Genomic DNA, 42,127 nt, shown 5'->3' with positions numbered 1-42,127 from the left:
TGATCGAAGCCGCAAACCTCGTCCTCAAGCGTGATCAGCCCTGGACGCCCGTGATCAACTGACATGGTTGCTCCCCGCGCGCCTGCGCGCGCAGGGAGGTGACGCGGGGCTGACGCTCGGACCCTCCCCAGTTTGAGGGGGAAGTGTCACGCGTGGCGGCGGGTCTCCCAACCCTCCTAATGACGCTGCCCCATCCCCGCGTTTCCAACGTCTTGCCCATCGCCGGCCCCCATCGACCTGCCGCCCGTCAAAACCCTGCTAGGATGGTCGCCGTTGAAACCGCCGGAGGGCGAAGGGATGAGGCGTCGCCGAATTGCACTGTTTCGCCTGTTGCACCGGTTTCCCCCTGCGCCGTTCAATTTCAGCGCGGCCATTTCAGACTATTCAGACTATTCAGACCCTGTTTTTCGCGTCTGAATCGGACCCGCCTTGACCCCAGCCTCGGACATCGCCGCCAAAACCCCCGCCTGGGTCTGCGCGCCCGGCGTGCTGAAGGTCCCCTTCCTCGAGGTTTTCCTGGCGGACTACGCCCTGCACCGCCTGCCGGGTGATCAGGTTCAGGCTGTGCTGGGCTGGGGGATGAAGCCGACGGCCGCCGCCGGGCGACGCTGGGCCGCAGCCAACGACCGCCCCTATGTGGCGCTGGAGGACGGCTTCCTGCGCTCCGTCGGCATCGGCGAGGCGGGGGCGGCCAGTCTCAGCCTGATCGTCGATGACCTGGGCGTCTATTATGACGCCACCCGGCCCAGCCGGCTCGAACACCTGATCCAGACCGCCGACGCCTGGTGCGACGCCACAACGGCCGCCCGCGCCCGCGCCCTGATCGACCGGATCGTCGCCTCGGGCGTGTCCAAGACCAATATGGGCGGGCCGCTGGACCCCGGCCTGCTGCGGCCCGGCCGCCGCGTCCTGATCGTGGACCAGACCTTCGGCGACGCCTCCATCGGTTACGGCTTGGCGACCCAGGACAGTTTCGACGCCATGGTGGCCGCCGCCCGGCGCGACGAACCCGACGCCCAACTGATCGTCAAACGCCACCCGGCGGTCGCGGCGGGCAGGAAGCGCGGCTGCGTTACGGACCTGTCCGGCGTCACCCTGGTGGACGCCGACGTGCGGCCCGCCGACCTGCTGGCGGCGGTGGACGCCGTCTATTGCGTCACGTCCGCGCTCGGATTCGAGGCCCTGTTGCGCGGCCTGCCGGTGCGCTGTTTCGGCGCGCCCTTCTATTCCGGCTGGGGGCTGACGACCGACGCCGTGGACACCGGCCGCCGCGGCGTGGCGCGCACGGTGGAACAGGTCGCCGCCGCCGCCCTGATCGCCTACAGCCGCTATGTCGATCCCGTCACCGGCGAACGGTGCGAGGCCGAACAGGCGCTGGAGCGGTTGATTTCCCTGCGGGACCGCGCCGATCGTCTGGCGGGGCCCTGGTCCGCCGTCGGCTTCGCCCCGGCCAAACGCCCGCCGGTGCGTCGCCTGCTGAACTCGCCCAAGGCGCGGATGCGCTATTTCATGTCGCCGTCGCGCGCCGCCGCCCACGCGGCCGCCACGCAGGGCCGGCTGATCTGGTGGGCGGGCAAGGAGAGCGAGGCCGTGCGCCGGGCCGCTGCGATGTTCGACGGCCCGACCGTCCGCATGGAGGACGGCTTCATCCGCTCGCGCGGCCTGGGGTCGGACTTCGTCGGCGCCCTGTCGGTCGCCCTGGACGACCAGGGCGTCTATTACGACCCGTCGCGTCCGTCGCGGCTGGAGACCCTGATCGAGACGACCGAGGCGACGCCGGAGCAACTGGCCCGCGCCGCCGCCCTGCGGTCCCGCATCGTCGAGGCGGGCCTGTCGAAATACAATCTGAAGGGCCAGGCTCCGGCCGACTGGCCTCTGGACCGCGACATCCTGCTGGTCGTCGGCCAGGTCGAGAACGACAAGTCGATCCTGCTGGGCTGCGAACCCGATCTGGCCACCAACTCGGCCCTGGTCGAGGCGGCGCGGGCCGATCATCCCGACGCCTTTCTGGTCTATCGCAACCATCCCGACGTTTTGGCCGGCAACCGGCCGGGGCGGCTGGAGGCCTCGGCCCTGGCCTCGGTGGACGCCAGCGCGGACGGGCTGGACATCATCGACTGCCTGAACGCCTGCCGTCGGGTGGCGACCCTGACCTCCCTGACCGGGTTCGAGGCCCTGATGCGGGGCAAGGCGGTGTCGGTCTATGGCCGGCCCTTCTATGCGGGATGGGGCCTGACCGACGACCGGCTGGGGTTTGCGCGCCGTAGCCGCCGCGCGACCGTCGATCATCTGATCCTGGCCGCCCTGATCCACTATCCCCTCTATGTCACCCCGACCGGCTGGCCCTGCGAGGCCGAGGATCTGGTCCAGGCCCTGATCGCCGCCCGCGACCAGCCGCCGCCCAGGGCGCCGCGCGGCCAGGTCCAGCGCTGGGCCGCCGGGATCATCGCCTCTCTCGACCGCAGGCCGCCGCCGTCCTATTGAAGGCGTTCGCAAAGGAAACTGTCTACCCGTGCAACACGCCGTTATCGCCGCCACCGGCCTCTTCACCCCCGAACAATCGGTCTCCAACGCCGAACTGGTCGACAGCTACAACGCCTGGGCTGACGGCTGGAACGCCCGTCACGCCGCCCAGATCGAAGCCGGCGAGTTGGAGGCCAAGGCGCACTCCTCGCCCGAGTTCATCGAGAAGGCGTCGGGCATCAAGAGCCGCTTCGTCCTGGACAAGGCCGGGGTGATCGACCCCGAACGGATGGCGCCCAACCTACCGGAACGTTCGAATGACGAACTGTCGATCCTGGCCGAGATGGCGGTCAAGGCCGCCCGCCAGGCGATCGAGGCCTGGGGCAAGCCGGTCAGCGAGATCGGCGCCGTCCTGTGCGCCGCTTCCAATATGCAACGCCCCTATCCGGCCATGGCCATAGAGGTGCAGCAGGCCCTGGGGATCGAGGGCTTCGCCTTCGACATGAATGTGGCCTGTTCCTCGGCCACCTTCGGCGTCAAGACGGCGGCGGACTTCATCGCCGGCGGCTCGGTCAAGGCGGTGCTGATGGTCAACCCCGAGGTCTGTTCGGCCCACCTGAACTTCACCGACCGCGACAGCCACTTCATCTTCGGCGACGTCGCCACGGCGGTGATCGTGGAATCGGCCGAGACGGCTGGTCCGGGCGGCTGGGACGTGCTGGGCACGCGGCTGAAGACGGTCTTCTCCAACAATATCCGCAATAATTTCGGCTTCCTGAACCGCAACGCCCGCGACACCGACCATCTGGATTCGCCCGTCGCCGACGACAGCGTGCAGAACGACAAGCTGTTCATCCAGCAGGGCCGCAAGGTCTTCCGCGATGTGGTGCCGATGGTGTCGGACATGATCATCGACCACGCCGGCGAACTGGGCCTTGATCCGCACGAATTGAAGCGGTTGTGGCTGCACCAGGCCAACATCAACATGAACACCATGATCGGCAAGAAGGTGCTGGGCCGCGAGCCCTCGTCGGACGAGAACGTCATCATCCTGGACGACTACGCCAACACCTCCTCGGCCGGGTCGATCATCGCCTTCCACCTGCACAACGACGGCTTCGCCCCCGGCGAGACCGGCCTGATCTGCAGCTTCGGCGCCGGCTATTCGGCGGGGACGGTGTTCGTGCGCAAGCGCGCCTGACGATCAGGGCCGGGGCAGGAACAGGACGACGTCCAGACTCCACCGCCCCGGCCCACTGACGATCAGCCCGAACAGAATGACCATCAGCAGGGTCTCGGGCAGGTCGAAATAGCTCGACAGGCGATAGCCAAGACTGGCGCCCTCCACCGACTTGGCGGCGACCGTCGCCAACGCAACCATGCAGATCACGATCAGCACCAGGGCCGACAGGCTGGTGAACAGGCCCAGGATCAGCAGGCCTCCGAAGACGAACTCGCACACCGACACGAACCGGGCGGTCTGACGTGGCGCGACGACGCCCGCCTCCACCATCGTCTGCTGCATCTTCTCCGCCTGGGAGGGGGCGAACAGCTTGTAGAAGCCCGACAGGAAGAACATTCCCCCGACCACGATCCGCGCGACCAGCAGCGCAACATCCATCAGCGCAGGCGCGCCAAGGCCCAGGGCGCGATACAGATCGATCATAGGACAAAGGCTCCGCAGGCAGGGTTCATCAATGCCTCGGCGCGCGGTCGGTTGCCGACGCGAGCCCCGCCGACAGAAGCCGGAGAAATGGATCCAACGGGAGAGAACCAAAAAGTTCGACCGCCGTTACGTCAGGTTAATCCTGATCTGAGAAGATAATTGCTCAGGCTACGCTTGAATCCTGTACTGGATTTTGCGAGGCCTTTGATTGTCGAGAACAGGGGAGTTCCCAGATGGCTCAGACGACACCGAAGACGGTGCTGGAAAGCCTGGCTCAGGATATCGCCGCCGTGCTCAAGAGCATGGGCGGTTCGGCCCATCAGAATCTGGTCGTGGACTGCGTCGCGGCCCTGAAACGTCAGCGCGGCGAGGCGGTCAACACGCCGGACCTGCGTCAGAAGATCATCGAGACCTTCGAGCAGTATCGCGACTGGTTCGTGCGTCCGTTCGGCGAAGGCTCGCAGCGCTGGGCTCTCGCCGGCGACTTCGCCTAAACCACAAAGCAGAAGGCGCGCCCCTTGCGGAGCGCGCCTTTGTTCTTTCGCCTGATCGTGGGGATCAGAAGCGGCGGATGTAGCTGACCGAATAGGCGTCGGCTTCGCCCGCGTCGTCGCGATAGTCGCGACGGGTCCAGTCGGCCCGCACGCCGTTCACGCCATCCAGATAGTAGTTGGCGCCGGCGCCATAGTTCCAGCTGTCGCCGCCCACGTCGGTGTTGGCGCCCGGGAACTCCTGCTTCAGCTCGGTGTGGCCGTAGCCGCCGTGCGCGAACAGCTCCAGCTTGTCGGAAACCGGGTATTTGCCGACTACATAGCCGGCGGCGTCCCACTCGTGCTTGATCGAGCCGTCGACGCCCGCGACGGTGAAGTCGTCGTCCTTGACGCCGACCGAGGCTTCGGTCTCGACCGCCAGGTAACGGTTCAGGTTTACGCCCAGACGACCGGTGACGGCGCCCGTGGTTGCATTGTCGCCTTCAAGATGAGTGTAACCCAGCGATCCGTAACCACGCGGTTCGGGATTGGTTTGAGCAAAGGCCGGAGCGGCGATTGCGGAAACGGCGACAGCGGCGAGAAGAATGTTACGCATTGTTTCTTATTAACTCCTAGATGTGATGACCGGTTGGATCATCAGCCCCATCCAGCGAATGCTTAAATAGGTGACGCCTTCGTCTGTTCCATAGGCTGTCGTCACATGACGCCGTCTGTGCGCGGCGAGACACACACTGTGTTCCGCCAATTACGACAGAAATGCGACGCGCAACGCAAAGGGGCGGCGCCTCGCGGCGCCGCCCCTCGCTCAGAACCCGATTGACGGATCAGCGGTCCTTTTCGCGCTCCACGTTCAGCGCCGCCTGGGCTGCCGCCAAGCGGGCGATGGGCACGCGGTAGGGCGAGCAGGAGACGTAGTCCAGGCCGGCCTTCTCGCAGAAGGCGATCGACGACGGATCGCCGCCGTGCTCGCCGCAGATGCCCAGCTTGACGTCGGGCCGCACCGCGCGGCCGCGCTCGGCCGCGATCTCGATCAGGCCGCCGACGCCGTCCTGGTCCAGACGCACGAACGGGTCGGTCTCGAAGATGCCCTTGTCCAGGTAGGCCTGCAGGAACCGGCCCGAATCGTCACGGCTGATGCCGAAGGTCGTCTGGGTCAGGTCATTGGTGCCGAAGCTGAAGAACTGGGCGTATTCGGCCAGGTCCCCGGCGCGGATGGCGGCGCGGGGCAGTTCGATCATGGTGCCGACCAGATATTCGACGCTGTCGCCGGCGTCGGCGAACACAGCCTTGGCCGTGCGGTCGGTCAGTTCGCGCAGGTACTTCATTTCCAGGCCGAGGGCGACCAGCGGGTGCATGATCTCCGGGATCGGCGCCTGGCCCGAGGTCTTCTTCACCTCCAGCGCGGCCTCCAGCACGGCCCGCACCTGCATCTCGTAGATCTCGGGATAGGCCACGCCCAGGCGGCAGCCGCGGTGGCCCAGCATGGGGTTGGTCTCGTGCAACTCCTTGGCCCGGCGCTTCAGCTTGTCGGCGTCGATGCCCGACGAGGCGGCCAGGGCGTCGATGTCCTCGTCCGTGTGCGGGATGAACTCGTGCAGCGGCGGGTCCAGCAGGCGCACCGTCACCGGCAGGCCCGTCATGATCTCGAACAGTTCGACGAAGTCCGACTTCTGGAACGGCGCGATCTTGGCCAGGGCCGTGCGGCGGCCGGCCTCGTCGTCGGCCAGGATCATTTCGCGCACGGCGGCGATCCGGGTGTCGTCGAAGAACATGTGCTCGGTCCGGCACAGGCCGATGCCCTCGGCGCCGAAACCGCGCGCGGTCTTGGCGTCCAGCGGGGTCTCGGCGTTGGCGCGGACCTTCAGGCGGCGCACCTTGTCGGCCCAGGCCATCAGGGTCTGGAAGTCGCCGGTCAGTTCCGGCTCGATCATGGCCACGGCGCCGTCCAGCACCTCGCCCTTCGACCCGTCGATGGTGATGACCTCGCCGGCCTTGAAGGTGCGGCCGCGCGCGGTGAAGACGCCCTTGGCCTCGTCGATATGGATCTCCCCGGCGCCGGAGACGCAGGCCCGGCCCATGCCGCGCGCCACCACGGCGGCGTGGCTGGTCATGCCGCCGCGCGCCGTGACGATGCCGCGGGCGGCGTGCATGCCGTGGATGTCCTCAGGCGAGGTCTCCTCGCGCACCAGGATGACGGCTTCGCCCAGACCGGCCAGGCGCTCGGCCTCGTCGGCGTCGAACACGATCTTGCCGGTCGCCGCGCCCGGCGACGCCGGCAGGCCGGCGGCGATCACGGTGCGGACGGCCTCCGGGTCCAGGGTCGGGTGCAGCAACTGATCGAGCGCAGAGGGCTCGACCCGGCTGATGGCCTCCTCCTGGGTGATCACCCCCTCGGCGGCCAGATCCACGGCGACCTTCAGCGCCGACTTGGCGGTGCGCTTGCCGTTGCGGGTCTGCAGCATCCAGAGCCGGCCCTGTTCGACCGTGAACTCGATATCCTGCATGTCGCGGTAGTGGCTCTCCAGCTTGTTCACCACCTCGACGAACTGGCCGAACACCTCGGGCATGGCCTCTTCCATCGAGGGGGCGGTCTCGCCCATCTCCTCGCGGCCGATCTTGGTCAGGGACTGGGGCGTGCGGATGCCGGCGACCACGTCTTCGCCCTGGGCGTTGATCAGGAACTCGCCGTACAGGCGGGCCTCGCCGGTCGAGGGGTTGCGGGTGAAGGCCACGCCGGTGGCCGAGGTCTCGCCCATATTGCCGAACACCATCGACTGGACACTGACGGCCGTGCCCCAGCTTTCGGGGATGTCGTGCATGCGGCGATAGAATTTGGCCCGCTCGTTCATCCAGCTGGCGAAGACGGCGCCGACCGCGCCCCACATCTGGTCGCGCGGGTCCTGCGGGAAGGGATGGCCCAGTTCGCGTTCGACCACGGCCTTGTAGTCCTCGACGACCCGCTCCCAGTCCTCGGCCTTCAGGTCGGTGTCGACGCTGACACCCAGCCGGTCCTTGTGGGCGTCCAGAACCTCTTCGAAATCATCGTGGCTGAGGCCCAGCACCACGTTCGAATACATGGTGATGAAGCGGCGGTAGGAGTCGAAGGCGAAGCGCCGGTCGCCCGACAGCTTGGCCAGACCCTCGACCGTCTGATCATTCAGGCCCAGGTTCAGCACCGTGTCCATCATGCCGGGCATCGACGCCCGCGCGCCCGAGCGAACCGAGACCAGCAGCGGATTGTTCACGTCGCCGAAGGTCTTGCCGACGATCGCCTCGACCTTGTCCAGGGCGGTCTTCACCTGGGCTTCCAGATCGGCGGGATAGGTCTCGCCGTTGGCGTAATAGTGGGTGCAGACCTCTGTGGTGATGGTGAAGCCCGGCGGGACGGGCAGACCCAGCGAAGACATTTCCGCCAGATTGGCGCCCTTTCCGCCGAGAAGGTTCTTCATCGACGCATCGCCGTCGGCGGAGCCTCCGCCGAAGCCGTACACCCACTGAGTCATCTTGCAGTCCCTGAGCTTTGTATAAGGTCCGGCGGGTTCGCCCCGCTCGCACGCGGCATGACTAGCGTGGCGAAACCGGCTTGACCATGGCGCATGTAACAAAGCGTGAGCGCGAAACCGGTTTCCTTGGGGGCCGGATGCGCCTGTGGGCGGAAAACAGCGGTCGCCGGGGCGCCGACAGGGCGGCCCAGCGTTCCGGATTCAGACTCGGCGTCGAAAAAACACCGTCTAAAGAGTCTAATTAGTCTGAAATCCCCCTGCCCCGCCCCCGGGCCGGAGGCGAAACCAGGATCGCATGGTTTTGGAGGGGGCGGGATCAGGCGGGCAAGATTGTTGCAAGCCATTGGAATCCCTGGAACCGGACAGGCGGAATTGAGAGGGCAAGGCCTTCGCGGCCTTCACCCCGCCCGAGTCGTCGTCTCCTCCCCGCATAGCGGAGAGGAGACGGGAGATCAGCCGGCGATCTGGCCGAAGTCGGCGACCTGGCCCATGACGTCGCGGACCTGGCCCAGCAATTTCAGGCGGTTGTCGCGTTCGGCGGGCACGTCGGAGTTGACCAGCACGTCCTCGAAGAACCGGTCCACCGGGGCGCGCAGGCCGGCCAGGGCGGTCATGGCGGCGGCGAAGTCCTCGGTCTCCAGCGCGGTCTCGACAGAGGTGCGGGCGGCGGCGACGGCGAAGGCCAGGACGGTCTCGGGCTCGGGCTGGTTCGGCAGGCCGGTCTGGACCATGCCGGTCGGGACGGGCCCCTTCTTCTCCTCGGCGCGCAGGATGTTGGAGGCGCGCTTGTAGCCGGCCAGCAGATTGGCCCCGTCGTCGGTAGCGAGGAAGGCGGCCAGGGCCTCGACCCGGCGGACGATGCGGACGAGGTCGTCGTCGCCCAGGGCGAAGACCGCGGCGACGAGGTCGTGGCGCTGGCCCTGGTCGCGGAGGAGGACGGTCAGGCGATCGGCGAAGAAGGCGAGCACTCCGTCTTGCAAAGACCCGGCCGCCGCGAGTTCGACTATCCGGATCGCAGCCAACTCGGCCAAGCCGTCCTTGTTGTAAGCACCGCCATAGCCACTGCCACCAGGCATGACCCAAAGTCCCGTCGAGGCCGCCAAGTCGATGTCTGCGACAGCATTGACTTGATGTGCTTCGCCCGCCTCGAACGAAAGAACAGCGGCGCGTTGATTAAAGCCGATCACGAAGCCGTCGAGCGCCTTCAGAACGAGTTCGGAGAACGGCACACGCACCCCATTCTCCAGCACCAGCCGGATCACCCCCAGCGCGGCACGCCGCAGCGCGAACGGATCCTTAGACCCCGTGGGCTTTTCGTCGATGGCGAAGAAGCCGACCAGGGTGTCCAGCTTGTCGGCCAGGGCGACGGCGACCGTGACGGGCGCGGTCGGGACCGTGTCGGCGGGGCCTTGCGGCTTGTAGTGGTCGCGGACGGCGTCGGCGACGGCGTCGGAATTGCCGGCCAGGCGGGCGTAATAGCCGCCCATCACGCCCTGCAGTTCCGGGAATTCGCTGACCATGCCCGACAGCAGATCAGCCTTGGACAGTTTTGCGGCGGTCACGGCTTCGTCAGGGTTCGCGCCGACCAGGGGGGCGATCTCGCGGGCAAGCGCGGCGATGCGCTCGACCCGCTCGGCCAGGGAGCCCAGTTTGGCGTGGAAGGTGACGCCGGACAGTTTGGCGTTCCAGGCGTCGAAGCCGACCTTCTGGTCCTCGTCCCAGAAGAAGCGGGCGTCGTTCAGGCGGGCGGACAGGACGCGGCTGTTGCCGGCGGCCAGGGCCTTGCCGCCGTCGGTCGCCTCGACATTGGCGACGACCAGGAAGTTGGGAGCCAGGCCGTCTTTCGAGGGATCACGGACGGCGAAATACTTCTGGTGCACCTTCATCGACAGGCGCACGACCTCGGGCGGCAGGGCCAGGAACTGCGGGTCCATGTCGCCCAGGATCGGGGTCGGCCATTCGGCCAGGCCCGCCACCTCGTCCAGCAGACCGTCGTCATCGACCAGGACCAGGCCCTTGGCGGCGCAGGCGGCCTTGGCCTGATCCAGGATGCGCAGCTTGCGGTCGGCCACGTCCAGCAGCACGAAATTCTGTTCCAGCTGGGTGCGGTAGTCGATGAAGTCGCTGACCTTCAGCAACTGGCCCGAGCCCATGAAGCGGTGGCCCTCGGTGATGGCGTCGGAGGGGATCCCGTCAATCTCGAACGGGACCACCTTGCCGTCGAACAGGCACAGGATGCGCTTGATCGGACGGACCCAGCGCAGGGTTCCAGAGCCCCAGCGCATCGACTTGGGCCAGGGGAAGCTGCGGATGACCTGGTCCACCGTCTCGGCGACCAGATCGGTCGTGGCCCGGCCCTTGGACGACAGGACGGCGAACAGGACGCCGTCGCGCTCGGTCAGTTGATCGCGGGTCAGGCCGGTCTTGCGCAGGAAGCCGTCCAGCGCCTGTTCCGGGGCCGAGGCGCGCGGGCCCTTGACCTCTTCCTCGCGGTCGGGCGTGGCGGCGGGCAGACCGTCGATGACCAGGGTCAGGCGGCGCGGCCCGGCGTAGGTGGTCAGCGCGTCCCAGGTCAGGCCGGCGGCCTTGAGCCGGTCGGAGACCATGCGCTCCAGATCGCGCGCGGCGCCCTGCTGCATGCGGGCGGGGATTTCTTCGGAGAAGATTTCGAGAAGGAGTTGGGGCATCAGGCGGTTTTCCGCTCTTGTTCAACGTAAGCGAGGGCGCAGGCTTTGCAGAGTTCGCGGATACGGCCGATGTAGCTCTGGCGTTCGGCGACGGCGATGGCGCCGCGGGCGTCCATCAGGTTGAACAGGTGGCTGGCCTTCAGCACCTGGTCATAGGCCGGCAGGACCAGGGGCTGATCCTGCGGGCCGCGCATGTCCAGCAGGCGCGAAACCTCCGACACCATGTCCTCGAACCGGCGCTTCAGCCCGTCCACGTCATAGCCGTGGAAGTTGGCTTCCGACTGTTGGCGCTCGTTCTCCAGGAAGACCTCGCCATAGGTCAGGCCTTCCTTGGTGAACTTGAGGTCATAGACGTTGTCCACGCCCTGGACATACATGGCCAGACGCTCCAGCCCGTAGGTCAGCTCGCCCGAGACCACATCGACCTCGATGCCGCCGACGCCCTGGAAATAGGTGAACTGCGTCACCTCCATCCCGTCGCACCAGACCTCCCAGCCCAGGCCCCAGGCGCCCACGGTCGGGTTCTCCCAGTCGTCCTCGACGAAGCGGATATCGTGCAGTTTCGGATCGATCCCGATCGCCGCCAGCGAGCCGAGATAGAGTTCCTGAAGATTGTCCGGGTTCGGTTTTAGTATCACCTGGTATTGGTAATAGTGTTGGAGGCGGTTCGGGTTTTCGCCATAGCGACCGTCGCCGGGGCGGCGGCTGGGCTGGACATAGGCGGCCTTCCACGGCTTTGAGCCGAGCGCGCGCAGGACGGTGGCGGGGTGGAGCGTGCCGGCCCCGACCTCGATGTCATAGGGCTGGAGGATGGCGCAGCCCTGATCGCCCCAATAGCGGTGCAGGGTCAGGATCAGATCCTGGAAGGCGAGCGGCTCGGTCGAGGTGGTCAAATCGGGCTCGGGAGGGGCTGGAAAAAGGACGGCGGACCATAGGGCCCGGCGCCGCGCGCTTCAACACGCGCTGGGGATTTATGGCTCAGGCGGCGGCGAGCCGGGTCGCGGCGACCCAGGCGGCCGGATGGGAGGCCGACAGAGCGGCTGCGGCGGCGGCCGCGTCCGCGCTGGACCGGCACAGGCCGAAGACGGTGGCGCCCGAGCCGGACATGCGCGCCAGGGCCACGCCGGGCGTCGCCGCCACCGCCTGAATCCCGTCGGCTATGGCCGGGGTCAGGGCCTCGGCGGGCGGCTGAAGATCGTTGCGGAGACCCGCAAGCCAGTCGATGACGGCCGCCGGGCTCCAGTCCACAGGCGGCGCGGGCTGGTCGGCGGCGCGGAGCGGGCGGGCGTCATAGGCGCGGTAGACGGCCCCCGTGGGCGACGGAACGCCCGGATTGAACAGCACGGCCCACAGCGGCGGCAGGCGCGGCTCGTCGGTCAGGATGTCGCCCCGCCCCTCGGCCCAGGCGGTGCGCATCCGCAGGCACATGGGGCCGTCGGCGCCGATCACCCCCGCCACGGCCTCCAGCACCGCATCGTCGATGTCCAGACCCAGGGCCTGACGCGCCAGCTTCAGCGCCGCCCCCGCGTCCGACGAGCCTCCGCCCAGGCCGGCGGCGATGGGCAGGCGCTTGTCCAGCGTCACCTTCAGCAGCGGTTCGCCTGCGCCGGTCGCCTCGCCCACGGCGCGAAGGGCGCGCAGGATCAGATTGTCGGGCTCGGCCGCCAGACCCGCGCCGAACGGGCCGTTCACGGTCAGCGACAGCCGCGCCGCCGGTTCGACCGTCACCCGGTCGCCGACATCGGCGAAGGCGACCAGGCTGGACAGCGGATGATAGCCGTCGGCGTCCACCGGGCCGACGTGCAGGAACAGATTGATCTTGGCCGGAGCCAGGGCCGTGAGCGCGGACATGAGGCCTAGTGCGACCCGCCGGTCGCGGGCGCCGCGTCGTCCAGGCCGTGGGCGATCTTGCGCTCGACCTCGGTCTTGCGTTCGGGCTCGGGATCCAGGCTCAGGACGCGGTTCCACAGCCAGACCGCCTCGCGCTGGCGGCCCACCCGCCAATAGGCGTCGCCGAGGTGGTCGTTGATCTCGGGATTGGCGGGCTCCTTGTCGACCGCCTCCTCCAGGGTGACGACGGCGGTGTCGAAATAGCCCTGTTTGAACTGGGCCCAGCCCAGGGAGTCCTGGATGTTGCCGTTCTCGGGCTCCATGGCGTAGGCCTGGGCCAGAAGGCCGGCGCCCTGATCGACGCGCAGCCCCTTGTCCACCCAGAGATAGCCCAGATAGTTCAGGGTGTTGGCGTTGTTCGGATCGGCCAGATGCGCGGCCCACAGCTCCGCCTCGGCCTCGGGGATGCGGTCCAGGGATTCCAGGGCGGCGCCGCGCAGGAAATGGATCTGGGCGCCCTGGGTCGCCGTGTTCAGCAGCGGGCCGCTCAACAGGGCCAGGGCCGCCTCATACTGCTCCAGCTGCATCAGCTGGCTGGCCATGACCAGAGCGATGCGGGGATCGTCAGGCTCGGCGGCCGCGGCGGCGCGCAGCTCGGTCAGGGCGGCCTGCGACTGACCGTCCTCTTCCAGGTTCAGCGCCAGCTGGGCGCGGGCGTTGGCGTACAGCACCGGATCCTCAGGACCGACGCGCGACAGGGCGGTGCGGGCGGCGGCCTTCAGTCCGACCCGGTCCAGCACCTGGGCCAGCTGGATCTGGGTGGCGGCGTCTTCGTTCAGGTTCAGGGCCAGGCGCAGATAGACCACCGCGAACTCGTTGCCGCGCTCGGCTACGGCCTGGGCCGCCGCCGTGGTCAGGGCCTGGGCCGCGCCCCGGCGGTAGTCGGGCGACGCAGGGGCGCGCCTCCCGGCCTGAAGCCGCGCCAGGGCGCGGGTGGTGGCCAGATCGACCTGCTGGCCCTCCATCGCCGCCTGATAGACGGCCAGGGCCTCGTCCCGCTTGCCGCGTCGCTCCAGGAACTCGCCATAGGGGCGGTGGAACAGGGCGCCGATGGTCGGCATGTCGGACAGGGCCTCAAGCTCGGCCTCCGCCTCGGCGTATTTCCGACGCTTCTCCAGCAGGAGGGCCCGGTTCTGGCGGGCGAAGGCCAGGGTCAGGACGTCGCCCTGGGCCGGAGGCGCGGCCAGGGCGCGGGTCCAGTCGCCGGCGGCCGCCGCGATCCAGGGCGCGACCATCAGACCGGCGCGGCTGTGCGGCGCGGCGATGGGCCGGGCGACCAGGGCGGCGTTGGCGGCGCGGGCGTCGCCGTGGACGAAGGTCTGGACGGCCGAGATCAGCCGGCCGATCTCGATGAAGGCGGGCGCGGCGTCGGCGGTCGGCGCCAGTCGGCCCGCCACGTCCAGATCGCCGCTGAGCAGGGCCGAGGTGAAGGCCTGTTCGCGCACGCGGGGCTGTTCGGGCGTCAGGGCCGCGGCCTGGGCCAGCCAATCGGCGCCCTTGGCCCCCTCGCCCGTCATCAGGGCCAGTTTGCCGGCCAGGTACAGGCCATAGGCGCTGCGGCCTTGGGCGTTCAGCGGGACCGGCGCCCAGACCTCGGGAATGGCGGGCTCGGCCGGGTCGTCGGCGATGACGATATGGGGCGCAACGTCGCCCTCGGGCGTCTGGGGGCCGCCGTCTTCCGGTTCGTCCTCGAACGGCGCGGCCTCCTGAACCTGGCCCGGTTCCAGGATGACGGCGGGCGGATGGGCGTCGGACGGATTGGCGGGCGCCGAGGCAGGCCCCAGGTCCTGCGCCGCCGCCCCCTGGGCCAGGGCCAGGGCGAGGACGGTCAGGGAGGCGGCGAGCAGGCGCGAACGGGAGGCGATCATGCCGCGACCCTTCACGGTTTCCCCTGCCCCCGCAAGAGGACAGATGGTTGCTCCCCTACTCCGCTCATCCCGGCTTTCGCCGGGATGAGCGGGTTGAAGAGGTTTCTTACATGTTCGGATAGTTCGGGCCGCCGCCGCCTTCGGGCGTGACCCAGACGATGTTCTGCGACGGATCCTTGATGTCGCAGGTTTTGCAGTGGACGCAGTTCTGGGCGTTGATGACGAAGCGCGGGTCGGTCTTGGCGACCTCGTCCGCATAGACGACCTCATAGACGCCCGCCGGGCAGTAGAGCCGCGCCGGCTCGCCATATTTGGGCAGGTTGACCTGGATCGGCTTGGACGGGTCCAGCAGTTTCAGGTGGGCCGGCTGGTCCTCGGCGTGGTTGGTGTTGGAGATGAAGACCGACGACAGCTTGTCGAACGACAGTTTGCCGTCCGGCTTGGGATAGACGATCGGCTTGTGCTTGACCGCCAGTTCGGTCGAGGCGGCGTCGGTCTTGTCGTGCTTCAGCGTCGGGATCGGCGACCAGCCGCCCAGCAGGGTGCGGCACCACATGTCGAACATGCCCAGCGCCCCGCCCAGGGTGGTGCCGAACTTCGACAGCAGGGGCTTGGCGTTCCTGACCAGGGACAGCTCCTTGTGGACCCAGCTCTTTTCGAAGGCGGTCTGGTATTCGACCAGTTCGTCGCCGCCGCGCCCGGCCTGAACGGCGTCATAGGCGGCGTCGGCGGCCAGCATGCCGGTCTTCATCGCATTATGGCTGCCCTTGATGCGGGGCACGTTCACGAAGCCGGCCGAGCAGCCGATCAGGACGCCGCCGGGGAAGGACAGCTTCGGAATCGACTGCAGGCCGCCCTCGGTGATCGCCCGGGCGCCGTAGGAGATGCGCGTGCCGCCCTCCAGATGCGAAGCGATGGACGGATGGTGCTTGAAACGCTGGAACTCGTCGAACGGCGACAGGAAGGGGTTCTTGTAGTTCAGGTGCACCACATACCCGATGGCCACGTAGCGGTCGCCGAAATGGTACATGAAGCTGCCGCCGCCGGTGTGCTCGTCCAGCGGCCAGCCGGTGGTGTGCTGGGCCAGGCCGGGCTGGTGCTGTTCGGCGGGCACCTGCCACAGCTCCTTCAGGCCGATGCCGTATTTCTGGGGCGACTTGCCGTCCTGGAGCCTGTGCTTGGCGATGATGGTCTTGGCCAGGGAGCCGCGAACGCCCTCGGCGATGAAGACATATTTTCCGTGCAGTTCGATGCCCGGCTGGAAGTCGCCGGTCGGCTTGCCCTCGCGGTCGATGCCGAAGACCCCCGCGACGACGCCCTTCACCCGGCCTGTGCCCTCTTCCCAGACGACGTGGCTGGCGGCCATGCCGGGATAGACCTCGACCCCCAGGGCCTCGGCCTGTTCACCCAGCCAGCGCGCCACATTGCCCAGCGAGGCGATGTAGCAGCCGTGGTTGTGCATGAAGGGCGGCAGCAGGGGCATGGGCAGGGACGCCGACCCCTGCGGCCCCAGCAGAAGGAATTTGTCCCTGGTGACGGGGGTCTCCAGCGGCGCGCCGCGGTCCTTCCAGTCGGGGAAGAGTTCGTTCAACGCCTTGGGATCGATCACGGCGCCCGACAGGATATGGCCGCCGACCTCGGCGCCCTTTTCCAGCACGGCGACGCTGATTTCCTTGCCGTCCTTTTCCGCCCGCTGCTTCAGGCGGATGGCCGCCGACAGGCCGGCGGGGCCGCCGCCGACGATGACGACGTCATACTCCATTACCTCGCGCTCGACGCCCTGCAGCGCCTCCAGCGGCGGCAGATTGTCGATGATCGCTTCCTGGCGGGCGTTCTCTGCGCCGCCCTCGATGGCTTCTTCGGCCATGTCTTCCCCTGAAATCCAGCTTGTTCGTATGGTTATGCCGCTTATCGGAAGGTGACGCGAGGGCGGTCAAGGCCTATCGGTACCTTAGACATGAACGCGCAACCCCATGACATAGCTGCAGTCGAAAGCCTGCTCGCCTTCTGGCGGGATGCGGGGGTGGACGCCTGCTATGGCGATGCGCCGGTCGATCACACCCATCTGGCCCCGCCCCCGGCCCTGAAGGCGGTGCAGAAGGCCACCGCCTCGGTCGTCATGCCCCTGGCCGGACCCAGCGCCCAGGACGCCCTGGCCGAGGCGCGGCGTCTGGCGGCGGGGGCCTCGACCCTGCAGGATCTGGCGGCGGCGGTGGCGGCGTTCGAGGGCTGTCCCCTGCGCGGCATGGGGGCCAGCCAGTCGGTGTTCGGGCGGGGCAATCCCAACGCCCCGGTCATGGTGATCGGCGAAGGCCCCGGCGCAGACGAGGACCGGCTGGGCCAGCCCTTCGTGGGTCGGGCCGGCAAGCTGCTGGACCGGATGCTGGCGGCGGCGGGCCTGACCGACAAGGTCTTCATCACCAACACTGTCTTCTGGCGCCCGCCCGGCAATCGCACCCCGACCCCGCAGGAACAGGCCGTGTGCGCCCCATTCGTCGAACGCGCCTTCGCCCTGCTGCAGCCCAAGGCGGTCCTGTTGCTGGGCGCGGCGGCGGCCAAGTCGGTGCTGCAGACCGAAGACGGGATCATGAAGATGCGCGGCCAGTGGCGAGAATGGCGGCTGGCTGAAGGGGGCGTGTCCGCCCCCGCCCTGCCGACCCTGCACCCCGCCTTCCTGCTGCGTCAGCCCCAGGCCAAACGGCAGGTCTGGGCCGATCTTCTCGCACTTGCAGCAAAACTGGACGGCTCAGGTTGAGGTTAGCGCCGCTTTAAGGCATGCTGGTCGTTTGACGACCAACGCCAAACGATCCCCGCCTGACGAGAACGGGCAGGGTGACGCCAACGGGGCCGCCGCGTATGAATATGTTCCGCCGGGCTAGTCTGGCCTCGACGCTGGTTTTTGCGCTCGCCGCTTCTGGTTGGGCCGCCGCAGGCTCGGCCCTGGCGGAGACGCCTTTTGACGGAATGTCCGGCGCCGCGTCCGGTTCCGCCCGCCCCACGGCCCTGAGTTCGGCCGACCGCCTGTCCTACACCACCGCCTTCGACGCCCTGCGGCGCGGCGACATCGAGGCCGCCCGCGCCTCGGCCCGTCAGGCCCAGGACCGGGTCCTGCTGGGCCAGGTCGAGTTCGAAAGCCTGTTCCACCCCGATCACGTCGCCACCTATGACGAACTGACGGCCTGGCTTGAAACCTATTCCGACCTGCCCTGCGCCGACCGGGTCTATACCCTTGCCCTGCGCCGCCGGCCTGACGGAGCGCCCGAACCGGTCAAGCCCGGCGGTCTTCTGGGTCGGACCTGGAACAGCGTCGTCTCCGCCGTCTCGGGCGGCCCGGCCGTCGATCCGATGAAGGCGGCGCGCATCGCCTATAACAATGACGACCTGACCGGCGCCTCGGCCGTCGGGCGCGAGATCGGCGACTGGTGGACGGTCGGACTGGCGGAATGGCGGCTGGGCCAGTTCCACGAATCCTTCGCCGCCTTCGAACGCGTCGCCAACGATCCGACCGAAGACCCCTGGGTCCGCGCCGGCGCCGCCTACTGGACCGCGCGCGCCGCCTCGCAGTCGGGCCGGCAGGACCGGGTCAACGACTATCTGCGCCTGGCCGGACAGTGGCCGGCCACCTTCTACGGCCAGATCGCCCTGCGTCAGCTGGGCGAGGAGCCGACCATCGAGAACATGGGGCCGCGCGCCTATCAGGCGGAACCGCGCCTGCAACGCGCCGTCTATGTGCCCCAGGGCGCGCGGGTCGAGACCGGCGAACTGGAAGCCTTTGTCCAGACCGACGCCCGCGCCAAACGCACCGTCGCCTATTATGAAGTGGGCCGGCGCACCGAGGGCGAAACCGAATTGCGCTCGGGCCTGCGCACCGCCGTGGGCGACGCCGCGCGCATGTGGACGGCTCTGGCGCGGGTGATGATGTCGGGCAATGGAGGCGACGCGACCCGGATCGACGCGATGCGCTTCCCCATGCCCGTGCTGGAGCCGGAGGGCGGCTTCGTCATCGAGAAGGCGCTGGTCTACGCCCTGGCGCGCAAGGAGACCGACTTCAATCCCGACGCCCGGTCCAGCGCCGGCGCCTATGGACTGATGCAGGTGATGCCGACGACGGCGGCGGAGATGACCGGGGACCGGACCTTCGTCACCGATCCGTCCAAACTGCTGGTTCCCGCGACCAACATGCGGTTGGGCCAGGCCTATATCAACCGGATGCTCCAACTGCCGGCCTTCCAGGGCGACCTGCTGCGGGCCGTGGCCTCGTACAACGCCGGACCGGGGCCGATGCTGACGGCGGTGCGCAAGCTGGGGCCGGACGCCGATCCCCTGCTGCTGATCGAGACGATCGACGTGCCCCAGGCGCGCGACTACGTGGAAAAGGTCGTGGCCAGCTACTGGATCTATCAGCGGATGTTCGGCGGACCGCTGAACACCCTGGACGCCGTGGCCTCGGGCGCGAAACTGGTTCCGGTGTCGCTGGACTATGTGCCGCCCGCGCCGGTCGCCGAACCCGTACTGGTCGCCCAGGCGGCCACCGTCGGCGGCGGTCGATAGGGTTCAGAACAGGGCGGTGAGCAGCATCGCCCAGAAGGCGGCGCCGACGACGGCGGCCAGCACATAGGCCATGACGGGATTGAGCGGGCGCGCCTGAACCGGGACCTCCGCCCCCTGTTTCGCCACGACTAAGCGGGTGGGCATCGGTCTTTCTCCCCGGCGAGACGCGCGATCCGCGTTCGCATCCGGGATAACGACGTCGTCTTAACACCCGGTGCGAAAGCTTGGTTTCCTGGCTTTTAAGTCAGAGCCTCGGTCTCCCACAGACGGAAGTCAGGGTGAGCCAGCAGGCTCTGGACATAGGCCGAGGCGACGCCGTCGTCGCCGTGGTCGGCCAGATCGATCTGGAAATGGCGGACACGCGCCGCGACCGGAGTGAAGAAGGCGTCGGCGATCGACCAGTCGCCGAACAGCCAGGGACCGTCCCCGCCGAACCGACGCCGCATCTGCCGAAACAGGGCGACGATCCGCGCCAGATCCCGGTCCAGCGCCGGGTCGGACGGGGTCTCTGACCGGGCGTCGCCGACCATGGGCCGGTCCGGTCCCATGCCGCAGAAGGTCCGAAGGGCGGAAAAGCCGGAATGCATCTCGGCCGTCGCCGACCGGGCCAGGGCGCGGACGACGGGATCGGCGGGCCACATCCGCGCCTGGGGATAGTGTTCAGCCGCCCATTCGCCGATGGCCAGTGTGTCCCAGATCATCTCGCCGTCCACCCGCAGCACAGGCACGAACCCGGACGGGGAGAGATCCCGCAGCGCCGCCTTCTGGGCCTTTGTGTCGTAGCGCACGTCGATGACGCCGAAATCCGCGCCGGTGTGCTTCAGGATCAACCAGCCGCGCAGCGACCAGGTCGAATAGGTCCGGGGGCCGATGATCAGTTCCATGTCGCGTCCTTCGCTCGATTCGCAGGCGGACACGCCGGGCGGCGCGCGTCTGATGGGATGGCGTTTTGCCCCATCCGGCGAATTTATGCATCCGGCCTGACCCGCCAGGAAGCCCGGCCGTATATAGGGGGCGCCCGACACTGCGTTTGACGCATGGGCCTCCCGCGCCGTTGCGTTGAAACGTGCCGGATTCTAAGGCTGCACAACGAAGGCTGCACAACGATGAACGGGATTTTCTAGATGCGCGTCGCAATGATCGGCACAGGCTATGTGGGCCTGGTGTCTGGAGCCTGTTTCGCCGACTTCGGCCATGTGGTGACCTGCATCGACAAGGACCCGTCGAAGATCGAACGGCTGGAGCGGGGCGAAATCCCGATCTTCGAACCCGGCCTGGACGATCTGGTCGCCGCCAACGTCGAGGAAGGCCGGCTGTTCTTCACGCTGGAGAGCGCCGAGGCCATCCGCAACGCCGACGCCATCTTCATCGCCGTCGGCACCCCGACCCGCCGCGGCGACGGCCATGCGGACCTGAGCTATGTCTATGCGGCGGCCGAGGAGATCGCCGGCCTGATCGACGGCTTCACCGTGGTGGTGACCAAGTCCACGGTCCCGGTCGGCACCGGCGACGAGGTCGAGGCCATCATCCGCCGGGTCAATCCGAACGCCGACTTCTCCGTCGTGTCCAATCCGGAGTTCCTGCGCGAAGGCGCCGCCATCGGCGACTTCAAACGCCCCGACCGGGTCGTGATCGGCGTCAACGACGGCGAGACGGCGCCGCGCGCCAGAGAGGTGATGAGCGAACTCTATCGTCCGCTGAACCTGAACGAGAGCCCCCTGCTGTTCGTCGGCCGGCGCACGTCCGAGCTGATCAAATATGCGGCCAACGCCTTCCTGGCGATGAAGATCACCTTCATCAACGAGATGGCCGACCTGTGCGAGGCCGTCGGCGCCGATGTGCAGCAGGTCGCGCGCGGCATCGGCCTGGACAAGCGGATCGGCTCCAAATTCCTGCACGCCGGCCCCGGCTACGGCGGCTCCTGCTTCCCCAAGGACACCATCGCCCTGGTCCGCACGGCCCAGCAGTACGGCGCGCCGGTGCGTCTGATCGAGACCACGGTCGAGGTCAACGACGCGCGCAAGAAGGCCATGGCCGGCCGGGTCGAGACGACCCTGGGCGACAGCGTCGCGGGCAAGACCATCGCCCTGCTGGGCCTGACCTTCAAACCCAACACCGACGACATGCGCGACGCCCCGTCGCTGGACATCGCCCCGGCCCTGATCGCCGCCGGCGCCAAGGTCCAGGCCTTTGATCCCGAAGGCATGCACGAGGCCGGCAAGCTGCTGCCGGACGTGGTCATGAAGGCCAACGCCTATGACGCCGTCGAAGGCGCCGACGCCGTCGTCATCATCACCGAATGGGACCAGTTCCGGGCCCTGGACCTGGACCGGGTCAAGCTGCTGATGAACCAGCCCGTGCTGGTGGATCTGCGGAACGTCTATCGCCCCGAGGACATGCTGAAGCGCGGCTTCAGATATTCCGGCATCGGACGCGGCTGATGGCGGCGCCGATCCTGGTCACCGGCGCGGCCGGCTTCATCGGCATGCACACGGCCGAACGGTTGCTGGATCGCGGCGAAACCGTGATCGGGGTCGATAATTTCAACGACTACTACGACCCGGCCCTGAAGGAGGCCCGCGCCGCGCGGCTGGAAGCGCGCGAGGGCTTCACCATGGTGCGGGCGGACATCGCCGACCACGAGCGGATGCTGGCCCTGGTGCGCGACCACGGCGTGGAGCGGATCGTCCACCTGGCCGCCCAGGCCGGGGTTCGCTATTCGATCGAAAACCCCTTCGCCTATGAGCGGTCCAACCTGGCGGGCCATCTGTCGATGCTGGAGGCCGCGCGCCACAACGGCGTGAAACACCTGGTCTACGCCTCGTCCAGTTCGGTCTATGGCGACCGGCCGCTGGAAGGTTCGGGCTTTCGGGAAGACGACCCGACGACAGATCCCGTGTCCCTGTACGCGGCGACCAAACGCTCGTGCGAATTGCTGAGCCAGAGCTACGCCAAACTGTACGGCTTTCCCCAGTCGGGCCTGCGCTTCTTCACCGTCTATGGCCCCTGGGGCCGGCCGGACATGGCCTATTTCAGCTTCACGCGGAAGATCGCGCGCGGCGAGGCGATCGAGGTCTATGGCGAAGGCGAGATGGCGCGCGACTTCACCTATATCGACGACATCGTCGACGGGATCGTGGGGGTGCTGGACCATCCGCCCGCGCAGGGCGGGCACGAGATCTACAACATCGGCGACAGTTCGCCCGTCGGCCTGATGGAGATGATCACCACCCTGGAAGGCGCCCTGGGCGCCGAGGCGGACAAGGTCATGCGGCCCATGCAGCCCGGCGACGTCACCGCCACCTATGCCGACGTCTCCAAGCTGAACGCCCTGACCGGGTACAAACCCAAGGTCACCCTGGCCGAGGGCCTGCCGCGCTTTGTCAAATGGTGGCGGGGATACGAGAACGGCTGACCGCCGCCCTCCCCCACCGGATCAGATGCTGAAATCCTCGGTCGAGAACCGGCCGTCCAGCCAGCCGACGATCCGTTCGGCGGCGTCCTCGGCCGACATGGTGGTGGTGTCCACGACGATCTCTGGCGCCTCGGGGGCTTCGTAGGGGCTGTCTATGCCGGTGAAATTCTTCAGTTCGCCGGCGCGGGCCTTTTTGTAGAGGCCCTTGACGTCGCGCTGTTCGGCGACGGCCAGAGGCGTGTCGACATAGACCTCGACGAACTCGCCGGGCCCCAGCAGGTCGCGCGCCAGGCGGCGTTCGGCGCGGAAGGGCGAGATGAAACTGACCAGGACGATCAGACCGGCGTCCACCATCAGTTTCGACACCTCGGCGACGCGGCGGATATTCTCGACCCGGTCCTCCTCGGTGAAGCCCAGGTCGCGGTTCAGGCCGTGGCGGACATTGTCGCCGTCCAGCAGATAGGTGTGGCGGCCGTCGGCGTAGAGGCGCTTTTCAACCAGGTCGGCGATGGTGGATTTTCCGGCGCCGGACAGGCCGGTCAGCCAGACGACGCGGCCCCTCTGGTTCTTGATCGTGGCGCGCGCCGCCTTGTCCACCGACAGGGCCTGCCAGTGGATGTTGTGGGCGCGGCGCAGGGCGAAGTGCAGCAGGCCCGCCCCGACCGTGCGGTTCGAGATCCGGTCGATCAGGATGAAACCGCCAAGGTCCTTGTTCTCGGCATAGGGGGCGAAGGCGACGGGAGCGTCCAGCGACAGGTTGCAGACCCCGATCTCGTTCAGCTCCAGCCGCTTGGCCGGTTGCTGCTCCAGGGTATTGACGTTCACCTTGTGCTTGGGCTCGGTGATGGTGGCGCCGACCAGTTTGGCGCCGATCTTCAGCAGATAGGGCCGGCCCGGCAGCAGGGGTTCGTCGTCCATCCAGACCACGGTGGCCTCGAACTGGTCGGCGGCCTCGGGCGGGGCGTCGGCGCCGGCCAGGACGTCGCCGCGTGAGACGTCGATCTCATCGGCCAGGGTCAGGGTGATCGACTGGCCGGCGACGGCCTGGGCCAGGTCGCCGTCGGCGGTGACGATGCGGGCGACGGTCGAGGTCTTGCCCGACGGCAGGACGCGGACGGGATCGCCGGGGCGCACGGTCCCGGCGGCGATCTGGCCGGAGAAGCCGCGGAAGTCGAGGTTGGGCCGGTTGACCCATTGCACCGGCAGGCGGAAGGGGTCGGCCTGAAGATCGTCCCCGACCTCCAGCGTCTCCAGCAGGCTCATCAAGGGCGGGCCGACGTACCAGGGCGAATGGCGGCTGGGCTCAGTGATGTTGTCGCCGCGCAGGGCGGACATCGGGATGGCGTCGAAGGCCTGAAGCCCGATCTGGTCGGCGAAGGCGCGGAAGTCGGCGACGATGGCGTCGAACACAGACTGCGACCAGCCCATCAGGTCCATCTTGTTCACCGCCAGGATCACATGGCGAATGCCCAGCAGACTGACCAGATAGGCATGCCGCCGCGTCTGGGTCAGCACGCCCCGACGCGCGTCGATCAGGATGACGGCGGCGTCCGCGGTCGAGGCGCCGGTGACCATATTGCGGGTGTATTGCTCGTGGCCGGGCGTGTCGGCGACGATGAATTTGCGCTTCTCGGTCGAGAAGAAGCGATAGGCCACGTCGATGGTGATGCCCTGCTCGCGCTCGGCGGCCAGGCCGTCGACCAGCAGGGCGAAATCGATGTCCCCCCCTTGCGTGCCGACGCGGCGGCTGTCCGCCTCCAGCGCCGCCATCTGATCCTCGAAGATCATCTTGGAGTTGTACAGCAGCCGCCCGATGAGGGTGGACTTGCCGTCGTCGACGCTGCCGCAGGTGATGAAGCGCAGCAGGCTCTTGTGCTGATGGGCGTCGAGATAGGCGTCGATGTCGCGGGCGATCAGATCCGATTGGTGGGCCATCAGAAATAGCCCTCCTGCTTCTTCTTCTCCATCGAGGCGGACTGGTCGTGGTCGATCATCCGACCCTGGCGTTCGGAGGTGGTGGTCAGCAGCATTTCCTGAATGACCTCAGGCAGGGTCGCGGCCTTGCTCTCGACCGCACCGGTCAGGGGGTAGCAGCCCAGGGTGCGGAAGCGGACGGACTTCATCTGCGGCGTCTCGCCGGGACGCAGGCGGAAGCGGTCGTCGTCCACCATGATCAGGGCGCCGTCGCGTTCGACCACCGGCCGTTCGGCGGCGAGGTAGAGGGGCACGATGGGGATCTGCTCCAGGTGGATGTATTGCCAGACGTCCAGCTCGGTCCAGTTGGAGATGGGGAAGACGCGGATGCTCTCGCCCGGCCGTTTGCGGGTGTTGTAGAGCCGCCAGAGCTCGGGCCGCTGGTTCTTGGGGTCCCAGCGATGCTCGGCCGTGCGGAAGGAGAAGATCCGCTCCTTGGCCCGCGACTTCTCCTCGTCGCGCCGGGCGCCGCCGAAAGCCGCGTCGAACCCATAGTGCGACAGGGCCTGTTTCAGCCCCTCGGTCTTCCACAGGTCGGTGTGCAGGGCCGAGCCGTGATCGAAGGGATTGATCCCGCGCGCCAGGGCCTCAGGATTCTGGTGGACCAGCAGTTCGACGCCCAGGTCGGCGGCGGCCTGTTCGCGCATCGCGTACATGGCGCGGAACTTCCAGGTCGTGTCGACGTGCAGCAGGGGGAAAGGCGGCGTGGACGGATAGAAGGCTTTGCGCGCCAGGTGCAGCATCACCGCAGAATCCTTGCCGATCGAATACAGCATGACCGGGCGCTCGGCCTCGGCCGCCACCTCGCGCATGATGTGGATGCTCTCGGCCTCCAGGCGCTGAAGATGGGTCAGCCGCTCGGGACGGGGCGGCGGCGCGGACGGGGTCGGGGTTTCGGTCAGAATAGCGGCGTCCACCAAGTCAGGTCTCCATCGAACGCTGACGTGAAACGCCAGTGTGCGACGGGTCGCAAGCGATTGATACTGCCACACACTGTGAGATTTTCGGACCTGGCGGTCGAGGGGCGGCGTCCGCCTTGTGGAACTGGGCCGCGTGTGGCGACTTTATGGCGTTGAAATGGAGTCGCAATGCCCATCGTCAAATCCCTGATCGCCGCCGTCGTCGCCTCGGCCGCGCTGGCGGCCTGCGTCACAGCCCCCTCACCCGCCGAATACCGTGCGCCCCAACCGAGCAAGGCCATCGACGTGGATCGTCTGTGGTCCGGGCGCTGGCATGAGGTCGCCCGCCTGCCCGACCGGCTGACCGACGGCTGCGTCGCCGGCGCTTCGATCTACACCCCGGTCAAGGCGGATCGTATCCATGTGCGCGACACCTGTCAGGTCGGCTCGCCCGAGGGCAAGGAAAAGGCCATCGAGGGGGGCGGCCGGATTCTGGATCCCGGCATGAACGCCAAGCTGCGGGTCCGGTACCTGCATGGGCTGGTGACCTGGGACTACTGGGTGCTGGACCGGGCGGACGACTACAGCTGGTTCATTTCGGCGGACCCGACCTTCGAGCGGCTGTTCATCTACACCCGTGAGGTTCCCAGCGAGGCCGAGGTGCGCGCCTTGACGGATCGGGCGCGGGCCCTGGGCTATGACGTCAGTCGACTGGAGTTTCCCGCCCTGCCCACGCGTTAGGCCGACAGCAAAAAAGGCCCCAGCGAACGCCGGGGCCTTTTTCATGGGTGACGGCGTCAGTTGACCGGCTCGACCGACACGGTCGGGGGCGACTGGATCTGAACCGAGGCCGGGGCGGACGCCGCAGGGCTGGCCGCCGTGTTCAAGGCCGCCGTTGCGGCGCTGTAGGGACGCGGGCCGGTCGGCTCGACAGGCGTAGCCACACGCGGGGCCGGACGTTCCGCAGGTGTCGCCGACGGGGCTGCCCGGCGCGCTGCGGGCTCGGCGGGACGCGGAACCGAGGCAGGCGCCGTCTGGACGGGAACGGGTTGGGCGGGCGGAGTCTCAACCGGCGTCAAAGCCGTCGGCGCGGTCTGCATCTGCTGCGCCGGGGTCAAAAGCGGCTGAGCCGGAGACGCCGGCGCGGCCGACTCGCCGCCGCCCATCATCAGGGCCGCCGCCGTGCCGATGACCGCCAGGGCGCCGATCGGGGCGATGATCATCCAGGTCTTGACGGACTTTTTGCTTCGGCTGCGAGGCTGAGCATAGCGCGGCACGAAGACCTCGTCGGCGGAACGCCCCGTCGCATCGACGGCGGCTGTGTTGGTCGTAACGTCTGCATAAGTCATCGACATGATGTGTTCTCCATGAGATCGGCAGGAAAACACGCCGTTCTTCGAGGTCGTTCCGATAAACGGTCAATGACCTTGAAGAAGCACTGATACGGCCCCGACCGAGGCGAAATCAGATCTTTTATGGGCCAGAAAAGATCGAATAAGGCGGAAAATGCGCGTTTCGCTCTGGATTTCCCCGACGTCACCGAAACAAATGGGACACGGCCTTGTCTGATCGCGGTGGTTTCTAAGGCGTTTGTCCGCCTCGCGGTTGACCGAACAGGCTCCTTTCGTTCATCACGAGCGCGGGTGGAACACGCAAAGACCGGAGTAACGGCGAGCATGGGTTTTGTAGCCAATATCCGCAGGGACGTGCGCTTCGCGCGCGGACTGTTCCGCCTGCTCAAGCGTATCAAGCCGATCAAGCTGGATAGCGACATTCTGCTGTGCGACGACTTTGAAGAAGCCGTCGACAAGTTCGCGGACAATGTCGCCGTCGAGGACGAGCGCCGCAGCCTGACCTATCGCGACCTGGACGCCATGGCCAACCGCTACGCCCACTGGGCCAAGGGGCGCGGCCTGAACCGGGGCGACACCATCGCCCTGATGATGACCAATCGCGTCGAATATCTGGCGGCCTGGATCGGCTTCTCCAAGGTCGGCATCGCCACCGCCCTGATCAACACGAATCTGACGGGCCAGGGGCTGGCCCACTGCCTGACCATCTCCAACGCCTTCCAGGTGGTGGCGGACGAGGATTGCTGGCGCCAGGTCGAGGCGGCCCGCCCCCTGGTCGGCCACACCCTGATGCTGTGGGTCCTGGACCTGGGCGACGAGGATGAATCCAGCGACCGGCGCGGCCTGGACAAGCCGGTGCGCGGCGCCTCCTCAGTGCGACCGTCCCGGTCGGTGCGCGAAGGCCTGACGAACCGCGACACGGCCCTGTATATCTACACCTCCGGCACCACCGGCCTGCCCAAGGCGGCCCGCATCCCGCATTCGCGCGCCCGCACCTATATGCGCGCCTTCGCCGGCGCGACCCGTTCGACGCCCAAGGACCGGATCTTCAACGTCCTGCCGCTGTATCACTCGACCGGGGGCCTGGTCGGCGTCGGCGCGGCCCTGCTGAACGGGGCGCGTCTGGTGATCCGCAAGCGGTTCTCGGCCAGCAGCTTCTGGCCCGACGTGGTGGCGTCCGGCGCCACCATGTTCGTCTATATCGGCGAACTGTGCCGTTATCTGGTGAACAGCAAGCCCCAGGCCTATGAGCAGAAGCACAAGCTGCGTCTGGCCTTCGGCAACGGACTGCGCGCCGACGTCTGGCCCGAATTCCAGAGCCGGTTCCATATTCCCGAGGTGCTGGAGTTCTACGGCTCGACCGAGGGCAATGTCTCCCTGTTCAACTTCGACGGCAAACAGGGCGCCATCGGCCGGGTGCCCAGCTATCTGAAGAAACAGATCAATATCCGCCTGGTCCAGTTCGACGTGGACAGCGAACAGCCGGTCCGCGGCCCGGACGGCCTGTGCCGCCTGACCCGCGTCGGCGAGATCGGCGAAGCCATCGGCGAGATCGGCAACGACATCCGCCACGACTTCTCGGGCTATGCTGACAAGGCCGCCTCGCAGAAGAAGATCCTGACCGACGTCTTCAAGAAGGGCGACCGCTGGTTCCGCACGGGCGACCTGATGAAACAGGACGCCGAGGGCTATTTCTACTTCGTCGACCGGATGGGCGACACCTTCCGCTGGAAGGGCGAGAACGTCTCGACCTCCGAGGTCGAGCAGGTGCTGATGGAAGGCCCCGGCGTGTCCGAGGCCATCGTCTACGGCGTCCCCGTGCCCGGCCAGGACGGCAAGGCGGGGATGGCCGCCCTGGTGACGGACGCCAAGTTCGACCCCAAGGCCTTCGCCGAACACGTCGAGGCCCGCCTGCCCGCCTACGCCCAGCCGGTCTTCGTGCGGCTGATCGAGGCGGCCGAGACGACCGGCACCTTCAAATACCGCAAGGCCGATCTGGTGGCCGACGGGTTCGATCCGGAAAAAACCGGCGCGACCCTGTATGTGCGCGGCGGCAAGACCGGCTACCAGAAGCTGACGACGGCGGGGCGGACGGCCATTCTGAACGGCGAAGGCCGGCTGTGACGGTATAAGACGGCGTTTCCCGAAACGCCGTCTTAATCAATAACCGTCATGACTTGACGCCTCTCGCGTCAGGATACCGCGTCTCCATGTTCCAGATCATCGGCATCGTACTGCTGTTCGGCCTCGTGTTCGGCAGCTACGCCATCTCGGGCGGCAAGTTCGAGGTCATCATGCACGCCGCGCCCCACGAACTGATGGCGATCGGCGGCGCGGGCATCGCGGCCTTCCTGATCTCCAACTCCATGACGGTGATCAAGGGTTCGTTGGCGGGTCTGGGCAAGACCTTCGCCGGGCCGAAGTGGAAGAAGCAGGACTACAAGGACCTGCTGTCCCTGCTGTTCCAACTGACCAAGACCATGAAATCCAAGGGCGTCGTCGCGCTGGAAAGCCATATCGAAAAGCCCAAGGAATCGACCATTTTCCAGAAGTACCCCAAGGTGCTGAAGGACCATTTCGCCGTCGACTTCATCTGCGACACCCTGCGGATGATGACGATGAACCTGGAGGATCCGCACCAGGTCGAGGATGCGATGGAGAAACAACTCGAGAAGCATCACCACGAGCATCTCGACAACGCCCACGCCTTGCAGAACCTGGCGGACGCCCTGCCCGCACTGGGCATCGTCGCGGCCGTGCTGGGCGTCATCAAGACCATGGGCTCGATCACCGAACCGCCGGAAATCCTGGGCGGCATGATCGGCGGCGCCCTGGTCGGCACCTTCATGGGCGTGTTCATGGCCTATGGGCTGGTCGGCCCGTTCGCAGCGCGCCTGACCTCGATCATCAATGAGGAAGCGGCCTACTACAAGATGATCCAGTCCGTGCTGATCGCCCACCTGCACGGCAATGCGGCCCAGATTTCGGTCGAGATCGGCCGCGGCGACATTCCTTCCGCCTCCCAGCCGTCCTTCGCCGAAATGGAAGAAGTGCTGAACAATATCGGCAACGACTGAGGTCGAGCGCGCCGGAACGTCCGGCCGCGCGACGAGTTTCAGACGCGGCATGACGCCGCCGTGATCCCGGCTTGCCCCGAGGTTCACGGCGGCGTTATCGTTTCCAGCGAGGCTTTCGGCCTCGCGAACAGCCTTCGGAGGATTGTCCCATGCGCATCACCGCCCTCATCGCCGCCTCGGCCGCCGCCCTGATCATCGCCGGGTGCCAGAAGGCGCCGGAAGAAAAGGCTCAGGAAGCCGCCAGCGACGCGGTTGAAGCGGCCGGAACCGCCGCCGACGCCGCCCTGACCGCCGACCAGGCCGCTGCGGAAGCCGCCGCCGCCGCCAATGAGGCCGCCCAGGACGCCGGCGCCGCCACCGCCTCCGCACCGGCCCCCGAAGGCGCGCCTGCGGCGACCGACACGGCGGCCGGGCAAGCCGCCGCCCCGGCGACCGACCACGGATCGGCCCAGGCCGCCGGCCACGACACCGGCCACTGAGTCCTTCCCCCGACCCACAAAGGGGCCGCCCCGCGGGCGGCCCCTTTTTCGTATCGGCGGCGGAGGTGCTAGAGCCGCGCCATGACGACCGACGACACCGCCCCGCACCTGACCTGGACCGATGACGACGAGCCCCGCTCCGGCCGGTTCGGCGACGTCTATTTCTCACGCGACGACGGTCTGGCCGAGACCCGCGCCGTCTTCCTGGAAGGCTGCGGCCTGCCGGACGCCTGGGCCGGGCGACGCCATTTCACCGTGGCCGAGCTGGGGTTCGGCACCGGGCTGAACATCGCCGCCCTGCTGGACCTGTGGCGCCGCACCCGGCCCGAGGGCGGGCGGCTGCACGTCTTCTCCATCGAGGGGTTTCCCCTGACCGCCGACGAGGCGCGGCGCGCCCTGGGCGCCTGGCCTGAACTGGCGAAGGCGGCCCGGGCCCTGATCGAAGCGTGGCCGGAGCGGACGCCGGGCTTTCACCGGGTCGATCTGCCGGGGTTCCACGCGGTGCTCGACGTCGCCGTCGGCGACGTCGACTGGGCCCTGGACCAGTGGTCGGGAGCGGCCGACGCCTGGTTCCTGGACGGTTTCTCGCCGGCCCTGAACCCCGGCATGTGGTCCGAAACGGTGATGGACCGGATCGCCGCCCGGTCAGCCCCCGGCGCGCGAGTCGCCACCTTCACGGTCGCCGGCGCGGTTCGACGCGGCCTGTCGGAACGCGGCTTCGTGGTCGAGAAGAAGCCCGGCCACGGCCGCAAGCGTGAACGGCTGGAGGCGCGGCGGGACGGCGCCCCTGCGCCCGACCGGCCCCCCCGCGTCGCCGTCATCGGGGCCGGAGTGGCCGGGGCGGCCGTGGCCCGCGCCCTGGTCGCATCAGGCATCACGCCGGTGGTGATCGAGGGCGAGCGGCCCGGCGCGGGGGGATCGGGGTTTCCGGCCGGACTGGCGACGCCGCGCCTCGACGCCGGGGATGCGGCCATCGCCAGCCTGTACGCCCAGGCGCTGGAACGGGCGCGGCATCTGTATGACGCCACGCCGGGGGCCGTTCTGAGCCGGGGCGTCCTGCAACTGCCCCAGGCGGCGCGCGATCCGGCGCGCTTCGACAAGATCGCCGCCCAGTCCCTGTGGCGCGACGGCGCCATGTCGGTGATCGACGCCGAGGCCGCTGCAGACCGACTGGGCGAGCCGACCGTCGAGGGCGGGCTGATGATGGCCGACGCCCGCGTGATCCAGGCCGCCGCCATCCTGTCGGCCTGGCTGAAGGCCGCGCCCATGATCACCGCGACCGTGGCCCGGATCGAGCGCGACGACGACGGCTGGACCCTGAGTGACGCCGAGGGCCGGATCCTGGCCCAGGCGGACACGGTGGTGGTGACGGCCGGCTGGGGAACGGCCGGATTGCTGGCGGACGCCGGCCTGTCGCCCGTCCGGGGCCAGGCCGACTGGGTCGAGGGTCCGGCGTCTCCGGGCGTGGCCTGGGGCGGCTATGTCGCGCCCACCGGCACGGGCGTCCTGTTCGGAGCAACCCACGACCGCGGCGACGTGACCCTGGAGGCGCGCGATGCGGACAGCGCCCGGAACCTGGACGCCCTGCGCGCGCGCCTGCCGCATCTGGCCGCCCAGGCTGAGACGGGCGTCCGCCATCGTCGGGTCGCCATCCGGGCCACGACACGCGACCGGCTGCCTCTGGCGGGGCGTCGAGCGGACGGGCTTTATCTGCTGTCGGGCCTGGGTTCACGCGGTTTCTGCGTGGCGCCCCTGCTGGGCGAACATGTCGCCGCCCTGATCGCCGGTACGCCTTCGCCGCTTCCTGCAGCGCTTTTTGGACGGATCGATCCTGACCGTCAGGGGCCGGCTTGATCGGCCTTCAGGCTGTGTTCATGTGCGGCGTCTCTTCCTTGTTCCAGATTCCGTATTGGAGACTTCGATGCGTATCCTGCTGACCTCCGCGCTCGCTGCCTCGACGGTGGCGGCCATGAGCCTTTCCGCCTGCGCGCCCGCCGCAACCAGGGCCGCCGCGGCCGCCGCCGACGGCGAAAAGTCCGTCGCCCGCTGCTTCCGTACAGACAGCGTGCGCAACTTCCGCACTGATCGCCAGTCCGACCTCTATATCCGGTCGCTGCGCGACGATGTGTTCCAGATCAACACCAGCGGCGCCTGCTGGGATCTGGATTCGGCGGTGTCCATCGCCGTGACGCCGACCCTCGGCGGATCCGACACCGTCTGCGTCGGCGATCCGGTCCAGATCATCGTGCCGAACGCCGACCCGGGTCGCCGCACCTGCCGGGCCTTCGTCACCAAGTCTCTGACCGCCGAAGAGGTGGCCGCCCTGCCGGATCGCGCCAGACCCTGATCCGCCACCGGTCGCGGAGGCGGCTTGAAATCGGGCGACCACGGGTATCAAATCCTCTCATTCACGGGAGGAAGACATGCGCGGAATCGCCAAACTGACCTTTGCCACACTGACGGTTGTCGGCGTCGCGGCCCTGACGGCGGCGACGCCGGCCGCAGCCGAGACCTGGACCCGTTTCTCGGCCAGCGACCGGACCGTCTATCTGATCGATCAGGACACCCTGACGCCGGTCGACGGCGTCGCCACGGCCCGCTTCGCCCGCGTTCCCGCACACGGCGACGCGGCCGATCTGAGCCATGAGGTCGAGGAGTTGGCGGTCCGCTGCTCGGACGGCCAGTCCCGCACCGTCGCCACCATCGTCCACGGCCCGGACGGCGCGGAGGCGGAACGGATCGCCGAAGACGCCCCCTGGGACGCCACCCCCTCCGGCGGCGTGTACGGCGCCCTCAAGTCCTTCGCCTGCGACGACATGCGACCCCAGGGCGCGCCCTGGCCGACCATCGCCGCCTTCATCGCCAGCGGACGCGGGGGCTAGGCGCCCGGCGGGGCGGCTCTGCGACCGACGGCGCCCGCCCGTCCGGCGAGCCGCCAGTCGCCCTGCAGGTGGAGACACCTCATCTTTGGTATCAGTCAGCGGTCGCCACCGGCGTGGCGTCGCTTGCCTCCGCGCGGCAGGAAAAGCCCCACGGACCCTGGGTTTCGGCCCGCAGTGCAAGGCGGATAGGCGCCGTGGATCAGGGCTAGACGCAGGAAAAGGCCATCGCCGGGAATAATAGGCCGCCTCGCGGTGTCTATCGATCAAGTCCACCCTGTCCGATCAAAGGCCGCGATCAATGTCGATCTCCTCCCGCAAGTCCGTGATCCGGTTCGCCGTGCTCGCTGCGCTTGGTCTGTCCACACCGCTGGCGGCGAGCACGCCTTCGGAGCAATTCATGGCCGAAAACGACGCGGTCATGGCCCGGATGCACGCGGCCATGGAAATCCAGCCGACGGGCGACATCGACAGGGATTTCGTGGCCATGATGATCCCGCATCATCAGGGCGGCATCGATATGGCCGTGGCGGTGCTTCGCCACAGCAACAACGAACAGATTCGTCGTCTCGCCCAGGAAATCATCGTCGAGCAACAGCAGGAGATCGCCGCCCTGCGTCTCGCCGTGGGCGAGCCCTTGTCTGCCTCCTATCCGGCCCCGACCAGCCCCCCGCCCACAGCGCCCGTCGGCGTCGAAGCCCCGCGCCACCATCACGAAGGCTGAAACCCCATGACTCGTCCCATCCTTAGCCTCGCCGCAAGCCTTTCGACCGCCCTTCTCGTCGCGGGCGCGGCCCAGGCCCAGGTCGCCCCCATCCAGTCCGGCGATCGCGTCTATGCGGCGGAGCAGTTCTCGAACACCGTGTCGGTCACCGATCCCTCCACCAACCGCCTGGTGGGTCTGATCCGTTTGGGGGATCCGTCGCCGGCCAACTTCAGCCCTCTCTACCGCGGACAGTTGCTGGTTCACGGCCTGGGCTTCTCGCCGGACGGCAAGACGCTGGCGGTCGTGTCGATCGGCTCCAACTCCGTCAGCTTCATCGACACCGCCACAAATGCGGTGAAACATGTCACCTACATCGGCCGCTCTCCGCACGAGGCCTTCTTCACCCCCGACGGCGAGGAACTCTGGGTCACCGTGCGCGGCGAGGACTATGTCTCGGTGATCGACCCGGTCAGCTACAACGAGATCCATCGCATTCAGACGCCTGGCGGGCCGGGAATGACGATCTTCTCGCCGGACGGTCGTTACGGCTACATCTGTTCGTCCTTCAATCCCAAGACCGTGGTGGTGGATGCCGCCACCCATGAGATTGTCGGGGAAGTGGCCCAGCCCAGCGCCTTCTGCCCCAACATCGCCGCCTCTCCGGACGGGTCGCAGGTGTGGTTCACCCTGAAGGACATCGGCAAGACGGTGGCCTTCAACGCCCGTCCTCCGTTCAACGTGTTGGCGACCCTGGACACCGGCCCTCTCACCAACCACGTCAACTTCGCCCGGACGGCGCACGGCCAGTTGGCCTATGTGACCGTGGGCGGGGAGAATGCGGTCAAAATCTTCCGGACGGACGACTTCAGCCCCGTCGCGACCATCCCTGTCGGGGCCCTGCCGCACGGCCTCTGGGCGTCGCCGGACGGATCGCGCGTCTATGTCGGTCTGGAGAACGCCAGCGAACTGGCGGTGATCGACACCGCCTCCAACACGGTGGTCGCCAATGTCGGCGTCGGCCAGGCGCCCCAGGCCGTCGTCTATGTGCCCGGGGCTGCGCCCTCGGGCGCCGGCGACCGGAACCTGCAGCCTCGATCTGACGCCGGTTCTGTCCTGATCCGCATGCGCGTCAGCGACGGGACGGAGGCCGACACCACCATCAGCCTGTATGATCAAGGCCTGATCCAGGTCGTACAGGGATCGGTGTCGGGGCTGACGCCGCGCTCGCCCTATGTCCTGGCCCTGGCGAACGCTGCGGACGGCTCCGGCCCCCTGGAGCCGATCGCCGCCTTCACGAGCAATCCCGCCGGCGCCGCCATCGTCAATGCTCTGGGGCCCATTCGCCAGCAGGTCCGCGCCGCACAGGGTGTGTCGCGGCGCTATCTGGTGATCGCCCCCGGCACGGCGGCCATGCCCGGGGCTCCGGTTCAGATTCAGGTCGCGGCGCCCTAGGATGAGCACATGACGGACATGGGCCAGTTGATCGAGCCGGTCATCCCGGGGCTGCGGCGATACGCCAACGCCCTGGTTCGCGATCCAGCCGAGGCCGACGACCTTGTCCAGGATTGTCTGGAGCGCGCAGTCACGCGTTGGGGGCAACGCCGCGGCGATGGCGACACCCGCAGCTGGCTTTACGCCATCCTGCATAATCTGGCGGTCAATCGCTGGCGCTCGCTTCGCCGAAGGGGAGTGATGGCCGCGATCGAGACGGTCGATCCGGCGTTTCTGTCCGTGGCGCCAGCCCAGGAGCACGGACTGGCCCGGGCCGACGTTCTGCGCGCACTGGATCAATTGCCGGACGAATATCGAGCCGTGATCCTGTTGGTGACGGTCGAAGGCCTGTCCTATGCCGAGACAGCCCGTATTCTGGGCGTGCCGCTCGGCACCGTCATGTCTCGGCTCTCTCGCGGACGCGCCCGGCTGGCCAGTGCGATGGCCGAAGACACGCCCGTCAGATGTCATTTAAGGAGGATCAAATGACCGGGGACCGCCCGATTAGCGAAGACGACCTCCACGCCTTTCTGGACGGGGTGCTCGAGGAAAGCCGGCGCGACGCGGTGCGACGCTATCTCGACACCCATCCCGAGGCGCAGGAGAGATTCGCGGCCTACCGCGAACACGGCGAGGCGTTGCGTAACGCGCTGGCGCCGGTCTCCGACCAACCCCTGCCCGCGGAACTCAACCTGAAGGCCCTTGTCGAGCGTCGCCGGAAGACCTTGGCCGGAAGGCGTCAGATGGCGGCGGCCGCGGCCATTCTCTGCATCGGAGGCCTGTCGGGCTGGATGGGGCGCGAGGCGGTTTCACCCCCGGCGCGGGGGATTCAGGCCCTCGGCCGCGAGGCCGTCGACAACTATGTGGTCTACGCCTCCGACACGCGTCGTCCGGTCGAACTGGCGTCTGACCAGCGTGCGACGCTGACCCGCTGGGTGTCCGATCGTCTCGACACGCCGGTTCAACCCCCGGATCTGGAAGGCGCCGGCTATCGCTTCCTCGGCGGCCGACTGGTGACGACGCCGAATGGTCCCGCCGCCCTATTCATCTACGAGGGGGCGGCCGCCGAGCGGCTGGCCGTGATGATGCGGCCGATGGAGATCGAAAAGAACCGGTCCATGTCCGAGCAATCCTACGGCGCGCTGGACGGCGTGACATGGTCGCGGGACGGTCTCGGTTTCAGCGTCGTGGCGCCCCGTGCATCGACGGATCTGCTTCCCGTGGCCGAGGATGTTCGACGGCAGACACCCTTCTCCTGATCACCCTCTCAGGTCGGATCGGCGGCGCGAACTCGGGCCACTGAACGAGGGGTTCGGTCCCCGACTGCTCATTTGTAACCTTGGAGACCCAGATGTACGTGAGACTTCCCAATCCGATCGCCGACTATGTGGACGCCATCGCGCGAGGCGACGTCGAAGGCATGGTGCAACCCTTCGCCGCCGACGGCGTCGTCGTCAGTGACGACGGCCGGCGTCATCAGGGCCGCCCGGCGATACGCACATGGATCCAGGAAACGTCGGCCGCCAACGGGACGGTCCTCACTCCGGACACCCTATGCCACGAGACCAGCAGAATCGTCGTCGAGGGCGTCAAGACCGGCGACTTCGAGGGGAGCCCCCGGCGGTTCGTCCTCGCCTTCGAGCTTGACGGCGGCGTAATCAAGACGATGGAGGCGGCATGACGGCGGAGCGCTGCCCCTCCGCTCGATCCAACAAATCCAGGCCCATGGGGTCATTCGCAAAATAGGGACAAAGCGGGACTGTTTCAGCCGCAACCGGTTTCTCGCACCTCTCTGCGTGCCCGACCTGTAACGACAGCCTATGACCACGCCTGCTTCCCAAGCCCGTTCCACAATGGATCCGGCGACCCGTCAGGCCTCCCTGGCGGACGCGGGCGCAGCGAACGACCATGGGCGACCCCAGGCTCCGGCGGCGGTCGGTCATCCGTCCGACCTGCTGACCGTCCGGCCTCGCATCCTTTTCGCCGCCCGCGCCGCCAGTCCGCTTCAGGACCTCTGTTCGCCCCTTGAGAAAGACGGGATGCGGGTTGTCACGACCGAAACCCCCGCCGGCCTGTTTCGGCGTCTCGGCGACCATCCAAGCCTGGTGATCCTGGACCTCGAGCTCGGCGGCGACGGTCTCCACCTTCTGCGGCGCCTGCGCGCGGCGTCGGAGGTTCCGATTATCCTCACGGCGGCGAACTCGCGCCACGCCGCCGACAGGATCGTCGGCCTCGAACTGGGGGCCGACGACTATCTCGACGATCCGGTCGATCCGCGCGAACTCAGCGCCCGAATCCGCAACATCCTGCGCCGACGCAACCGCTTGTCCGGAGCGGTCCGCCTGCATCCCCGCACGCACGTCCGGTTCGGCCCCTGGGAACTGGATTGCCGCACACGGCGCCTGTCCCGGGAGGGTGCTGTCGTCGTCCTGACCCTGGGCGAATTCCGGCTTCTCAACGCCTTCATCGTCGCGCCGCAACGCGTCTTGTCGCGTCAGGATCTGCTCGACGCCACGGGGATGCGCGAGGACCTGTCGGACCGCAGCATTGATGCTCAGGTGTTGCGGCTCCGGCGCAAGCTCCAGACCGGACCGGACAGCGCCGAGGCGATCGCGACCCTGAGGGGCCTGGGCTATATGTTCAAGGCGGAGGTGGAGGCGTCCTGATGCAACCGCAGAAATCGGTCCGAGCGATCCACGACTGACCGGTCAAAGGGCTTCAACCGGAACGGCGATCCCATATCCGACGCCCCGCTCGGTTCGGATGATGCGCTGAGGGCCGGGCGCGGTTTGAAGCTTTCGCCTCAACCGCAGGATCATGACGTCGATGCTGCGGTCATTCACCTCGTCCGGATGGACTCGGCTGGCCGTGACCAACTGATGACGGGTCAGAATCTGGTTCGGGCTCCTCAAGAGGGCGGTCAAAAGGTTGAACTCCGCTGTCGTGAGCTTGACCAAGGCGCCGTCCGGCGAGGTGAGGCTTCGCCGACGCAGGTCGAGCTCCCACCCGGCGAACCGCCACCGGACCCGTTCCCGCGCCTTCGCCGGGCGCGCGCGACGCAAGACGGTGCGAATGCGGGCCAGCAGTTCCCGCGGGCTGACGGGCGTGCTCATGCAATCGTCAGCGCCCAGCTCCAGCGCAACGACCTTGTCCGGCTCGCCGCCGCCAGCATCGGTGATGCTGATCACGGGGGCTTCGTCCCGATCGACGACGCCCCGCATAAGATCGAGGCCGTCCTCGCGCCTTATCCCGAGATTGAGGACCACCAGATCGATGGGCCGGGCCCTGAGAATTCGCCGCATGGCCGCGCCGTCGGCGGCCGTGCTGACCTGAAAGGCATGCTCGCTGAGAAATCCGCCAAGCGCATCACGGGCTGAGGCGTTGTCGTCGACGACGAGGACGTGTCTTTGAGCGTACATCATGAAGAAGCACTTTCCTGACATGAACAGACTTGCAGAGGATTGGACGAGGCCCGCCCCGCACTTGAACAGGCGCTTCGACCTTGACCGGGCAGGCGGCCGCCGGTCTCCAACCAGCGGCCGCCCGTTTTTCCGGCCCTAGACCCCGTGAGCCGCGCGGATATAGCGCGAGGCCTTCTCACCGATGATCGTGCAGGGCGCCATGGTGTTGCCCGTCGCGACCCGCGGCATCACCGATCCGTCAGCGATGCGCAGCCCCTCAACGCCATAGACGCGCAGACTGCCGTCCACGACGGACAGCGCGTCCTGCCCCATCTTGGCCGAACACGTCTGGTGCCAGTAGGTCACCGCCGCGTCTCGAACGTAACGCTCCATGTCCGCCTGCCCCAACGGGCCGGGCATGGCTTCACGCGCGACGAGCGGCTCAAAGGCCCGGGTGTTGCCCAGATCGCGGCACAGCTGGACGCAGGCGACCGCAGCGCGGAGATCGTCCGGATGGCTGAAGGTGTTGAGTTCGATGCGCGGCAGGGACAGGAGATCCCCGCTCGACAGGCGAACCCGACCGCGGCTCTTGGGGTGGGCGAGACCGGCGAACATGGTCCAACCGTGCTCCGGGACGCCAAGGCCAGCAGCTTCGGGGCTCGGCACCGGGAACTCGACCTGACAGAACAGCAAGTCTGGTTCGCTCAGGGCGGGGTCGGACTTCCAGTAGAGGGTCGCCTCGCTGCCGCTGTTCCGCGGCGCGATCGGCTCGCGGTATTCCCAGATACAGCCGAAGGACACATGGTCCTGCAGGTTGCGGCCTACGCCGGGCAGATGATGAAGGACCTTGATGTCTGCGGCGCGCAAATCGTCCTCGTCGCCGATCCCGGAACGCATCAGGACGGTCGGCGTCATGATGGCGCCGAGCGACAGTATGACCTCATGGGCGGCGTCAAACCGTTCGACCACCCCGTCCCGCACCGCCTCGACCCCGACGGCGCGACCGTTCTGAACGATCACCCGGTTCACCTGGGTGCGGGTCAGGAGCGTCAGATTGGGCCGGTCCAGGTAGGGATAGGTAAAGGCGCGGAAGATGGAATGCCGTTTGCCGTTCCGCGTCAGGACGTCGGAGATGGCGCAACCGCCGTCCCCCTCCATCATCTGGCCGTTCGGACTATCGTAAGTGGGTATGCCGAGCTCGAGCGCGGCGTCCAGCATCGCCAGAGCCGCCGGCCCCGGATCGGGCGTCGGCTGCACAAAGACTGGCCCGCCCGTGCCCCGATACAGGGGATCGGGCGCGCCCTGCCAGTTCTCAATCTCAAGGTAGAGGCCGAGGACGGATTCATACCCCCAGGACTCGTCCCCGCTCTCCTGGGCGAAATAGTCCCAGTCGCTGCGGTGGCCACGCGCCCAGACGCCGACGTTGATGCTTGAACCGCCGCCCAGAACCTTGCCCATGGACATCGGCATGGCCCGTCCGTTCAGCTCGGGATTTGGCTCGGCCACAAACCCCCAGTCTGTCTCGCTGCCCAGGTTGGTCGGCCAGGCGGCCGGCTCCATGACGCTCGGCCGATCATCACTCCCGCCGGCCTCGATCAGCAGCACATGGACAGCCGGATTCTCCGCCAGTCGTCGAGCGAGGACCGAGCCCGAACTGCCCGCGCCACAGACGATGAAATCGTATGTTTTCCGAAGGTTCGCCAGCCGCTGAGCCTGATTGGCCGCGACGCGGGCCGCGAACTCCCCCTCATCGGTTTGCAGTCCATCCGACATTCTCAAATCTCCACATTGACGATCTAGGTATCAAATCTACCAATTTCATCAAATGCATCAGATTCTGGCGGAGGTGTGGCGGAGCGGGAGCGCGCCTCCATATTGACGCGAGACCGCGATCAGCCGCAGGAGAGACCATGGACGCCGCCGAGAAGGAGATCGTGACCACCACGGACGCCGCGAAGATTCTCGGCGTGTCGGTCAGAACCGCCCAGTTGCTGATCGAGGGCGGATCGATCCCTTCGTGGAAGACGCCCGGCGGCCATCGGCGGGTTTACCGGAGCGACGTCGTTGCGCTCGTCAAGGGTCAGGAACTCCCGGCCACGCCGGCCTCGGCCAGGGTCATCGTCATTGCGCGGCCCGAACGGTTGCCGGAGTTCAAGGCCGCGCTTGAGAGCGCGCCTTCCTGCTTTGTCGAAACCTATCCCGAGCCTTTCACCGCCTTGTTGGACATAGGCGGCCGCTCGCCGGCGGCCGTGGTCATCGACGCAGAGTCGTTCGCCGTCGCTGATGGCGTGCTCCATGCGCTGGGCTCTGATGTCGCCCTGCAACACACCGTCATACTGGTTGTCGGTCCTGAGGGCCGCCAGACTGTCGTCGACGCGTCCCAAGGAGCGGGCCGGGTTCGGTTCATCAACGACATCGACGATCTGGCCGAGGCGGCCGAGGCGGCCGTAAGGGGACCTGATCAGCCGGGCGAGGGTCTGGAGGCGACCTCCTTGTTTCCCCTTCCCGGCAATGAGGCGCAGCGTCTACTCGCTCTTGAACGCTCCGGCCTCGTCGACACGCCGCCCGAGGACGCCTTTGACCGACTGACATGGCTGGCGGCGCAGACGCTCGGCATGCCCATCTCCCTGATCACCCTGCTGACGCCGACGCGGCAGTGGTTCAAGTCGCGGCATGGGCTGGAGATGGCCGACACGCCGAGAAGCTGGGCGTTCTGCAATCACACCATCCTGCAGAACAGCTGCATGATTTCAGAGGATCTGTCCGCCGACCCTCGCTTCTCTGACAACCCGGCTGTCGCGGACGCCCCGAACTTCCGCTTCTATGCTGGATGCCCTGTGGTCGATCCCGACGGTTTCACCCTCGGGTCCCTGTGTGTCATCGACACCCGTCCCCGCACGCTTGATGACAGCCAGAGAGCGATCCTCACGAACCTGGCGGCGCTTGTTTCGGACGAGATCAAGTTGCGGGCGACCGACAGTCGTCTGCGGCGGGCCATGGAGGCCCTGGACCGAAAGTCCCACTGACCCGGCCAGTTTGATCGGACGGATCGAGGAGTTGGTCGGATCATCCGCGCCCTTGCGCCGACCAAGTGGTTTCATCTGTCATCGATGATCACGGATCCTGAAGCTCGCCGGTGACACGGCGCGCTGAACATGTCGCATCGGCCGTGGCCCACAGCGCCTGTACGGCCGCCGCTCCGACCTACAGGACCAGCGATGACTACGACACGGACCGCCCCCCAGGACGATCATCCGACCACTGCGGACCAGCAACCCGCTCCGTTTCTTGAGCTATCCCCGTCAGGCGAGCCAATCCCTGTCGTCTCCTCACTG

Annotated in this window: 36 protein-coding genes; 21 read left to right on the top strand and 15 right to left on the bottom strand. The window is 67.6% G+C overall.

The window, feature by feature from the left end:
• Positions 1–429: 429 nt before the first annotated feature.
• Both AC07NC_RS13230 and AC07NC_RS13225 read left to right on the top strand, forming a co-directional pair.
• Complete coding sequence (locus tag AC07NC_RS13230; protein WP_494569833.1) at positions 430–2,484, top strand: capsule polysaccharide biogenesis protein; 2,055 nt, start codon at positions 430–432, stop codon at positions 2,482–2,484.
• Between the two features lie 28 nt (positions 2,485–2,512).
• Positions 2,513–3,664 carry a beta-ketoacyl-ACP synthase III gene (locus AC07NC_RS13225; protein WP_494569832.1) on the top strand — a complete coding sequence of 384 codons (1,152 nt, stop codon included), beginning with the start codon at positions 2,513–2,515 and terminating at the stop codon, positions 3,662–3,664.
• 3 nt (positions 3,665–3,667) lie between these two features.
• Here the strand turns inward: AC07NC_RS13225 and AC07NC_RS13220 are convergent, their stop codons facing one another.
• Positions 3,668–4,129: a DoxX family protein gene (locus tag AC07NC_RS13220; protein ID WP_494569831.1), complete on the bottom strand. Its 462-nt coding sequence runs from the start codon at positions 4,127–4,129 to the stop codon at positions 3,668–3,670.
• A gap of 233 nt (positions 4,130–4,362) precedes the next feature.
• Here AC07NC_RS13220 and AC07NC_RS13215 point away from each other — a divergent pair, with 233 nt between their 5' ends.
• Entirely contained in the window at positions 4,363–4,623 is a 261-nt protein-coding gene (locus AC07NC_RS13215; RefSeq protein WP_008260179.1) for a hypothetical protein, read from the top strand.
• A gap of 64 nt (positions 4,624–4,687) precedes the next feature.
• Here the strand turns inward: AC07NC_RS13215 and AC07NC_RS13210 are convergent, their stop codons facing one another.
• From AC07NC_RS13210 to AC07NC_RS13180, 7 genes are all read right to left on the bottom strand, one after another.
• Complete coding sequence (locus AC07NC_RS13210; protein WP_494569830.1) at positions 4,688–5,215, bottom strand: porin family protein; 528 nt, start codon at positions 5,213–5,215, stop codon at positions 4,688–4,690.
• A 229-nt stretch (positions 5,216–5,444) separates the two neighbouring features.
• Complete coding sequence (ppdK, locus tag AC07NC_RS13205) at positions 5,445–8,123, bottom strand: pyruvate, phosphate dikinase (RefSeq protein ID WP_494569829.1); 2,679 nt, start codon at positions 8,121–8,123, stop codon at positions 5,445–5,447.
• A 452-nt stretch (positions 8,124–8,575) separates the two neighbouring features.
• Positions 8,576–10,810 carry a glycine--tRNA ligase subunit beta gene (gene glyS / locus AC07NC_RS13200; protein WP_494569828.1) on the bottom strand — a complete coding sequence of 745 codons (2,235 nt, stop codon included), beginning with the start codon at positions 10,808–10,810 and terminating at the stop codon, positions 8,576–8,578.
• A complete protein-coding gene (locus AC07NC_RS13195; protein ID WP_035305376.1) occupies positions 10,810–11,703 on the bottom strand; it encodes a glycine--tRNA ligase subunit alpha in 894 nt (297 codons plus the stop codon). The genes glyS and AC07NC_RS13195 overlap by 1 nt, the downstream gene beginning before the upstream one ends.
• A gap of 85 nt (positions 11,704–11,788) precedes the next feature.
• A complete protein-coding gene (locus AC07NC_RS13190) occupies positions 11,789–12,661 on the bottom strand; it encodes a 4-(cytidine 5'-diphospho)-2-C-methyl-D-erythritol kinase (RefSeq protein ID WP_494569827.1) in 873 nt (290 codons plus the stop codon).
• Between the two features lie 5 nt (positions 12,662–12,666).
• Entirely contained in the window at positions 12,667–14,568 is a 1,902-nt protein-coding gene (locus AC07NC_RS13185; RefSeq protein WP_494569826.1) for a tetratricopeptide repeat protein, read from the bottom strand.
• A 106-nt stretch (positions 14,569–14,674) separates the two neighbouring features.
• A complete protein-coding gene (locus AC07NC_RS13180) occupies positions 14,675–16,330 on the bottom strand; it encodes an electron transfer flavoprotein-ubiquinone oxidoreductase (protein WP_494569835.1) in 1,656 nt (551 codons plus the stop codon).
• A 195-nt stretch (positions 16,331–16,525) separates the two neighbouring features.
• Between AC07NC_RS13180 and AC07NC_RS13175 the strand changes: the two genes are divergently transcribed.
• Together AC07NC_RS13175 and AC07NC_RS13170 are read left to right on the top strand one after the other, a co-directional pair.
• Positions 16,526–17,323 carry a uracil-DNA glycosylase gene (locus tag AC07NC_RS13175; protein WP_426026726.1) on the top strand — a complete coding sequence of 266 codons (798 nt, stop codon included), beginning with the start codon at positions 16,526–16,528 and terminating at the stop codon, positions 17,321–17,323.
• 101 nt (positions 17,324–17,424) lie between these two features.
• Positions 17,425–19,119, top strand: coding sequence for a lytic transglycosylase domain-containing protein (locus AC07NC_RS13170; RefSeq protein ID WP_494569825.1), 1,695 nt, complete (start codon positions 17,425–17,427; stop codon positions 19,117–19,119).
• A 3-nt stretch (positions 19,120–19,122) separates the two neighbouring features.
• Here the strand turns inward: AC07NC_RS13170 and AC07NC_RS13165 are convergent, their stop codons facing one another.
• On the bottom strand, positions 19,123–19,263 hold the full coding sequence (locus tag AC07NC_RS13165) for a hypothetical protein (protein WP_154725362.1): 141 nt from the start codon (positions 19,261–19,263) through the stop codon (positions 19,123–19,125).
• Between the two features lie 95 nt (positions 19,264–19,358).
• Complete coding sequence (locus AC07NC_RS13160; RefSeq protein ID WP_292149480.1) at positions 19,359–20,003, bottom strand: glutathione S-transferase; 645 nt, start codon at positions 20,001–20,003, stop codon at positions 19,359–19,361.
• Positions 20,004–20,243: 240 nt separating this feature from the next.
• Between AC07NC_RS13160 and AC07NC_RS13155 the strand changes: the two genes are divergently transcribed.
• Both AC07NC_RS13155 and AC07NC_RS13150 read left to right on the top strand, forming a co-directional pair.
• Complete coding sequence (locus AC07NC_RS13155) at positions 20,244–21,560, top strand: UDP-glucose dehydrogenase family protein (protein WP_494569824.1); 1,317 nt, start codon at positions 20,244–20,246, stop codon at positions 21,558–21,560.
• On the top strand, positions 21,557–22,534 hold the full coding sequence (locus AC07NC_RS13150) for an SDR family NAD(P)-dependent oxidoreductase (RefSeq protein WP_494569834.1): 978 nt from the start codon (positions 21,557–21,559) through the stop codon (positions 22,532–22,534). Before AC07NC_RS13155 ends, AC07NC_RS13150 begins: the two co-directional genes overlap by 4 nt.
• Before the next feature lie 21 nt (positions 22,535–22,555).
• On the opposite strand, the gene cysN is transcribed toward AC07NC_RS13150, so the two are convergent.
• Positions 22,556–24,469 (bottom strand): sulfate adenylyltransferase subunit CysN, encoded by a 1,914-nt coding sequence (gene cysN / locus AC07NC_RS13145; protein WP_494569823.1) that lies wholly within the window; start codon positions 24,467–24,469, stop codon positions 22,556–22,558.
• Positions 24,469–25,428, bottom strand: coding sequence for a sulfate adenylyltransferase subunit CysD (gene cysD, locus AC07NC_RS13140; protein ID WP_494569822.1), 960 nt, complete (start codon positions 25,426–25,428; stop codon positions 24,469–24,471). Before cysD ends, cysN begins: the two co-directional genes overlap by 1 nt.
• Before the next feature lie 168 nt (positions 25,429–25,596).
• Here cysD and AC07NC_RS13135 point away from each other — a divergent pair, with 168 nt between their 5' ends.
• Positions 25,597–26,148 carry a lipocalin family protein gene (locus tag AC07NC_RS13135; RefSeq protein ID WP_494569821.1) on the top strand — a complete coding sequence of 184 codons (552 nt, stop codon included), beginning with the start codon at positions 25,597–25,599 and terminating at the stop codon, positions 26,146–26,148.
• Positions 26,149–26,204: 56 nt separating this feature from the next.
• Here AC07NC_RS13135 and AC07NC_RS13130 read toward each other — a convergent pair whose 3' ends face one another.
• Positions 26,205–26,762, bottom strand: a complete 558-nt coding sequence (locus AC07NC_RS13130) for a hypothetical protein (RefSeq protein ID WP_494569820.1) — start codon at positions 26,760–26,762, stop codon at positions 26,205–26,207.
• A gap of 120 nt (positions 26,763–26,882) precedes the next feature.
• On the opposite strand from AC07NC_RS13130, the gene AC07NC_RS13125 reads away from it, so the two are divergent.
• From AC07NC_RS13125 to AC07NC_RS13070, 12 genes are all read left to right on the top strand, one after another.
• Positions 26,883–28,883 (top strand): long-chain-acyl-CoA synthetase, encoded by a 2,001-nt coding sequence (locus tag AC07NC_RS13125; protein WP_494569819.1) that lies wholly within the window; start codon positions 26,883–26,885, stop codon positions 28,881–28,883.
• Between the two features lie 86 nt (positions 28,884–28,969).
• Positions 28,970–29,836 (top strand): flagellar motor stator protein MotA, encoded by an 867-nt coding sequence (gene motA / locus AC07NC_RS13120; protein ID WP_183197950.1) that lies wholly within the window; start codon positions 28,970–28,972, stop codon positions 29,834–29,836.
• 149 nt (positions 29,837–29,985) lie between these two features.
• Positions 29,986–30,315, top strand: a complete 330-nt coding sequence (locus AC07NC_RS13115; RefSeq protein WP_292148332.1) for a hypothetical protein — start codon at positions 29,986–29,988, stop codon at positions 30,313–30,315.
• Between the two features lie 81 nt (positions 30,316–30,396).
• Positions 30,397–32,169 carry an FAD-dependent 5-carboxymethylaminomethyl-2-thiouridine(34) oxidoreductase MnmC1 gene (mnmC1, locus tag AC07NC_RS13110; RefSeq protein WP_494569818.1) on the top strand — a complete coding sequence of 591 codons (1,773 nt, stop codon included), beginning with the start codon at positions 30,397–30,399 and terminating at the stop codon, positions 32,167–32,169.
• A 67-nt stretch (positions 32,170–32,236) separates the two neighbouring features.
• Positions 32,237–32,662, top strand: coding sequence for a DUF6491 family protein (locus tag AC07NC_RS13105; protein WP_494569817.1), 426 nt, complete (start codon positions 32,237–32,239; stop codon positions 32,660–32,662).
• Between the two features lie 76 nt (positions 32,663–32,738).
• A complete protein-coding gene (locus AC07NC_RS13100; RefSeq protein ID WP_494569816.1) occupies positions 32,739–33,197 on the top strand; it encodes a hypothetical protein in 459 nt (152 codons plus the stop codon).
• A gap of 298 nt (positions 33,198–33,495) precedes the next feature.
• Positions 33,496–33,918, top strand: coding sequence for a DUF305 domain-containing protein (locus AC07NC_RS13095; RefSeq protein ID WP_494569815.1), 423 nt, complete (start codon positions 33,496–33,498; stop codon positions 33,916–33,918).
• 6 nt (positions 33,919–33,924) lie between these two features.
• Complete coding sequence (locus AC07NC_RS13090) at positions 33,925–35,352, top strand: YncE family protein (RefSeq protein WP_494569814.1); 1,428 nt, start codon at positions 33,925–33,927, stop codon at positions 35,350–35,352.
• A 9-nt stretch (positions 35,353–35,361) separates the two neighbouring features.
• On the top strand, positions 35,362–35,880 hold the full coding sequence (locus AC07NC_RS13085) for an RNA polymerase sigma factor (RefSeq protein WP_035305343.1): 519 nt from the start codon (positions 35,362–35,364) through the stop codon (positions 35,878–35,880).
• Positions 35,877–36,650 (top strand): anti-sigma factor family protein, encoded by a 774-nt coding sequence (locus AC07NC_RS13080; protein WP_426026713.1) that lies wholly within the window; start codon positions 35,877–35,879, stop codon positions 36,648–36,650. The genes AC07NC_RS13085 and AC07NC_RS13080 overlap by 4 nt, the downstream gene beginning before the upstream one ends.
• Before the next feature lie 92 nt (positions 36,651–36,742).
• Positions 36,743–37,072 carry a YybH family protein gene (locus AC07NC_RS13075; protein ID WP_154725367.1) on the top strand — a complete coding sequence of 110 codons (330 nt, stop codon included), beginning with the start codon at positions 36,743–36,745 and terminating at the stop codon, positions 37,070–37,072.
• 139 nt (positions 37,073–37,211) lie between these two features.
• Positions 37,212–38,057 (top strand): winged helix-turn-helix domain-containing protein, encoded by an 846-nt coding sequence (locus tag AC07NC_RS13070; RefSeq protein ID WP_494569813.1) that lies wholly within the window; start codon positions 37,212–37,214, stop codon positions 38,055–38,057.
• Between the two features lie 42 nt (positions 38,058–38,099).
• Here the strand turns inward: AC07NC_RS13070 and AC07NC_RS13065 are convergent, their stop codons facing one another.
• Both AC07NC_RS13065 and AC07NC_RS13060 read right to left on the bottom strand, forming a co-directional pair.
• Complete coding sequence (locus AC07NC_RS13065; RefSeq protein WP_494569812.1) at positions 38,100–38,813, bottom strand: response regulator; 714 nt, start codon at positions 38,811–38,813, stop codon at positions 38,100–38,102.
• A gap of 135 nt (positions 38,814–38,948) precedes the next feature.
• Complete coding sequence (locus tag AC07NC_RS13060) at positions 38,949–40,565, bottom strand: GMC family oxidoreductase (RefSeq protein WP_494569811.1); 1,617 nt, start codon at positions 40,563–40,565, stop codon at positions 38,949–38,951.
• Positions 40,566–40,702: 137 nt separating this feature from the next.
• Between AC07NC_RS13060 and AC07NC_RS13055 the strand changes: the two genes are divergently transcribed.
• A complete protein-coding gene (locus AC07NC_RS13055) occupies positions 40,703–41,818 on the top strand; it encodes a GAF domain-containing protein (protein ID WP_494569810.1) in 1,116 nt (371 codons plus the stop codon).
• The last annotated feature ends 309 nt before the right edge of the window (positions 41,819–42,127 follow it).

This window comes from Brevundimonas sp. GW821-FHT10A07, assembly GCF_059415785.1.
This window is presented reverse-complemented; position numbering and strand designations above follow the sequence as displayed.

Coding starts and splice junctions, on each gene's coding strand:
- AC07NC_RS13220 (WP_494569831.1), bottom strand. CDS start 4,129: ATGATCGATCTGTATCGCGCCCTGGGCCTTGGCGCGCCTGCGCTGATG.
- AC07NC_RS13215 (WP_008260179.1), top strand. CDS start 4,363: ATGGCTCAGACGACACCGAAGACGGTGCTGGAAAGCCTGGCTCAGGAT.
- AC07NC_RS13210 (WP_494569830.1), bottom strand. CDS start 5,215: ATGCGTAACATTCTTCTCGCCGCTGTCGCCGTTTCCGCAATCGCCGCT.
- ppdK (WP_494569829.1), bottom strand. CDS start 8,123: ATGACTCAGTGGGTGTACGGCTTCGGCGGAGGCTCCGCCGACGGCGAT.
- glyS (WP_494569828.1), bottom strand. CDS start 10,810: ATGCCCCAACTCCTTCTCGAAATCTTCTCCGAAGAAATCCCCGCCCGC.
- AC07NC_RS13190 (WP_494569827.1), bottom strand. CDS start 12,661: ATGTCCGCGCTCACGGCCCTGGCTCCGGCCAAGATCAATCTGTTCCTG.
- AC07NC_RS13185 (WP_494569826.1), bottom strand. CDS start 14,568: ATGATCGCCTCCCGTTCGCGCCTGCTCGCCGCCTCCCTGACCGTCCTC.
- AC07NC_RS13180 (WP_494569835.1), bottom strand. CDS start 16,330: ATGGAGTATGACGTCGTCATCGTCGGCGGCGGCCCCGCCGGCCTGTCG.
- AC07NC_RS13175 (WP_426026726.1), top strand. CDS start 16,526: ATGAACGCGCAACCCCATGACATAGCTGCAGTCGAAAGCCTGCTCGCC.
- AC07NC_RS13170 (WP_494569825.1), top strand. CDS start 17,425: ATGAATATGTTCCGCCGGGCTAGTCTGGCCTCGACGCTGGTTTTTGCG.
- AC07NC_RS13165 (WP_154725362.1), bottom strand. CDS start 19,263: ATGCCCACCCGCTTAGTCGTGGCGAAACAGGGGGCGGAGGTCCCGGTT.
- AC07NC_RS13160 (WP_292149480.1), bottom strand. CDS start 20,003: ATGGAACTGATCATCGGCCCCCGGACCTATTCGACCTGGTCGCTGCGC.
- AC07NC_RS13155 (WP_494569824.1), top strand. CDS start 20,244: ATGCGCGTCGCAATGATCGGCACAGGCTATGTGGGCCTGGTGTCTGGA.
- cysN (WP_494569823.1), bottom strand. CDS start 24,469: ATGGCCCACCAATCGGATCTGATCGCCCGCGACATCGACGCCTATCTC.
- AC07NC_RS13135 (WP_494569821.1), top strand. CDS start 25,597: ATGCCCATCGTCAAATCCCTGATCGCCGCCGTCGTCGCCTCGGCCGCG.
- AC07NC_RS13130 (WP_494569820.1), bottom strand. CDS start 26,762: ATGTCGATGACTTATGCAGACGTTACGACCAACACAGCCGCCGTCGAT.
- AC07NC_RS13125 (WP_494569819.1), top strand. CDS start 26,883: ATGGGCCAGAAAAGATCGAATAAGGCGGAAAATGCGCGTTTCGCTCTG.
- motA (WP_183197950.1), top strand. CDS start 28,970: ATGTTCCAGATCATCGGCATCGTACTGCTGTTCGGCCTCGTGTTCGGC.
- AC07NC_RS13115 (WP_292148332.1), top strand. CDS start 29,986: ATGCGCATCACCGCCCTCATCGCCGCCTCGGCCGCCGCCCTGATCATC.
- mnmC1 (WP_494569818.1), top strand. CDS start 30,397: ATGACGACCGACGACACCGCCCCGCACCTGACCTGGACCGATGACGAC.
- AC07NC_RS13105 (WP_494569817.1), top strand. CDS start 32,237: ATGCGTATCCTGCTGACCTCCGCGCTCGCTGCCTCGACGGTGGCGGCC.
- AC07NC_RS13100 (WP_494569816.1), top strand. CDS start 32,739: ATGCGCGGAATCGCCAAACTGACCTTTGCCACACTGACGGTTGTCGGC.
- AC07NC_RS13095 (WP_494569815.1), top strand. CDS start 33,496: ATGTCGATCTCCTCCCGCAAGTCCGTGATCCGGTTCGCCGTGCTCGCT.
- AC07NC_RS13090 (WP_494569814.1), top strand. CDS start 33,925: ATGACTCGTCCCATCCTTAGCCTCGCCGCAAGCCTTTCGACCGCCCTT.
- AC07NC_RS13085 (WP_035305343.1), top strand. CDS start 35,362: ATGACGGACATGGGCCAGTTGATCGAGCCGGTCATCCCGGGGCTGCGG.
- AC07NC_RS13080 (WP_426026713.1), top strand. CDS start 35,877: ATGACCGGGGACCGCCCGATTAGCGAAGACGACCTCCACGCCTTTCTG.
- AC07NC_RS13075 (WP_154725367.1), top strand. CDS start 36,743: ATGTACGTGAGACTTCCCAATCCGATCGCCGACTATGTGGACGCCATC.
- AC07NC_RS13070 (WP_494569813.1), top strand. CDS start 37,212: ATGACCACGCCTGCTTCCCAAGCCCGTTCCACAATGGATCCGGCGACC.
- AC07NC_RS13065 (WP_494569812.1), bottom strand. CDS start 38,813: ATGATGTACGCTCAAAGACACGTCCTCGTCGTCGACGACAACGCCTCA.
- AC07NC_RS13060 (WP_494569811.1), bottom strand. CDS start 40,565: ATGTCGGATGGACTGCAAACCGATGAGGGGGAGTTCGCGGCCCGCGTC.
- AC07NC_RS13055 (WP_494569810.1), top strand. CDS start 40,703: ATGGACGCCGCCGAGAAGGAGATCGTGACCACCACGGACGCCGCGAAG.